Genomic DNA, 57,671 nt, shown 5'->3' with positions numbered 1-57,671 from the left:
GGCTGTTCGACGAGCAGGCCGTACCGGTCTTCCCCGCCGCGACGATCTGGTTCGGTGCCGGCGACTGGCACCACTTCGTCGACGGCCCCGGTGAGATGGCGCCGCACATCGAACGCGGCCTCCGCGGCTCCGCCCAGCTGAAGCTGCTCGACCAGGACACGACCGTGGCCCGCGGAGTGGACGCCATCATGACGCCGGGCCACACACCCGGGCACCTCTCCGTCGCCCTCGACGGCGGCCCGGAGCGCTTCCTGCTCCTCGGTGACGCGATCACCTGCCCGGTGCAGCTCGAGCAGCCCACCTGGCACTCGATGGGCGACGTCGACCCCGCCCTCGCCGAACGGACCCGTGAGCGTCTCTGGCAGGCCCTCGCCGATCCCCGCACGACCGGCGTGGGAGCGCACTTCCCCGAGCTCCGGAGCGGCCGGGTCACCTCGACGGAGCCCCGCCGCTGGGACGCCGCGACCTAGGAGTTCCAGAAGTACTCGTCCGGCGTCTCGTCGCGGGCGTACGAGCGGATCTGGTCGTGCGTCGCCACGAACCGCTCCACGCCGTCGACGCCCTCCACCTGCACGATGACCGGCCGGTGCTGCGGTCGGGCCACGTCCTCCAGCACGCGCCGCGCCAGGTCCTCCACCGCCCTCGCCGCCGTCCGGCCTCGACCGGAGATCTCGACGCCGTCGACGACCACCGTGGCCCGCCGACCCGAGTCGTCCAACCCCGCCCGCAGGTGCATCGGGGTTCCGAGCGGCGTTCTCTCGCGCCGCAGTTCGTCGGCGAGCGCCGCCCGTCGGGTCGCGGTCAGCAGGCGGAACTGCATGTCCAGCACCACCTGCGCCTGCTCGGGGCTGACCTCGAATGCCTCGGCAACCCGCTGCCGCGCCTCGTCCTCGTCCGCCGCGGCGAGCAGCACGTCGAGGGTCCGATGAGGATCGGCCAGCGCCGCGCTCACGGCCTCCAGCGCGTCACGATGTTCCACGTTTCGCCTCCCAGAGATCCCGCACCAGTGCCACCTCGGCGCCGTGGTGGATCAGCTCGTCGAGCACGTGCAGCACGAATGCGCGGCGGGTCGAGTCGGCATGAGGGCCGCCGACCGGCCCGATCGGCTCCGCCAGTGACGATTCCGGCACGGCCGACAGCACCGTCGTCCACACCGCGAACGCGGCATCCAGCGCGAGCAGCGCACCGGCGGCGTCCGCCGCCGGCCCCGGCCCCACCGGGCCCGGCACCCCGAGCCACGTGGCGTTGCGCTCCTCCGCGAGCAGGTCGGCGATGTGCCCCAGCCGCCAGGCGATCGTCGCCACCCCGGGCGCGGGCTCCCACGTGAACTCGTCGTCCGGAAGTCCGCTCAGCCGATCCCGCAACCGCGAGAACGCGTATCGACCCAGCTCCGCCAGGTCCTCCTTCTCCGACGGCATGGCGCGGACCGTAGCGGGCATGGGCCCCAGGTGAGCGACTGGATCCGGCACGCCATCTGGTGGCAGGTGTACCCCCTCGGCTTCGTCGGCGCCGAGCGCACCGCCCTCCCGGACGGCGAGCCCGGCAGACCCCGGCTGCGGCAGCTCGAGGCGTGGCTCCCCCACCTGCTCGAACTCGGCTGCAACGGCCTCGCCCTCGGGCCGGTCTTCGAGTCGGGCACCCACGGCTACGACACCGTCGACCACTTCCGCGTCGACCGCCGGCTCGGCACCGAGGACGACCTCCGGCACGTCATCGCCGCCTGCCACGACAGCGGGGTCAAGATCCTGCTCGACGGCGTCTTCAACCACGTGGGCCGCGGCCACGCGAGATTCCGCGACCTCCTCGAGCACGGCCCGCAGCACCCCTCGGCCGCCTGGTTCCACGTGGATGGGGACGGCCCCGACGGCTTCGGCTACCGCACCTTCGAGGGCCACGGTGGCCTGGTCACCCTCGACCACGGCAACCCCGAGGTCGTGGACCACGTCGTCGAGGTCCTGACGACGTGGTGCGACCGCGGCGTCGATGCCTGGCGGCTCGACGCCGCCTACGCCGTCCCGCCCGAGTTCTGGCGCGAGGTCCTGCCACGGGTCCGCGAGCGGCACCCCGACCTCTGGGTGGTGGGTGAGGTCATCCACGGCGACTACGCCGACTTCGTCCGGCGCTCCGCAGTCGACTCGGTCACCCAGTACGAGCTGTGGAAGGCCGTCTGGAGCTCCCTCAACGACCGCAACCTGTTCGAGCTGGCCCACGCCGTGCAGCGGCACGGCGAGTTCGCCCGCGCCTTCCTCCCCCAGACCTTCGTCGGCAACCACGACGTCACCCGCCTGGCCAGCCGGCTCACCGACCCCCGGCACATCCGGCTCGCGGTCGCGCTGCTGTGCACGCTGCCGGGCGTCCCCACCGTCTACTACGGCGACGAGTGGGCGCTGCGCGGCGTCAAGGAGGACAGGGAGGGAGGGGACGACGCCGTCCGCCCCGCCTTCGCCGCACAGCCCGAGCGCCCGGAAGGCGAGGCGGCGGCCACCGAGGAGCTGCACCGCCGGCTGATCGGCGTCCGCCGGCGCAACCCCTGGCTGGCCGGCGCCACGATCGGCGAGCCCGACCTGCTCACCAACGACGTCCTCGCCTTCGCCCTCACCGCCGGGGACGAGACGCTCGAGGTCGTCCTCAACGTCGGCGACGTCCCCGCCGACGTCCAGCTGCCGTTCGAGGGCCGGGTCGAGGACGGCGACGGCACGGTCGACGACAGGAACGCCCGCGTCGAGCCGCACGCCTACCTGCTCGTCCGGCCCCGCTGATCCACGGCGGACCGACATCTGCCGTTCAGCGGATTGTCAGACCCCTCCGCCATCGTGCTCCCCATGCACGACGAGACGCGCGAGAGCGGCTGCCGCGAACGCATCGGCACCCACGCGTGGGTGCGACTCCCCGCACCGGAGGACCTCCGGCTCCTCACGACCTCGGTGGCCCGCCGGCGCGCCTGGCACCGCCGCCCTTAGACCGGGTGGCGCGGAGTCCGGTCCCGGACCGTCCGGACCCGCGCCACCCGTGTGCCACGTGAAACGTCAGGCGGGCCGCAACACCGCCACGAGGAAGCCCGATTCGCCCGGGAAAGGCCGCAGGTCCCACGTCGACAGCAGCACGTCCGGGGCCCAGCCGGCCGCCTCGGCGTCGACGAGGAACTCCGCGTGGTCGTAGCCCCGACCACCCCCGAACCCGATCGCCGCGCGGCCCGCGGGCGCGACGTGGGCGAGCAGCCGGCGCAGCACCTCCCGCCGGGTCGACGGCGCGAGGAACGTCATCACGTTGCCGGCGCAGACGATCGCGTCGAACCCCGCCGGGATGCCCCGAGCGGGCAGGTCCAGCTCCGCGAGGTCGCCGACCAGCCAGGTCGGCCCCGGGTGGTCGGCCTCCGCGGCCTCGATGAGCACCGGGTCGACGTCCACCCCGACCACCTCGTGCCCGGCCTCGTGCAGGAACGCGCCCACCCGGCCCGGCCCGCAGCCGGCGTCCAGGATCCGCGCGCCCCGGGGCACCAGGGCGTCGATGAGCCGCGCCTCGCCGCCCAGGTCCTTGCCGGCGGCCGCCATGTCGCGGAAGCGCTGCACGTACGCCGCCGAGTGCCCGGGGTCCTCCCGCGTGATCCGCGTCCAGGTGCTCGGTTCGGTCATCCCGTCTCCTCCATCGTCCTCACCCGCCAGTCCGGCGGATCCGCGGCCTGCAGCGCCGGGTCGTCGGCGGCGAGCGTCCGCACCGGCCCGGGCGGGGTCAGCGGCCCCTCGAACCGCACGGTCACCCGCCCCAGCCCGCGGCCCCACACCCAGCCGGCGCCCAGGTCGCCGTGCTGGACGTCCTGCCCGGGCCACCACCGGCGCTCTGGGGGCGGCAGCGGCTCGTCGACCGCCGCGGGCAGCTCGTCCTCCGCCTCGAGGACCGGTTCGGCGTCCTCGGCGAACAGGTCCCCCTGCGCGTACACCGACAATCCCGAAACCCCGACACCGAGCAGGCGAAGCCCGCCGCCGGCGCCGGCCTCGGCCAGCAGCCGCCGGGCGATCGCGGCGATCGTGCACGCGTCGTCGGTCGGCTGCGGCAGGGTCAGCGACCGGGTCAGCGTCGTGAAGTCGTAGCGCCGCAGCTTCAGCGTCACCGTCCGGCCCGAGATCGCGCCCTTCCGCAGCCGTTCGCCCACCCGCGCGGCCATCCCGTCGATCTCCCGGCCGAGGACGGCGAGATCGGTCAGGTCCCGCTCGAAGGTCTCCTCGTGCGACACCGACTTCGCCTCGCGGTCCGGGACGACGGCCCGGTCGTCCTCCGCCCGCGCCAGCGCGTAGAGCCCCGCCCCGTGCGCCTTGCCGACCAGCGCGACCAGGTCCGGCAGCGACTTGGCGGCCAGGTCGCCCACCGTCCGGACGCCGACCGCGTGCAGCCGCTCCGCCGTCGCCGGCCCGACGCCGCCCAGCCGGGTCACCGGCAGCGGGTGCAGCACGTCCAGCTCGGTCCCGGGCGGGACGACGACCAGCCCGTCCGGCTTGTCCATGTCCGACCCCAGCTTGGCCATGAGTTTCGACGAGCCGATGCCGACCGAGCCGGTCACCCCGCCGGTCGCGGCCGCGATCCGCTCCTTGAGCCCCCGCGCCAGGGCGGTGACGCCGTCGACGGACAGGTCGTGCCCTTCGCCCGCCGCGAGGTCGACGTACGCCTCGTCGATCGAGACCTGCTCGACCAGCGGCGACAGCCCGCGCAGCAGCTCCATGACGACCTCCGACGTCCGCCGGTAGGCACTGAACCGGCCGCCGAGGAACGCCGTCCCCGCCGGGCAGCGGCGGCGGGCCTCCGCCGTCGACATCGCCGAGCGGGCCCCGTACGCGCGCGCCTCGTACGACGCCGTCGCCACGACTCCACGCCCACCGACGCCGCCCACGACCACCGGCCGGCCCCGCAGCGAGGGTTTGTCCCGCTGCTCCACGGCGGCGAAGAAGGCATCCAGATCCAGGTGCAGGACGCTCGCCTCCCGCCGCACGTCCCGCACCTCCTCGACCCGCGGCCGTGAGGGCCGCGCCATGAAGATGATCCCCGGCGCTCAAGTTCCTCCGCACGGGTGACGACTTCTGGAAGGTCCGATCCACCCCATCACCGGAGAATCCGATGGCCAGGCTCCTCCCCCGCGTCCCCCGGCCCGGCCGGCGCGCGCGCCGGATGGGCCTGGCCGTCTCCGGGATCGGCGCGCTGGCGGTCACCGCCGGGCTGGTCTGGCAGTCGGCCTACGCGGCCTTCACCGAGACCACGCCCGCCTACACGCTCACCTGGAGCACCGGCACCGTCGCGATCGCCGACGACGACGCCGGTGCCGCGATGTTCTCGGCGTCCGGCCTGCGACCCGGCGCCACCCAGACCCGCTGCATCACCGTCACCTCGACCGGCAGCGCGCCGTCCCTGATCCGCCTGTACGGCGCCGGGAAGACGACGACGAGGTCGCTGTCGACCTACCTGACCGTGGTCGTCTCCGCCGGCACCGGCGGCTCTGCCGGCAGCTGCGTCGGCTTCGTGCCGAGTTCCACGGTCTACCGCGGCACGCTGGCCGCCTTCCCGACCAGCTACTCCGCCGGCGTCGGCTCGTGGACCACCGCCGGCAGCACGTCCGGGGAGACCACGAGCTACCAGATCACCTACGGCCTCTCCGCCTCCGCGCCGGTCAGCGCGCAGGGCGGCACCGCCGCCGTCGCCTTCACCTGGGAGGCGCAGAACACGTGACCGGCTCCTGGCGCGCGGGCTGGCCCGCGCTCGTCGTCAGCTCGCTCGCCCGCCTCCTGCTGGGCGCCGTCGCGCTGCTCGTCGCCCTCTCGGTGGTGCTCCCGCTCGTCTCCGGCTGGCAGTCCAGCGTTGTGATGTCCGGTTCGATGGCGCCCACGCTGCAGCCCGGCGACGTCGTCGTCGTCCGCCCGGTCGCCGCCGCGGACCTGGAGCCGGGCGACGTCGTCCTCGTCGACGACCCCGACGTGCCCGGCAGCCTCCGGATGCACCGCATCGTCGCGGTCGGGTCCGGCGGCCTGCGGTTGCGCGGTGACGCGGCCCCGAGCGCCGACACCTCCCTCGTCGCGCCGGGCGCCGTGCACGGCGTCGGCACCCTGCGGCTGCCCGGCCTCGGCCTGCCCGCCCTCTGGGCCCGCGAGGGCCGCACCGTCCCGCTCGCGCTCGCCGGCGCCGGCCTGGTCGCCCTCCTCGCGCTGTCCGTCGCCCACCGCGGTGCGGACGACGAGCCGCGCCGTCCCCGGTGGCGCAGGGCCCGGCCGGTCGCCCTGGGGGCCGCCGCCGTCCTGCTCGTCGGGCTCCCCGGCACCGCCGACGCCCGCGCCGTCTTCAGCGCCACCACCGGGACCACCGCCAACAACTGGACCGCGAGCTCCTACTGGACCTGCGCGAACGCCGCCTCGACGGCCGGTGCCGTCCAGTACTACGGCCTGCAGGAGACGTCGGGCACGACGGCCACCAACGGCGGCTCGCTGGGCAGCGCCGCCAACGGCACCTACAGCAGCACCGGCGTCACCTACGGCGTCGCCGGGCCGCGCTGCGGCACCGGCGGGACCAGCGCCGTCCGCCTGGACGGCGCCAGCGGCCAGATGTGGACCGCCCGCTCGTACACCAGCCCGCAGACCTTCTCCGAGCAGATCTGGTTCAGCACGACCACCACCTCCGGCGGCCTGCTGATCGGGTTCGGCAACGGTGCGAGCGGCGGGCTGTCCAGCAACTACGACCGGCACATCGTCATGACCAACGCCGGCACGCTCGCCTTCGGCGTCTACGACGGCGGGGCGACGCACGAGATCACCAGCGCCGCCTCGTACAACGACGGCAAGTGGCACCTGGCGACGGCGACGTTCTCCGGCACCGTCGGCATGACCCTCTACGTCGACGGGGTCCAGGTGGGCCGGGACGCCAACTCCAAGGTCGCGGAGACCAACACCGGCTACTGGCGGGTCGGCTACGACAACATCGACAACTGGCCCAGCACGCCCACGAGCCGCTTCTTCGCCGGCACGCTGGCGCACGCCGCCGTCTTCACCACCGTGCTGAGCGCGACGGAGGTGGCCAACCAGTACGGCGTCGGCCCCTGGACCTGCGCCACCGCGGCCGGGACGACCGGTGCCGGCGCGGTGCAGTACTACGGCCTGCAGGAGACCACCGGCCCGACCGCGACCAACGGCGGCTCGGCGGGCTCCTCCGGCAACGGCACCTTCTCCGCCGCCGGCATCACCTACGGCGTCCCCGGCCCCGCCTGCGGCGCCGGCGGGGACTCGGCGATCCGCCTGGACGGGTCCTCCGGCTACCTGTGGACCACGCGCCAGGTCGTCGCGCCGCAGAACTTCACGGTGCAGATCTGGTTCGCGACCACGACCACCCGGGGCGGCAAGCTCATCGGCTTCGGCTCGGGTGTCAACGGCGCCCAGTCCAACCAGTTCGACCGGCACATCTACATGACCAACGGCGGCCTGCTGGCCTTCGGCGTCTACAACGGCGGCTACTACACCGTCACCAGCTCGACCACCTACAACGACGGCAGGTGGCACCTGGCCACCGGCACCTTCTCCCCCGGCACCGGGATGGCGTTCTACGTCGACGGCACGCTGATCGGCACCAACACGTCGACCACGGCGGCGGAGAACTCCACCGGCTACTGGCGGGTCGGCTACGACAGCCTCGGCAGCTGGCCGAACGTGCCGACGAGCAGCTACTTCGCCGGTTCGGTCGCCCACGCGGTGGTCGTCGACCGGCCGCTGACCGCCGACGAGATCGCGGGCCAGTACACCGCCGGACGCTGAGCGCAGGGCAGGATCGGCGCATGACCGACTCGCCTGCCCCCACCGCCTCTCGGCAGCGCAGCCCGCTGCTGCCCGTCTACCGGGTGGTGCTCGCGCTGTTCCTGCTCGCGGGGGCGGTGCAGATCTTCCTGGCCGGCTTCGGCGTCTGGGGGCACGACTTCCAGGCCCACCGGGTCCTCGGCTTCACCATGGCGGGCATCGCCTTGGTCGTCTTCGTGCTGGCCCTGGTCAGCCGGGCGGGACGGCGGGACGTCGTCCTGGCGCTGGTCCTCGTGCTGCTGACCGGCGGCGCGCAGAGCCTGCTCGCCGACGCCGGCGGCAGCGGCGCGTTCTGGGGCGGGCTGCACGCCCTCGACGGGCTGGTGATCCTCGGCATCGCCGGGTTCCTGCACGGCGCCGCGATCCGCCGGGGCCGCGCCGCGGCCTGAGGTCAGGCGATCCGGGCGAACGTCTCCCCGGCCTCGGCGAGCAGGCCCTCGTCGGCCCGGCCGTGCTCGCGGAGCAGCCGGCCGAGCAGCGCCTGCGCGCGGGCCCGGTCGGGCTCGGCCCCGTAGGCCTCGAGCGCGGGGATCGCCTGGCGCAGGTCCCGCTCCACCGCCTCGAGGTCGGCCGTGGCCGAATCGGCCAGGGCCAGGGTCGCCCGCAGGCGGAGCAGCTCGGCCTCGACCGCCGGCGGCCGCCGGCCGGGACCCGCGGCGACGATCTCCACCGCCTGCCGGGCGGCCGCGAGGTCCTCGGGGGTGCCGGCCTCGATGAGCCAGTCCACCGCCGTGGACCAGAGGAACGGGAACCACTCGACCGTGCTGCCGTACTGCTCGCGCTCGGACACGGTCTGCTCGGCCAGGCGCAGCGCCGTCTCGGGGAGCCGGCCGGTGATCCGCCCGCGGACCAGGCGCATGAGCGCGACCTCCTGCACGGTGTCCGGACCCGCGGCGTCCAGCAGCGCCTCGTCGACCGGGAACAGGTCCTCGGTCGGCGGCTCGCCGCGCAGCAGGGCGCGCAGCGCGCCCAGGGCGTCGTGCAGGGCCCCGAAGAACGCGTTCTCGGCGGTCACCGCCTCGTAGAGCCAGGCGGTCTCGTCGTTCGCGTCGTCGTCCCAGCGCCCCGTGATGATCCGGGCGACGCTCAGCGACGCGGTGGTCAGCCACGCGCTCCAGGCGTCGGCCGCCTGCCGGGAGAGCTCCAGCGCCCGCTCGTAGAAGCGCAGGGCCTCGCGGACATCCCTCGTGAAACTCGCGATCGCCCGGTTGAACAGGACGGCGACCAGCGGGCCGGTGGCGCGGTGCTCGGAGCAGTAGGCGATGGCGCCGTCGAGGATCGCGACGCCGACCCGCTGCAGGTCGGTGAAGAAGATCAGGACCGCCAGGTCGTTGAGCGCCCAGCCGATGAGGACCGGGTCGCCCGTCTCCTCGGCCCGCCGCAGGCCCTCCTCGGCCAGCGGTCGCCCGTGGACGACGTCCCCCAGCTCCCCGTCGGCGCGGGCGGCGATCCGCAGCAGCCCCGACGCGGTCGCGGCGGACAGCTCGCCCGTGCGCTCGAGGAACGGCGCCAGCTCGCGCTGTCCGTCGGCCGGCCTGCCGTGCAGCCGGTGCGTGGTGGCCCGGATGGTCGCCGCCTGCGCGCGCAGGTCCACGGGGTCGCTCTCGTGCAGCCCGGAGGACAGCGCGCTCGCCTGGTCCCAGTGGCCGGCGTCCAGGGCGGCCTGCGCCGCCAGCACGGTCAGCCGTGCGCGGGCCGGGCCGTCGGGCGCGTGCGCCAGCGCCTGGACGTAGAAGGACGACGCCTCCCCGGGCACCCCCAGCGAGGCCGCGCGCTGCCCGCTGCGCACCAGCCACTCGACCAGGTCGTCGGTCAGGGCGGCCGCGCGCGGATCGCCGGCCGCCATCAGCTCGCGGGCGTCGCCGAGGTGCTGGGCGACGACGGCGACCAGCTCGCCGGAGGTCTCGGCCTGGGTCTTCAGGTAGTCGGCGGCGGCCAGGTGCCGGATCAGCCGGGCCTGCTTCGACTGCGTCCGGTACGCGACCTGCCGGACCAGCGCCTGCACGAACGCGTAGCGGCCGAAGTCCGGCGAGAACCGGTCGGCGACCCGGGCGATCAGGTCGCGCCCGGCCAACGCCTCGGCGGTGTCGGCGACCTGGCGGGGCGAGCGCCCGGACACCGCGGCGAGGCCGCCCAGGGTGAAGGAGTTGCCCAGCACCGAGGCGTGCTGCAGCAGCTCGCGCTGATCGGCGGGCAGCGCGTCGAGCCGGCTGGCGATGAGCATCTGCAGCGAGGTCGGTGCGCCCACCTCGACCAGCCGCGCCGCGTCGACGCCGGGCGCGAGCCGGCGGTGCGACCCGTCGTCGACGACCATGCCGCGGTCGAGCAGGGCGCGCACGGTCTCCACGGCGTACAGCGGCACGCCCTCGGCCACCTCGACGAGCTGGTCGCGCACCCGGGGCGGGAGGTCCACGACGAGCGCGTCGAGCAGCTGCGCCATGGTCTCGGGGCGCAGCCCCTCCAGCCCGATCACCGTGCCGCGGCGGGAGGCGGCCAGGCGCGGCCGGCGCTCGAGCAGCTCCTCGCGCGCGAGCAGGACCAGCAGCAGCGGGAAGCGGGCCGCACCGACCAGGTGCTCGACGAAGTCCAGCAGCCCGTCGTCGGCGTGGTGGGCGTCGTCGATGACCCAGACGACGGGGTCCCCGCCGCGGCTGATCCGCTCGAACCAGGTCAGCCACGCGGTGAAGAGGTCCTCCCGGCCGAAGCCGTCCTCCCCGCCGAGCAGCACCGAGAGGCGGGGTTCGAGCCAGTCGCGCTCGGCGGCGTCCGGCACGATCTCGGCGAGGTGCCGCCGCAGCCGCTCCCGCTGGACCGGGGCCTGCTCTGTGGTCTCGTCCACGCCGATCCGCCGGCGCAGCGCCGCCGACAGCGCGCTGTAGGCGATCCCGTCGCCGTACGCCGGGCAGCGCCCCCAGTGCCACCAGACCACGGCGGACAAGCCGTCGGTGTACTTCTGCAGCTCCCAGCCCAGCCGGGTCTTGCCCACGCCGGGCGCGCCCGTGACGACGAGCAGCCGGCCGCGACCGTCCTCGCTCGCGGCCTGGTACAGGTCCTTGAGCAGGCCGAGCTCGCGGCGACGGCCGACCAGCGGCGCCTCCACGCCGAGCTCGCGCCCCTCGCCGCCGACGCCGCCCATCACCGCCGTCGCGCGGTGCAGCACGACCGGCTCGGTCTTGCCCTTGAGCGCGTGGCTGCCGGCGGGCTCGTAGCCGATCGCCGCGGCGGTCAGCGCCCGCGTCTGCTCGTCGACCCACACCTCGCCGGGCTCGGCCTTGGCCTGCACGCGGGCGGCGGTGTTGACCGCGTCGCCGGCGACCATGCCCTGCTGGGTGGCGCCCAGGGTCACCGCCACCTCGCTGGTGACCACGCCGACGCGCATGGACAGGTCGGGGACGGCGGCGCGCTCGCCGAACGCCGTCACCACCTCGACGAGGTCCAGACCGGCGCGCACGGCCCGCTCGGCGTCGTCCTCGTGCGCGACCGGCACGCCCCACACCGCCATGACGGCGTCGCCGATGAACTTCTCGATGGTGCCGCCGTACCGGGCGACGACGTCGCGGCAGCGGTCGAAATAGCCGCTGAGCAGCTCCCGGACCTCTTCCGGGTCGCGGCTCTCCGACAGGGCGGTGAAGCCGACGAGGTCGCCGAACAGCACCGAGCTCACGCGCCGTTCGCTCTGCGCCGGCTGCGGCTCCTGCTCCGGTCCGTCCTCGGCCCGGGCCCCGCACGAGGCGCAGAACCGGTGGCCGGCGCCGAGGGCCGCGCCGCAGGACAGGCAGCGGCGCAGCACCGCCGCGCCGCACTCCGGGCAGAACCGGGCCAGCGGCGGCGGGGTGGAGCCGCACGACGGGCAGGTCACGCTGGGGCTCTTCTCACATGCTGCTGCTCAGGTGCGGCTCTCGGCCTCGCGCAGCCGGGCGCAGAGCACCTTGAGCAGGCCGCGGGCGAAGCCCGGGTCCTGGTCGAGCAGCTCCTCGAACGTGGCGTGCGAGACGTAGGCGGCCCGCAACGGCGTCTCGGCGGTGACCGTGGCGGAGCGGCGCCGGCCGTCGATCATGCTGATCTCGCCGAAGTAGTCGCCCGGACCGAGCGTGCGCAGCGTCGTCCCGCCCTGGCTCACGGTCGCCTCGCCGTCGAGGATCAGGTGGAACCCCAGACCGAGGGCGCCCTCGGTGGTCACCTCGTGCCCCGCGTCGTGCCGGACCTCCTTGGACCGGTCGGCGAGTCGCTTGAGCTGGCGCCCCGACAGGCCCGTGAACAGGTCGACGTGGGACAGCAGGTCGGCGGTGTCCGCAGAATCGGCCACGGACGGCTCCTCTCGAAGGGTGCACGGATAGTAGGTCCGTGCCGCCGCGCGGTGAGGTCGGAACCGCGCGGTCCCCTGTCAGGCGTCGGTGAGCGCGGCCGCGGGCAGCCAGTCGGCGTCGAGGAGCTCGGCGATCTCCTGCAGCGACGACGTGTCGGCGCCCGCGGTGGAGCCGCTGACGGCCAGCCGCTCCACCATCACGCGGGCCACCTGCTCCTCGACGGTGTCCTCGGCGTAGGCCACCCGCCACGGCGAGGTCTTGCCGTCGCGGTGGGTGCGGCCGGTGACCTGCCGGGCCTGGATGCCGGAGAACCGCGGCTGGTGGAACAGGCCCACCCGGGGGGCGTCGGAGGCGGTCGACCCGTCGGGCAGCAGCTCGCCGGCGTGCAGGCTGATCGAGGCGGTCACGGTGAACACGCAGACCGGCGCCTTGCCGCTCTGGAAGCGCAGCCGCTCGGCCTCGACGTCGAACCGGTCGCGGCCGTAGATGCCGGCGACGGCGATGCCGGCGTCCAGCAGCGCCTCGCGGATCGGGTCGGCGGCCGTCTCGACGAACTCGACCGACACCGCCACCTGGCGCTCGGCCTCGACCTGCGCCTTGACCCAGTCGACCGTGGCCTGCACGCGGATCAGCCCTGCCTTCTGCCGGAAGCGCAGCAGCGCCGCGCGGCCGCGGGCGGTCTGCCGGCCCTTGCGGGCCAGCTGCATCTCGGCGCGGAACTCCTGCCACCCGGACTCGTAGGAGGCCCGCTCGGCCGGGGTGAGCGCGACCGGGGTGCCGGTGACGCTCACCGGCCCCCACGGCGCGGGGCGGTGCAGCGTCGCGGGCGGCTGCGCGTCGGTCAGCCACCCCTGCAGGCGGGACAGGTCGGCGCGGCGGGCGTCGGGGTCCTCGGTCCACTGCCAGCCGTAGCGGCCCTTCTCGACGGCGAAGCCGAGCGCCGACAGCCGCGCCGGCAGGTCCGACCACGCGCGCAGCGGCTCGTCGTGGTGCTGGGCGAACTGCGGCGCCAGGTACGGCAGCTCCAGCGGCGTGTGCGCCGGGGTCGCCGTCGCGGCCAGGACGAACGGGGCGTCCTTGACCCGGCCGGCGCCGGAGACGGCCTTCCAGTGCTTCCAGCGCTGGGTGGTCGTGTGCCGGACCATGTGCGCCTCGTCGCCGATGACGACGTCGAAGCCCAGTTTGCTCACCTTGGCCAGCCGGTCCCAGGTGGTCACGCACCAGCGCAGGCCGCCGTCGCCGAACCCGGCGATCGAGCGGGTCCAGTGCGGGATGGTGATCGCCGCGGGCCGGTCGGCGACGACGAGGACCCGGTTGCCGCCCCGCTGCTCGGCGATCTCGCGCGCGGCGAGGATCGCGGTGCCGGTCTTGCCCACGCCCGGGTCGTCGCCGAGCAGGAACACCCGGCCCCCGGCCTCGGCGTGCGCCACGATCGCGTCGGCCCCGGCCCACTGCTCCTCGCGCGGTGTCAGCGGCCGCCCGGCCGGCACCGGGCGCGGTTCGGCGTTCAGCTCGTCCTCGAGGAAGCGCTCGAAGGTGTACGGCGCCGACTCGTAGGCCGCGAGCTCCCCGGGCAGGTCTGCGCCGACCCAGATGTGCGCCTGCAGGTCGGGCCGCCACTGCGCGCCGGGAGCGGGCGCCCGGAACGGCACGGCCAGCACCCAGACGCGCTCGCCGGGGCCGGGGGTGGGCAGCTCCGGCGCGGGCTTCTTCGCCGCGGGCTTCTTCGTCGTCGCGCGCTTGGACGGGGTGCGCGACGACGCCGTCCGCGAGGACGTCGACGACGTCGAGCGCGTGCGGGTGGTCGAGCTGCTGCGGCGGCGCCGTCCCGGCATGAGCGTGCGGTCCTTTCGACAGGCGAAGTCCGCAGTGTGCGCGGCACCGCCGACGGTTCCGGGGATCTGCGCACCGGGTGTCGGCGGTTCACCCCTCCGCGCGCAGCAGCGGCGGGTGCAGCAGCGTCGCCGGTCCGCGGCGGTACAGCTGCGCGGGGCGCCCGCCGTCCCGGGTCGTCGTCGTCCCGGTCGGCTCGAGGAACCCCGCGGCGCCGGTGACCTTGCGGTGGAAGTTCCGCGGGTCCAGCGGCCGGCCCCAGACCACCTCGTACACGCGGCGCAGCTCGGCGACGGTGAACTCCGGCGGGCAGAAGGCGGCGGCCAGCGGCGTGTACTCCAGCTTGGCCCGGGCCCGCTCCACCCCGTCGGCGAGCACGCGATCGTGGTCGAAGGCCAGCCCGGTCAGCTCGTGCACCGGCGCCCAGCGGGCCGCGGCGGCGTCCGTGCCGGCGGTCGGGGCGGGCTGGTCGGGGACCAGCGCGAGGTGGGCCACGGTGACCACCCGCATCCGCGGATCCCGTCCGGGTGCGCCGTAGGACCCCAGCTGTTCCAGGTGCCCGGGCCGCAGCCCCGTCTCCTCGGCGAGCTCGCGGGCGGCGGCCTCGGGCAGGTCCTCGTCGGGCCGGACGAATCCGCCGGGCAGCGCCTCGCGGCCGGCGAAGGGCTCCTCTCCCCGCCGCACGACCAGCGCGCACAGCGCATCTCCCCGGACCGTCAGCACGACCAGGTCGACCGTGACCGCCACGGCCGGGAAGGACGACGCGTCGTACTCCATGGGGGGAACGTTATCTCGTCAGGTTGACGACAACTACTCCTCCTGCTTAACGTCAGTCTGACGACAACAACGTCGACCTGCAGGAGGACCCCGTGGCCGACATCGCCCGCTATCCCCTCATCCGCCACCTCCGTGGTTCGGCGACCGCCTACGTGCAGCACGTCCGCAAGGGCGACGTGCGGCACGCGGGGACCGGCGCCGGCTTCTGGTTCCGCCCGCTGTCGGCGGTGCTCTCCGAGGTGCCGGTCGACGACCGCGAGCTGCCGCTGCTGTTCCACGCGCGGACGGCCGACTTCCAGGACGTCACCGTCCAGGCGACGCTCACCTTCCGCATGGCCGACCCGGCGCTCGCCGCGGCGCGGATCGACTTCTCCCTCGACCCCGATCGCGGCACCTGGCGGGGCACCCCGCTGGTCCAGGTGGCCGGGCTGCTCACCGAGACCGCGCAGCAGCACGCGCTGGACCTGCTCGCCGGCACCCGGCTGGCGGAGGCCCTGGTCGGCGGCGTCCCCGCGGTCCGGTCCGCCGTCGAGGCCGGCCTGGCCGGCGACCTGCGGCTGGCCGAGACCGGCATCGCTGTGATCGGCGTGCGGGTGGTCGCCATCCGGCCCGAGTCCGACGTCGAGCGGGCGCTGCAGACGCCGACCCGCGAGCAGGTGCAGCAGGAGGCCGACCGGGCCACCTACGAGCGGCGGGCGCTGGCCGTCGAGCGCGAGCGGGCGATCAGCGAGAACGAGCTGGCCAACCAGGTGGAGCTCGCCCGGCGCACGGAGGAGCTGATCGGCCAGCGGGGCGTCAACGGCCGCCGGGAGGCGGAGGAGGCGGCCGCCGCCGCCGAGATCGCGGCCGAGTCGCAGGCGCGCCGCGACCGGCAGGCCGCGCAGGTGCAGGCCGAGACCGAGCGGCTGATCGGCGCCGCGGCAGCCGACGCGCGGGCCGCGGAGCTGGCCGCCTACGCCGACGCCCGCCCGGAGGTGCTCGTGAGCCGGGCGCTCGAGGAGCTGGCCCGCAACCTCCCGCACATCGACAGCGTCGTCCTGACGCCGGACCTGCTGGCGCCCGTGCTGGCGAAGCTCGGGCGCGCCCGGTGACCATGGCTCCGCGCGTGGTGCTCGTGCACCGGGCGACCGAGCTCACCGAGCTGATCGCACGGCACGGCACCCGCGCCGCGGCAGCGTTCTTCCTCGGCACCCGCGGTCGCGACATCGCCGAGGTCGAGGCCCGGGACGCCGCGGTGCGCGACGCGATCACCGAGGCGCTGCGGGCCGTGCCGGTGGACTGGCGGCAGGGCCGGGTGGAGCGGGCGGACCTGCCGCGCTTCCTGTTCGCGCCGGAGGACGTCGTCCTCGTCGTGGGGCAGGACGGTCTGGTGGCCAACGTGGCGAAGTACCTGGACGGGCAGCCGGTGCTCGGCGTCGACCCCGAGCCGGGCCGCAATCCCGGCGTGCTCGTCCGGCACCGCCCGGCCGACGTGCGCCGGCTGCTCACGGGCGGCCTGCGGACGCGGGCGCTCACGATGGTGACCGCCCGGGCGGACGACGGCCAGGAGCTCACCGCGCTCAACGAGGTCTACCTCGGGTCGCCGAGCCACCAGACCGCGCAGTGGCGGCTGACCACACCGGAGGGCGAGGTCGAGCGCCAGGCGTCGTCCGGGCTGCTCGTCGGGACGGGCACGGGAGCGACGGGGTGGTGCCGGTCGGCCTGGCAGGAGCGGCGCAGCTCGCTGCGGCTCCCGGCGCCCGACGACGGCGGCCTGGCGTGGTTCGTCCGCGAGGCGTGGCCCTCCCCCGCCACCGGCACCGCGCACACGGAGGGCCTGCTGGTTCCCGGGCAGGCGCTGACCGTGGAGATCGAGTCCGACGGCCTGGTCGCCTTCGGCGACGGCCTGGAGTCCGACCGGCTGTCGCTGACCTGGGGGCAGCGCGTCGAGATCGGTGCGGCCGCGCGGACGCTGCGGCTGGTCTGCTGAGATCGGGGCATGAGCGAGGACGTCGGCCAGGACGAACGGCTGGCCGCGCGCACCGTCGGTACGGACGGCCCGCGCGTCGTCTTCGTGCACGGCCTGTTCGGGCAGGGCAAGAACTGGACGACGATCGCCAAGGCGCTGGCCGACCGGCACCGGGTCACGCTGCTCGACCTGCCCAACCACGGCCACTCCCCGTGGACCGACACGGTCGACTACGAGGACATGGCCGAGCTGGTCGCGGCCGAGCTTGAGTCCTACGGCGAACCGGCGACGGTGGTCGGCCACTCGATGGGCGGCAAGGTCGCGATGACGCTGGCGCTGCGCCGGCCGGAGCTGCTGCGGGCCCTGGTCGTGGTCGACATCGCGCCGGTCGAGTACCCGGTCTCCGGCGGCCGCACCGACGACCCGGACGAGGAGGCCTCGCCGTTCGCCGACTACATCGCGGCGATGAAGGCGCTCGACCTCTCGACGCTGGAGCGGCGCGAGGACGCCGACGAGGCCCTGCAGGCCGCCGTCCCGAGCCGGATGGTGCGCGGCTTCCTGCTGCAGAGCCTGGTGCGGGAGGGGCTCGGCTCCGGCGGAGGTTGGCGGTGGCGGCTCAACCTCGACCTGCTGGAGCGCGACCTCGAGCGGCTGCGCGGCTTTCCCCCTCCTCCGCCGGGCGCCCACTACGACGGGCCGGCGCTCTGGATCGCCGGCGCGGACTCGCACTACGTGCTGCCCGAGGACCGCGTGCACATGGACGCGCTGTTCCCGACGACCCGGCTCGTGCGGATCAAGAACGCCGGTCACTGGGTGCACTCCGAGCAGCCGGAGATCTTCACCGAGACCCTCCGCCGGTTCCTCGACCACGTGGAGCAACCGGCCGGCTGACACCCTCAAGGACCCGCGCGGCTGAGGATCTCCGTGCCGTCGGGGCGGAAGGTGCGCCATCGGCCGGTTTCGCGATCGCGCCGGACGCTGAACCCGCCCTCGTGACACGAGGTGTGATGCCGTTCGCAGAGCAGTGCCCCGTTGTCGCAGCTCGTGGCGCCGCCGAAGGCCCAGTGGACGACGTGGTGGACATCGCACCACTCCGGCGGGGCATCGCATCCGGCGAAGACGCACTCCCCGTCGCGCAGGACGATGGCCCGGCGGATCGCCGCGGTCGCGGTGCGCTGCTCGCGGCCGACGTCGAGCGGCAGGCCGTTCGGGCCGGTGATGATCCGAGCTACCTTGGCGTCGCAGGCGAGACGGCGGGCGGTCTCGGGAGTGATCGGACCGGCCCAGCCCAGCTCCCCGCCCACCACCCCGACGGCGCCACGCGCTGCGCTCAGGGACTGCCAGTCGATGGTGACCCGGACGTGCGGGCTCTCGCCCCGGACGTCCGGGAGATCGCCGCCGTCCAGGGCACCGCGGGCCAGGGCGACGAGCGCGTCCGCCTGCCGCTCGGCGTGACCGCGTTGGTCTCCGACCGGGCGGTCGCCGTTCATGAGCGCGGCCAGCGCCGTGTGCAGGTACTCGCCGCCCACCGGATCGAGCTCACCGCGGAGATGGATACGCCCGCCCAGGCCCTTGGCCATCGAGAACCGTCGGCGGACGTCGGCGGCGTCATCGAGCGCGCCGTCAGGATCCACCCCGGCGACCCAGCGGGCGACCCCCTGCGCGGTCTCGTTCGGCGTCGTCTCGCGTGCCAGCGCAGCGAGGATCTCGTCGGTCTCGGCCAGCGCGATCCCGGCCTCGGCCGCCTTGGCGACGCGGGCAGGTGTGATGGCCCGGGTGATCACGCGTGCATGCGTCGCGGTGATCGCTCCCGACGCGAACGCCTCCGCGGTCGCGTCCAACTGCTCCAGCCGCCGGCCGGTCGACACGATCGCGGTGGCCTCGCTCGGCGCCAGGTGGCAGGAGCCGCGCAACCAGGCCTTCATCGACACGGCACCGTCGGCCTTGTGGGCTTCTCGGCGGTCGGCGGCGCGGACCGCCGACGTCAGCGCCGCCGTCATCCGGTTCACGGAGGTTGCCCATTCGGCCACCAGTTCGAGCAGTGCTATGTCGGAGAGCTCCGCGAAGTCGACCTCCGCCAGTCCGTCGAGGGCAGAGCGCAGCTCACCCACGGCGCCCCTCCCCTCCGCTCGGAACTGGTCCGTGCTCGAGATCGAGAGTAGGGGCGGGGTGTGACAGAAACCGCAGCTCAGAGGGCCTATCGACAGAACATTCTGCGAGATTTCAGGCGTGATCACGGCGCGGGTGCGATGGACAGCATCCCCGAGACGCTGAACACTCGTTCGTCCTGTCTCAGCTCGCACCACGCTTCGACGACCGCTCCGATGAGTTCCGGGTCGCTGATCACCCGGTGGGTCACCGCGCCGCTGGCCGCGCGGTATGTGATGGCCACGCGGCCGCCTACCTCGAGCGCGGTCGACAGCAATGCCAGCTGGCCGAGCGGCAGGTCCGGCGCGAGTGCTCGGAGCTCACGGAGCGGCCAGGTCGTCGGCTCGGGGACGGCGATGGACGGCGTGGCCAGCAGCCGACTCGCCAGGACGCCCTCGTCCGCCCTCTCCGGCGACGGGCGGACCGTGCGCGGCGCGGGCGTCCGTTGGCCGCGGGCGGCAGCGGTTCCTCGCGGCGACGGCGGAGCCGGCACGCCTTCAGCGACCGGGAAGTAGCCGACCTCGCGCAGCCTGGCCAGCGCAACGTCAAGGGGCACTGTGCAAGCGAGCACCGTGGGAGCGAGGAGCGTCAGGCCGAGCTTCGCCAGTCGCTTGTCCACAGCGACCTCGGCCAGCAGCGCCTCGTCGTCGCTCTGGATCAGCGACGTCGCGGCGTGGAGCCTGAGCCTGCCGTGCCGCCGGGCGACGTCGTGGACCAGGTAGGTCAACGCCTGAGGCAGCTCCCGTTCGGCGAGGTCGGCCAGCTCATGGAGAAGACGGTCGGCCGTCGTGCCCTCGTCCATGGCGCGTCTGATGCTCGTCGGGCTGAACCGCCAGATGACCGCCCCACCGCTGCTCTCCCGGTCCGCGCAGCTGTCCAGCAGCGTCGAGGCGCGGACGGAGGGCGTGCCCGAGACGAGCGCGGTGAGATCGGATCCGAAGCGGGCGGTGTCGCTCGTCGCCGGGAGCAGCCGGGTCAGGTGCTCGACCAGGGCGTTCTCGTCGTCGGTCAGGAGTGCCGCGCCCAGGGGACTCAGGGCGCCGGCAGCGGCCACGCCGAGGAGTTCAGCTTCTCGCCACGTCGTCGTCAGGGGTGCGTCGGCGTCCTGCGTCAGCACGTGGATCAGCGGCCGGTGCCAGCGGGCGCTGGCCGCGAGATCGGCGAGGTCTGCCGCCTGACCGGCTGGCAATCCGCTCGCGGAGTGCAGGAGAACCACCCGAGCCGCATGGCAGCCGGCGCACGGATCTTGTCCTCGGAGCGCGGGGAGGGTCCTGCCGTCGGCGTCCCGGGAACGGGTAGGCGCCGACGGGAACGCCCACCAGGAGGTGATCAACTGAGCGGCCTGCGCGGCCGGCTCCTCCCGCCGCCACTCGTCGAAGCGGTCGCCGACCCCCAGACCTTCCGTGCCGGGCATCAGCAGGCGGCAGGCGGCGGACAGGGCCAGCAGGAGCCGGATCTCGGTGTCCTCGACGCCGAGCGCCTTGGCGAGCCGGCCGAGCTCGCGCACGCCGACACCGCCGCCGGCCAGGAGCGGGACGGGGACCCGGGTCAGTCTGTCCAGCAGCGCCAGCGCATGGGACAGGAAGGCGCCGATCGCGGCCGCGGACGCCGACTCGACCGCCTCTGGTGCGACAGGATGCGTTCGGATCACGGGCGGCCGGGGACTGAACGGCGCCCGGTAGTCCCCGCCGCGCAGGGCCAGGGCGACCTCCGCGGGCATAGGCGCTGTGTAGCCCCAGGTCGAGCCCGCGAGCAGGCCGTGCGCGACGGCCCACTGCTCGGCTTCGCGGTGCCGACGAAACTCCCCGAAGTAGTAGCGATCGTCCTCGTCCGTCCCGGTGCACGCCATCGTGCGCAACCCCTCGGCCACCGATGGCGGGGCGAGTCGCACCAGTGCCCGGACCCGGTCGGGATCGGCCAGGACGGCGAGGAGCGCCTCGACCTTCTCCGCCTTGTTCCCACGCGGTCGGCCGCCGAGCGCCCGCAGCGCCATCTCCACCGCTGTCACGTTCTGCTCGGACCAGGCGACCCGGGCCGGCGGGCCGAGGCCGAGCGGCGAGGGGAGGACTGCCGCGAGCCCCGGTGCGACCTCGATGTGGTCGCCCTCTCCCGGCCAGGCGAGCGCGCCCGCGCGCAGCTCCCCGAGGACGGCGTCAACGTCCCGCTCGTGCTCGGGCCCGGGCGGACCGTCCAGCAGCGCCACGAGGGCCGACCGGGTCCGTCGCTCCCCGAGGGCGAGCAGCGCCTCGAGGACCTGCCGGGCCGGAGTCGTCAGACCCCGCAGCGCCGCTACCAGCGTGTTCGGGCGGTCGAGGGCGAGCGCCAGTTCGCCCAGTGTCGCGGGAGGTCGTCCGAGGACGGCATCAGGACGCCGCCCCAGGACGGCGGCCAGTTCCGCCTCGTCGAGGCCAGCAAGCCACTCGGCCAGGCGGATCCGGGTCACCCCCTCATCGAACCCTGGCCGAGCCGCGTCCAGGAACCGTCGTCCACAGGCTCACCGGCACGGCTGCATACCGACCCGCTGCCGTGTCCGGCCGGCGCCCGGGATCTGCGCCAGGGTTCCACGTGAATCCGGGCCCGGTCGGGGTGCGGCACCGGACGTCGTTACGCGAAGAGCCCTCGGACGTCGTCGGCCGTGAGCGCGCCGGAGGCCAGTGCCCCGTCGTCCACGACGCGGGAGAACAGCGCCTGCTTGCGGGCCTTGAGCTCCATCACCTTCTCCTCGATGGTGCCCACCGCCACCATCCGGTAGACGACCACGGGCTTGTCCTGGCCGATCCGGTGCGCACGGTCGACCGCCTGCGCCTCGGTGGCCGGGTTCCACCACGGGTCGAGCACGAAGACGTAGTCGGCCTCGGTGAGCGTCAGCCCGAAGCCGCCGGCCTTGAGGCTGATCAGGAACACCGGAGCGGTGCCGGTGCGCCACTGCTCGATCCGGGCGTCCCGGTCGCGGGTGTGGCCGTCCAGGTAGACCCACTCGATCCCCTCGGCGGTCAGCCGGTCGCGGATCGTGCGCAGGAAGCGGGTGAACTGGCTGAACACCAGCACCCGGTGCCCTTCGGCGACCACCTCGCGCAGGTTCTCCAGGAAGACCTCGGCCTTGCTGGAGCGCACGTCGGCGTACTCCGGTTCGACCAGCGCCGGGTCGAGGCTCAGCTGCCGCAGCAGCGTCAGCGACCGGAAGATCGTCATCCGGTTCTTCGACATGTCCTCGACCAGGCCGAGCACCTTGGTCCGTTCCCGCTGCAGGTGGGTCTGGTACAGCTTCTCGTGCCGCGGTTCGAGCACCACCTCGAGCACCTGCTCGGTCTTGGGCGGCAGGTCGGCGGCGACCACCTCCTTGGTGCGCCGCAGCACCAGCGGCCGGATCCGCCGGCGCAGCTGGGCCAGCCGTTCCGCGTCCCCCTCGCGCTCGACGGGGATGCGGTAGGTGTCGCTGAACCGCTGCGGGTCGGGGAACAGCCCCGGCGCGACGATCGACATGAGCGCCCACAGGTCCATCACGCTGTTCTCGAGCGGGGTGCCGGTGAGCGCGAGCTTGACCGGGGCCGGCAGCAGGCGGGCGCAGCGGTAGGTCCGCGCCCGGTGGTTCTTCACGAACTGCGCCTCGTCGAGGACCAGGCCCGACCAGGGCAGCTCGGCCCAGGACTCCTCGTCGATCCGGAACAGCGCGTACGAGGTGACGACGAGGTGCGCGCCGGCCACCTCCCGCCGCAGCGAGGTCCCCCTCTTGCGCTCGGTCTCGGTCACCGCGACAACCCGCAGCCCCGGGGCGAAGCGGGCGGCCTCCCGCACCCAGGTGTGCAGCACGCTGGTCGGCGCGACCACCAGCGCCGGGGCGCCGTCCAGCTCCCCGGCCTCGTGCGCGCGGCACAGCAGGGCGAGGGTCTGCAGCGTCTTGCCCAGGCCCATGTCGTCGGCCAGCACCCCGCCCAGCCGGTGCTCCCAGAGGAAGGCGAGCCAGCCGTAGCCCTCCCGCTGGTAGGGGCGCAGCTGCGCGTCCAGCCCGGCGGGCACCGGCGGCGGCTCGGCGGCTTCCAGGTCGAGCAGCCCGCGGACCTCGCGGGTCCAGCGCTCGCTCTGCTCCTCCACCACCCCGAGCCCGAGCAGCTGCTCCCACAGCCCGACCGCGTACCGGCTCACCTGCACGCCGTCCCCGGGCACGTCGCGCAGCTCCCGGGCCTCCTCGATGAGCAGCCGCAGCTGCTCGAACTCCGGCCGCGCCAGCGAGAACCAGGTGCCCGAGACCAGCGCCAGCCGGGTGCGCCCGGTCGCGAGCGCCTGGAACAGGGTCGCGAACGGCACCGGCTGGCCGTCGACGGTCACCGTGACCCCGAGGTCGAACCAGTCGGACTCGCCGGTGTCGCGGGCGGCGAAGCTGATCTGCGGCGCCGCGGTGCTCTGCCGGTAGTCCGGCGGGGTGCCCTCCACCGTCACCTCGACGTCCGGGTCGGCGCGCAGCGCCGGCAGCACCTCCGTGGTGAACTCCAGCGCCTCCACGCCGCTCAGCTCGGCGCGCTCGGCCAGCCGGCGCTGCGGCGTCCACAGCTCGGGCAGCCCCGCGACCGGGCCCGGGAGCGCCTCGACCAGCGCCTGCTCGGCGGCGAGGTCCCGGCCCGAGCCGGGTGCGCCGGGCTCCTCGAGGTCGAACGTCCGCTCGCCGTAGCCCACCGACCAGCGCACGCAGACGCTGCCGTCACCGGGGTAGCGGGCGGTGACCGCCAGCCGGGGTCGCGGGGTCTCCGGCAGCTCGACCGAGCCGTCGGCGGAGATGACCGGCACCGTGCGCCGCAGCCCCGGGTACCACTCCTGCAGGAACCGCTCCCGGTCACCCGCCGGGATGGCGATCGAGCCCCCGCGGGCCACCAGGCCGGCCAGAGCGGGCGGCGCCGGCCGGTCGAGCCGGGCCAGCACGAGGCCGGGGCCGTCTTCCGGCCGCCCGTCCACGGTCACCCCGTGCGGGGGCACCCCGAGGAACGACAGCGCGGCGGGATCGACCGGGCGGCCGTCGACCTGCAGGACGGCGGCCAGCTCGGTGCGGTCGCCGGCGTCCCGCAGGTCGACGGCGACGGTGGCGGGCTCGGCGGAGAGGACGACGGGCCGCGGCGGGCGGTCCGCCGTCACCAGCGGCACCCCGTCCGCGACGGCCTCGGCGAGCAGCCGCCACAGCCCCGAGCCGAACTCGTGCAGGTACACGTCGACCGGGGCGTAGGAGTAGTACTGGTTGCGCGCGGCCTGGTGGGTGGCGTGCAGCGCCCGCAGCGCCGCCAGGTGCGCCGGGTCCCAGCCGGCGCGCAGGTTGTCGTACTGGAGCTGCCGCCACGAGACACCGGTGCGCACCCACTGGCCCCGCTTGCCCGGGGTGACCGGCCGCAGCCGCACCAGGCGCTGCCGCGATCCCGGCGCGCCGATCGAGCCGCGTCCCCGACCGGGCTCCGGATCGATCAGCTCGAACTGCAGCCCCAGCGGCACGGTCGACCGCTCCGGCGGCTCGGCGGCGGCGACCAGGTCCGCGAGCTCCTCCTCCCACGTGCGCGAGCGCCGCCGGTCCGCGCGGTCGGCCGCGCCGGGCAGCCGCCCCCGCAGGGCCAGCAGGATCGCGACGGCGTGCTTGCAGTCCTCGCCGACCGGGCAGGTGCAGGCCCCGACCCAGCCGGTGCGGCTGCCCTCGGCCCGGACGACGGTGGTCCGGTACGGCATCGGCCCGTTGCCCTGCACCAGCGCGGACACCCGGCGGGCGTCGTCCGCGACCCGGACACCGAGCACGCTGCGGGTCACGTACGGGCGGGCGCGGTCGAGGACCTCGGTGCCGACCGCGTCGGCCAGTGCTGGGTCGGTGACCAGATCCTCCCAGCCGCCGAGCACCCGGACAGGCTACGGCGCGGCCCCGACAGACCGACCGGTCGCGACGACCCGGGTCGCCGAGGACCGGGTGCCGGCGCGAAGATCGGCCCATGACCGACCCCCGCGCCGGACAGCCCGCCCGGCCCAGCGACCTCGTCGACGTCGCCGCGCTGGTCACCGCCTACTACGCGCTGGAGCCCGACCCCGCCGATCCCGCGCAGCAGGTCGTGTTCGGCACCAGCGGTCACCGCGGTTCGAGCTTCGACGCCGCGTTCAACGAGGCGCACATCCTCGCCACCACGCAGGCCATCTGCGAGTACCGGGCCGCGCAGGGCTATGACGGGCCGCTGTTCCTCGGCCGGGACACCCACGGTCTTTCCGAGCCGGCCTGGACCAGCGCGCTGGAGGTGCTGGCCGCCAACGACGTGACGGTGCTGGTCGACGCCGCCGACCGGTACACCCCCACGCCAGCGGTCAGCCACGCCATCCTGACCGCCAACCGCGGCAGGACCTCGGGCCTGGCCGACGGCATCGTGGTCACCCCGTCGCACAACCCGCCCCGCGACGGCGGGTTCAAGTACAACCCGCCCAGCGGCGGGCCGGCCGACACCGACGCGACGACGACGATCGCCGACCGCGCCAACGAGCTGCTGCGCAGCGGGCTCAAGGAGGTCCGCCGCGTGCCGTTCGCCCGCGCCCGGGCCGCCGCCCGGGCGCACGAGTTCCTCGGCGACTACGTCGACGACCTGCCGGACGTGCTCGATCTCGACGCGGTCCGCGACGCCGGCGTCCGCATCGGCGCCGACCCCCTGGGCGGGGCCAGCGTCGACTACTGGGGCGCCATCGCCGAGCGGCACCGCCTCGACCTCACCGTCGTCAACGAGCTGGTCGACCCCACCTGGCGGTTCATGACCCTCGACTGGGACGGCAAGATCCGGATGGACTGCTCCTCGCCCTACGCCATGGCCTCGCTCATCGACAAGCGCGAGCAGTACCAGATCGCCACCGGCAACGACGCCGACGCCGACCGGCACGGCATCGTCACCCCCGACGCGGGGCTGATGAACCCCAACCACTTCCTCGCGGTCGCGATCTCCTACCTGTTCGCGCACCGGCCCGGCTGGGGCGAGGGCACCGCGGTCGGCAAGACGCTGGTGTCCAGCTCGCTGATCGACCGCGTGGTCGCCGGCATGGGCCGCCGGCTGGTCGAGGTGCCCGTCGGCTTCAAGTGGTTCGTGCCCGGGCTGCTCGACGGGTCGGTCGGGTTCGGCGGCGAGGAGTCGGCAGGGGCCTCCTTCCTGCGCCGCGACGGCAGCGTGTGGACGACGGACAAGGACGGCGTCCTGCTCGCGCTGCTGGCCGGCGAGATCCAGGCCGTCACCGGCCGCTCGCCGTCGGAGCTGCACGCCGAGCTCACCGCGCGGTACGGGGAGTCCGCCTACGCCCGCATCGACGCGCCGGCCACCCGCGAGCAGAAGGCGGCGCTCGGCAAGCTCTCCCCCGAGGCGGTCACCGCCACCGAGCTGGCCGGCGAGCCGATCACCGCCAAGCTCACCCGCGCACCGGGCAACGACGCGGCGATCGGCGGCCTCAAGGTCGTCACCGAGAACGCCTGGTTCGCGGCGAGGCCCTCCGGCACCGAGGACGTCTACAAGGTCTACGCCGAGTCCTTCCGGGGCCCCGACCACCTCGCGCAGGTGCAGGAGGAGGCGAAAGCCGTGGTGACGGCGGCACTGGGCGGCTGATGGCAGAAGTCGCGACTTCTGCCGGTGGTCAGCGGCGGCGGTCGGCCTTGTCGGCGTACATCGCGTCGTCGGCCTCGCGCACGACGCGCTCGTAGAACTCGTCGGGGTCCCCGCCGCCGGGGGCCGAGCCGATGCCGATGCTCATCCCGATGGTCATCGACAGGTCGCCGATCACCAGGGGGTCGGTGACCGTCGTCCGCACCCGGTCGGCCAGCACCTCGGCCTCGGGGCGCTCGGTGTTCTCGCAGACGATGGCGAACTCGTCGCCGCCCAGCCGGGCGGCGGTGTCGCTGGCCCGCAGCACCGAGGTGAGCCGGCCGGCGAAGGCGACCAGGACGGCGTCGCCCATCGGGTGGCCGTGCTCGTCGTTGACCGCCTTGAACCCGTCCAGGTCGATGATCAGCACGCAGGTCGGCGTGCGCTCGCGGTGCCCGCGGTCCAGCGCGTGCCGCAGCCGGTCGTGGAACAGGATGCGGTTGGGCAGCCCGGTCAGCGGGTCGTGCAGCGACCGGTGCACCAGCGCTGCCTCCAGCGCCTTCCGGTCGGTGATGTCCTCGACGATCATCACCAGGTGCGCCGGGCCGCCGTCCGGGGTCGCGGCGACCCACGCCGTCGCGATCTGCACCGGGACGGCGGTGGCGTCCTCCCGCAGGAACCGGCACTCGTGCCGCATCGGCCGGCCGGGGTGCCGGCCGAGGACCGCGTAGGCCTCCCGGGCGCCCTCGACGTCCTCGGGGTGGATGAGGTCGAACAGCGCCCGGCCCAGCAGGTCGGCGGGCGCGAGGCCGAGCAGGGTGGCGAGGGCGGCGTTCGCGTCGGTGACGACGCCGTCGGGGGTGCACAGCGCCACGCCCATCGGAGCGTTGGCGAAGGCGCTGCCCCGGTCCACCGGTGGGCGCGCGTCCACCAGCTCGGTCATGCCGGCACCCCCTCTCCTCCCCGCGCAGGTCATCCTGTGGATAACCAGTGTCCCCCGTACCCGTGCAGTTGATGCCGCAGTTGGGGTGCAGGATGCGAAGGGGACACGTGGGATGAGACTGGAGGGCGCTGTGAACGACTTCGACCTGGTGCTGCCCGCCGAGGTCGACATCCGCGAGGTCGGCATGCGCGACGGGCTGCAGCTGGAGGCGCCGGTCCCGCTCGGCGCCAAGCTGGAGATGCTGGAAGCGCTGGTCGCGACGGGGGTCCGCCGGATCGAGGCCACCTCGTTCGTCTCGCCGAAGGCGGTGCCGGCGCTGGCCGACGCCGACCAGGTCGCCGCCGAGCTGTCCCGCTGGGGCGACGTGCACTGGTCGGCGCTGGTGGCCAACCCCCGCGGCGCGTCGCGCGCGGTCGACTCCGGCGTGTCGAACCTCGAGTACGTGGTCTCGGCCTCCGACGGGCACAGCCGGGCCAACGCCGGGCGCAGCACCGCGGAGGCCGTCGGCGCAGTCGGCGAGATCGCCGCCCTGGCGCACGGCGCCGGCGGCTCGCTCGAGGTCATCATCGCCACCGCGTGGGACTGCCCGTTCGACGGGCGGACGCCGATCACCCGCACCGTCGACGTCGCCCGTGCCGCGGTCACGGCGGGCGCCGACCAGCTGTGCCTCGGCGACACCATCGGGACGACGACGCCGCTGCGGGTCGTGCAGCTGCTCGACGCGGTCCGCCGCGCCTGCCCGGGCATCGCCGTGGGCGTGCACTTCCACGACACCCGCGGCACCGGCCAGGCCAACGCGCTGGCCGCCGTCCAGGCCGGGGTGACCCAGCTCGACTCGTCCGTCGGCGGCCTCGGCGGCTGCCCCTTCGCGCCCGGGGCGAGCGGCAACATCGCCACCGAGGAGCTGGTCTACATGCTGGAGGAGTCCGGCGTCCGCACCGGCCTCGACCTCGACGCCGTCCTCGCCGCCGCGAAGGTCACCGAGCAGGCGGTCGGGCACGAGCTGCCCAGCTCGCTGTACCGGGCCGGCGGCCGGTCGGTGCCACGGACGGCGGCGGGCGCCGACCGATGACAGGCTGGTCCGTGTGACGGCTGCCGAACAGGACCCCGGAGCGGTCGATCCGCGCGTGATGCGCGACGTGCTCGGCCACTTCGCCTCCGGGGTCACCGTCGTCACCGCCGACACCGCGGACGGGCCGCTGGGCTTCACCTGCCAGTCGTTCAGCTCGCTGTCGCTCGATCCCCCGCTGGTCGCCTTCGCGCCGTCGCGCACCTCGACCACGTGGCCGCGACTGCGCGAGATCCGTCGGTTCTGCGTGAACGTGCTGGCCGAGGACCAGACGGCGGTGTCGCAGAAGTTCGCGCGCTCCGGTGGCGACAAGTTCACCGGCGTCGCCTGGACCCGCAGCCGGCACGGCTCACCGGTGCTCGAGGGCGTCGTGGCCTGGATCGACGGCGAGCTGTGGGCCGAGTACGAGGGCGGCGACCACACGATCGTCGTCGCCCGGGTGCTCGACCTCGGTGCCGATCCCACCCGTCGGCCGCTGCTGTTCCACCGCGGCAACTACGGGCTGCTCGACGTCACCCGCGCCGACGGCTGACGCTCACTCGAAGCGGACGGCCAGCAGCGCCACGTCGTCCCGCCCGTCGAGGCTGCCGCTCACCGCGACGTCGCACAGCAGGTCCGGATCGGCGTCCGGCGGGGCCGAGGCCAGCCGCGCACGCAGCTCCGCGATCCCCTCGTCCAGGTCCGTGCCGGGACGCTCGATCAGCCCGTCGGTGTAGGCCAGCAGCGTCGTGCCGGCCGGGATCTCGGCGGTCACCGTCGGCCGCACGGTGTCGCTGTCGACGCCGACCAGCAACCCGGTGACGTCGTCGCAGAGCTCGACCGTGCCGTCGGCGTACCGGACGAGCAGCGGCGGGTGACCGGCGTTGGCGACCTGCAGCCGCCACGGACCGCCCGGGTCCCTCGGGGGGACCGCGCGGGCGTAGACCAGCGTCGCCATCGGCGCCACGTGCAGGCCCTGCACGAGCCGGTCGACGCGGGCCAGCACCGCGGACGGGTCGTCGTCCTCGGCCTCCCACACGCAGGCGCGGATGAGCCCGCGCAGGTGACCCATCGCGGCGGCCGCGGCGACGTCGTGCCCGACGACGTCGCCGATGACCATGCCGATGGAGCCGTCGGGCAGCTCCAGCAGGTCGTAGAAGTCCCCGCCGACGTCGGCGGCGGTGGACGCGCTGATGTAGTGCGCCGCGGCGCGGATGCCGGGGATCTCGGGCAGCACCGGCAGCAGGGAGCGCTGCAGCGTGTCGGCGACCGTGTGCTCCTGCTGGTAGAGCCGCACGTTGTCCATGGCCAGCGCCGCGCGGCGGGCCAGGTCGTGGACCAGGTCGACGTCGTCCTGGCCGAAGGGGCGCTCCGCCGACGTCCGGACCAGCGCCATCGCGCCGAGGGTGCGTCGCCGCGCCGACATCGGCACGGTCAGCACCGATGCCCCGCCGAGCCGCTCGACGACCTCCCGCGCCGTCGGGGAGACGAAGATCTCCGCGCGGTTCTCGGGCGTGAGGTCCACCAGCACCGGCTGGGACGTCGCCAGGCTGCGGCGGCTCGGTGAGGCCGCGGGCAGGTGCAGGGCGTGGGTCGCGGCGAACGCGGCGAGCTCGGTCTCGAACCCGTCCTTGTGCCGGCCGACGGCGTCGCGGACCTCGCCGTAGGCGTCGACCAGGGTGAGCACGACCCAGTCGGCCAGGCCCGGGACGCAGATGTCGGCGAGCCGGCCGAGCAGCGTGGGCATGTCGAGCGTGCCCAGCAGCGCGCTGCTCGCCTCGGACATCAGCGCCAGCCGGTTCTGGGCTTGCTCGGCGCTCTCCTGCGCCCGCTCGGCGTCGGCGCGGGCCTGCTCGGCGATCGCGCGGGCGAGCTCCGCCTCCTGCCGGGCCGACTGCTCGGCCGCGAACGCCGCGGCCCGTTCGTGCTCGACACGCACCCGCTCGGTGACGTCGGTCTGCACGCCGACGAAGCTGACCAGCTCGCCCTCCCCGTCGAAGACGGGGCTGATCGACAGCTGGTTCCAGAAGGCGGTGCCGTCCTTGCGGTAGTTGAGCAGCGTGGTGGTGACCGTGCGCTGCTCGGCGAGGGCCGCCCGGATGCCGTCCACCGCGTCCGGGTCGGTCGCCGGCCCCTGCAGGAACCGGCAGTTGCGGCCGACGGCGTCGTCGTACTCGTACCCGGTCACCCGGGTGAACGACGGGTTGACCCACACCAGCGGGTTGTCCGGCTGGCGCGGGTCGGTGATGGTGAAGGTGATGTCCGTGGCGAGCACGGCCCGCTCGCGCAGCGCCTGCAGGTAGGCATCGGGGTCCTCGACGTTGTCCGCCACGTCGAGCTGCAGGAAGACCACCAGGGCCAGCTGCTGCTCGCTGCCGACCTGGGACAGCGGGAAGCCGGTGACCCACAGCAGCTGGTCGGACAGGCCGTCGTCCTGCCGGGCGCGGACCGGCTCGGAGCTGGTGCCGGGCAGGAGGCGGACCGCCTCGCCGGTGACCGGCTGGCCCTGCGCGACCAGGGAGAGCGGACTGGCCGTCCGGGCCAGGGGCTCCCCGGTGAGGTCGGTGAGCCCCGCCGAGGCGCCCCAGGTGTCGACGTCGACGGGCAGCGAGACGTTGCCGGCCAGCTCGACGGCGGCCACGTTGGCGTAGATGACCGAGCTGGCCTTCTGGTCGATGACCAGGACGGCGACCGGCACGTCGGCCAGGACGCCGGGCAGCGCCGTCGGGGCACCCGCGTCGCGGGCGTGCTCGGAGACCACCGCGCTCGCTTCGGCGACGATCCCCGGCACTGCGGGGTCGCGGTCGCGATTGGGCGGCACACAACCAATCTAACCGGGCGCTCGCGACGCGCACCACGGCCGGGATGCCCTCCCGGGCCTGCGGCTTTCCCCGAGCGGGAACGGCGCAGTCGCGTCGCTCGTGCCAGGAGGACAGGCTGAGTGGGGGAGGCAACGACCATGGGACTGCTCGACCGGCTCTTCAACCGGCGCGACCGGTACGACCGCTACGACGACCGGTACGACGACCGGTACGCCCGCTACGACGACCAGCCGTCCCGCCAGCGGGCCCGGACGCCGGACGAGCAGGCGATCGAGCGCTACCGCTACCTGCTGCGCACCGCCCCGCCGGACCAGATCGAGCAGGCGCACGCCGAGGCCTTCGCCCAGCTCACGCCGGACCAGCGGCGGCAGGTGCTCGAGCAGCTGTCGGCCGCGGGGGAGAACCCGCAGGCCGACGACCCGCGCAGCCTCGCGCGTGCGGCGACGCGGGCCGAGGTGCGCCGACCCGGCACTCTCGAGCGCGCGTTCGGCGGCTCCGGCCCCGGCTACGGCGGCGGGTACGGCGGCGGGTACGGCGGGCCGGGCTTCGGCAGCATCGTGGGCGGCAGCCTGCTGGGCACGATCGGCGGGCTGGTGATCGGCACCGCGGTCGCCGACGCGCTGTTCGACACCGGGCTGGGCGACGGCGGCCTGTTCGGCGGCGGCGACGAGGAGGCCTACGCGGCCGGCTACGACGAGGGTTACGCCGACGGCGGCTACGACGACGGCGGTGGCTTCGACGGCGGCGGCGACTTCGACGGCGGAGGGGACTTCTAGGCGGCGGGCTCGTCGTCGTCCGCGGCGAGCTCGGCCTGGTGCCGCAACCACAGCAGGCCCAGCACCGGCAGCACGAGCGGGACGAACCCGTAGCCCTTGCCGTACACCGACCAGACGGTGGCGTCGGGGAAGGCGGCCCGGTCGGTCAGCGACAGCGTGCCGACGACGAGCACGCCCACCAGCTCCACGGTGCAGGCGATCATCGCGGTCCGCCGTCCGCCCGGACCGCCGCGGACCAGCCCGATCGTGGCCACCACGTAGATCACCGCGGCGAGCGCCGACAGCAGGTAGGCGACCGGGGCCTCGGCGAAGTTCGTGGCCAGCTGCACGGCGGCGCGAGCCCCGGCGGCGAGGGCGAACAGGCCATACAGCCCGACCAGCACCCGGCCGGGGCCGGCCGCGGTGTCCGCCGGCTGCTCAGGCACCGGTGACGTTCCAGAGCTGGATGAGCCGCCAGTCCATGATGGCGACGACGACCGCGGCCACGACCAGCACCGTGCCGGCCCAGCGGGTGGGCTCGCTGCGCGCCCACAGCACGCCCGCGACCGGGACGAGGACCAGGCCGACCAGGTAGCCGAGGAAGGCGGCGGTCTCCTTCGGGTGGTGGCCGCCGATCAGCCCGGCGACGGCGACGACCGCCTGGACCAGCAGCAGCACCTCCAGCAGCGCGGCAGCGGCGAGGTGCAGCTGACCGGTCCGCCGCCCGGCCGCCGTGGAGACCACCCCGACGACGGCCAGCAGCCCCGCGGCCACCGTGACCAGGACGGCGAGCGTCGTCACGGGCGCGTCGGGAGATCGGCGGGCATGCCGCCATCCTCCCCGACCGTCGTCAGACCCCGGCGAGCACCCGATCGGCGATGTGCTCGCCGATGGCCAGCGCCGACGTCGCGGCCGGGGACGGCGCGTTCCGGACCGTGACCACCGGCCCGACCTGGTGGATCCGGAAGTCGTCGACCAGCGTGCCGTCCCGGTCGACCGCCTGCGCGCGCACGCCGGCCGGCGCCTTCACCACGTCGTCCGCGGTGACCTCCGGGACGTACTCCTGGGCCGCGGCCATGAACGCCTTCTTCGACAGCGAGCCGCGGAGCTCCTTCAGCCCCATCCGCCAGTGCCGCCGGGCGAGCGGCCGCATGCCGGGCCAGCCGACCGTCGCGGCGAGCTCACCCGGCCGCACGCGGCCCCAGGTGTAGCCCTCCCGGGCCAGCGCCAGGACGGCGTTCGGCCCGACGTCCACGCCGCCGCCGATCCGCCGCGTGAAGTGCACGCCCAGGAACGGGTAGCGCGGATCGGGCACCGGGTAGATCAGCCCGCGGACCAGGTGCTCGCGCTCGGGCACCAGCCGGTAGTACTCGCCGCGGAAGGGCACGATCGCCGGGCCCTTCTCGTCCCCGGCCAGCCGCGCGACGCGGTCGGTCTGCAGCCCGGCGCAGACGACCAGCCGGTCGACGGCGAACGCCTCGTCGGCGGAGCACACCACCACCTCGCCGCCCAGCTCGCGGCGCAGCCCGGTGACCTCGAAGCCCAGCCGGACCTCGTGCCCCGTCGCCGCCAGCGCCTCGGCCATGGCCCGCGCGACCGCCCGGTAGTCGACGATCGCGGTGTGCGGCGAGTGCAGCGCCGCCGCGCCCACCGCCGCCGGCTCGATCTCGGTCAGCTCGGCACCGGAGAGCCACCGCACGCCGGGGACGCCGTTCTCGGCCGCCCGGCGCTCGATCTCGCGCAGCTTCGGCAGCTCGTCGTCGTTCCGCGCCACGACGAGCTTGCCGCACTCGTCGTAGGCGATGCCGTGCTCGTCGCAGAACTCGCGCAGCAGGCCGCGGCCGCGGGTGCACAGCCGCGCCTTGAGCGAGCCGGGCGCGTAGTAGATCCCGGCGTGGACGACGCCGCTGTTGTGGCCGGTCTGGTGGACGGCGACGTCGGACTCCTTGTCCACCACCGTGATCTGCGCGTCCGGCCGCAGCTGCGCGAGCCGTCGCGCGACCGCCAGCCCCACGATGCCGGCCCCGATGACCCCGATCCGTTCCTCGCCCGGCGTTGGCACCCGTCCAGTTTCTCCTACCAACCGGTAACCCCTGCGGCGGTCGCTCGTTCAGACAGGCCACACAGAGCCGTGTTTCGCACCTGACCCGAGGAGCGTCTTTGAGCCGGTCCCGCCGAGCGCTGGGAGTGGGGAGCGTGGCGGCCGTCGTCGCCGCCGTCTTCGCCGTCTCCCCCGCACAGGCCGCCCCCGCCACCCCGTCCCTGGCGCCCGTCCAGGCCTTCCTGTCCCACCAGCTGTCCACGCTGGCCGCCGCGACGCCGACCACCGTGCTCGTGCACGGCACGGACATCGCCGCCGCCCGCTCGGCCGTGCAGGCGACGGGCATGCGGTCGATCACCGAGTTCGAGAAGATCGGCGTCGTCGTCGCCTCGGGCACCGGCAGCCAGGTCCAGGCCGCCCGCAGCCAGCCGGGCGTGACCTACCTCGAGGGCAACAGCCCGATCGAGTTCTTCGACCAGACCTCCAACACCGCCACCCGCGGCGCGGAGGCGGTCAGCACGCTCACCGGCGCGAACGGGCAGCCGCTGGACGGCAGCGGGGTCTCGGTGGCGGTCATCGACTCCGGCGTCGACCCGACCCACCCGTTCCTGCAGAACAGCGACGGCACCAGCGCCGTCGTCGCCAGCTACAAGAGCGTCTGCCTCGACGAGTCCAACACCAGCAGCGACTGCGTGGTCCAGGTGCCGAACTCCCTCGACACCGACACGATCTCCGGCGGCGGTCACGGCACGCACGTCAACGGCATCGTCGCGGGGCGGCCGACCACGCTGACCGACGGGACGCAGCTGCAGGGTGCCGCGCCCGGCGCGAGCCTCGTGGACATCTCCACCGGCGCGGTGCTGCTGATCGTGGGCGCCGACTCCGCGCTCAACTGGGTCCTCGAGCACCACGACGCGCCCTGCGGCGCCGGCGTCCCGGCGAGCACCTGCCCGCCGATCAAGGTCACCAACAACTCCTACGGCCCCACCGGCGGCGGCGCGTTCGACCCGAACTCGGCCACCGTCAAGCTGCAGGACGCGCTGGCGGCCGAGGGCGTCGTCACCGTCTGGGCCGCCGGCAACGACGGGGGCGACGGCTCGTCGTCCCTGACCAACCCGCCCGGCCAGGACCCGACCGGCGGCATCATCTCGGTCGCCTCCTACTTCGACCAGGACACCGGCACCCGCGACGGCACGGTGAGCGACTACTCCTCGCGCGGCGACTCGGCCGACCCGTCGACCTGGCCGGACATCTCCGCCCCGGGCGAGAACATCACCAGCTCCTGCCGGGTGTACCTGCCGATCTGCTCCACCGGGCTGGCACCGCAGAACGGGCCCGGGCCGCTGGACATCGGCACGTTCAACACGATCAGCGGCACCTCGATGGCGGCCCCGCACATCGCCGGCATCGTGGCGCAGCTCTTCCAGGCCGACCCGTCCGCGACCGCCGCGGAGATCGAGGCGGCGCTGAAGGGCAGCGCGTACCAGTACTCGAACGGGGCGGCCTACCGGTCGGTCGGCGGCTACTCGACCTCGTTCGACAAGGGCACCGGCCTGGTCGACGTCGTCGCCGCCGTCGACCGCCTCCGCGGCTGACGCCGGCACCGAGCGGTGATCAGGTGACCTGATCAACGGCTGTCCTCCTGCACCAACGCTGCTGCGGGAGGACAGCCTTCGATCAGGGAACCTGATCACCGGCGTTCCACGTGGAACAGGTGAACCGGCTGGTCGGGCGGCTGCGAATGCCCGCCATGCAGCCGGACGACGTGGCCCCCGACTTCGAGCTCCCCGACCAGTTCGGCATCCCGCGCAGCCTCTCGGATCTCCTGCGCAACGGGCCGGTGGCGATCTTCTTCTACCCGCTGGCCGGCAGCGGCGGCTGCACCAAGGAGATGTGCGGCGTCCGGGACCGCACGGCCGACTTCACCTCCCTCGGCGCCCAGCCCATCGGGATCAGCCGGGACAGCGTCGAGCGGCAACGCGCGTTCGCCGAGCAGGAAGGGTTCGACTTCCCGCTGCTCTCGGACGCCGACGGCGCGGTCTGCGCCGCCTACGGGGTGAGCCGCTCGATCGCCGCCGCTCCGGTGAGGCGGCACACCGTGGTCGTCGGCGCGAACGGGCGGGTGACCGAGGTGGTCCGCAGCGAGTTCCGGTTCGGCCGGCACGCGGCCAAGGCCCTCGCCGCGCTGGACCGCCCGATGTGATCTCGGTCGTCCGGAGGCATGCCGGCGCGGAAGCCGGTTAGATCAGAACGCATGTGCGGCCTCTCCGGCGAGATCACCTTCGACGGCTCCCTGGCCGATACCGCGGCCGTGGACCGCATGGTCTGCGCGCTCGTGCCCCGCGGGCCGGACGGGCAGGGCGCCTGGAGCTCCGGCCGGGTCGCCCTCGGCCACCGGCGGCTGTCGGTGATCGACCTCTCCCCGCACGGGGCCCAGCCGATGGTCGACAACGAGCTCGGCCTGACCGCCGTCTTCAACGGCTGCATCTACGACTACCAGGAGCTGCGCGCCGAGCTGGAGGGCCACGGCTACCGGTTCTTCTCCACCAGCGACACCGAGGTCCTGATCAAGGGCTACCACCACTGGGGCACCGACGTCGTCGACCACCTGCACGGCATGTTCGCCGTGGTGATCCACGAGCGCGACACCGGCCGGGTGGTCATGGCCCGCGACCGGCTGGGCATCAAGCCGCTCTACCTGGCCGAGACGCCGGACCGGTTGCGCTTCGCCTCCTCGCTGCCGGCGCTGCTCCGCGGCGGCGACGTCGACACCTCGATCGACCCCGTCGCCCTGCACCACTACCTGACCTGGCACGCCGTCGTCCCCGCGCCGCACACGATCCTGGCCGGCGTCCGCAAGCTCCCGCCCGCCACCGTCCGGGTGATCGAGGCCGACGGCACCAGCCGCGAGCACCGCTACTGGCAGCCGCGGTACGAGCGCCGTCCCGAGCACGAGGGCTGGTCGGCCTGCGACTGGGAGGACGCGATCGAGGAGGCGCTGCGGGTCGCCGTCCGGCGCCGGCTGGTCGCCGACATCCCGGTCGGCGTGCTGCTCTCCGGTGGCCTCGACTCGAGCCTCATCGTCGGCCTGCTCGCGCAGGAGGGGCAGACCGGGCTGGCCACGTTCAGCATCGGCTTCGAGGCGGTGGCCGGGCGAGCGGGCGACGAGTTCCGCTACTCCGACGTCATCGCCGAGCACTTCGGCACCGACCACCACCGCATCCGGGTCTCCTCCGACGAGCTCGCCGGCGCGCTCGACCACGCCATCGGCGCCATGAGCGAGCCCATGGTCAGCCACGACGTCGTCGCCTTCGACCTGCTCAGCGAGCGGGTGAGCCAGTCGATCAAGGTGGTCCAGTCCGGGCAGGGCGCCGACGAGGTGTTCGCCGGCTACCACTGGTACCCGCCGCTGGCCGGGCTCTCGCCCGAGCAGGGCGTCGCGGCCTACGCCGAGCGCTTCTTCGACCGGGACGACGACGACATGGCCCGGCTGGTCACCGACCGGTACCGGGCCGACGGCGACCCGTCGCTGGCGTTCGTGCGCCGGCACATGCTCGCCGACGGCGCCGGGACGGCGGTGGACGCCGCGCTGCGCCTGGACAGCGAGGTGATGCTCGTCGACGACCCGGTCAAGCGCGTGGACAACATGTCCATGGCGTGGGGGCTGGAGGCCCGCGTGCCGTTCCTCGACCACGACCTGGTCGAGCTGGCCGCGGCCTGCCCGCCGGAGCTCAAGCTCGCCGACGGCGGCAAGGGCGTGCTCAAGGCGATCGGCCGCCGGATCATCCCGGCGGAGGTGATCGACCGGCCGAAGGGCTACTTCCCGGTCCCGGCGATCACCCACCTCGAGGGCAAGGTGCTCGACATGGTCCGCGACGCGCTGTGCGGGCAGGCGGCGCGCGAGCGCGGGCTGTTCCGCCCCGAGTACGTCGACGCCCTGCTGGCCGACCCGAACGGGGAGCTGACCCCGCTCAAGGGCAACAAGCTGTGGCAGCTGGGCCTGCTGGAGCTGTGGCTGCAGACCCACGGGGTCTGAACCGATGGGAGCCGAACCACGCGTGGCCGGCGCGCGCCGCCGCGGCAGCCCGCCCCCGACGCTCACCAGCCGCTCGGAGAAGCGCCCGTCCGCCCACCAGCGGCGCGGCATGGAGTCCGACGTCGTCCTGGACCTCGGGTGGGGCCGGCTGGTCTTCGGCCACACCTTCGCCGACCTGCGCGGCGTCCTCGACGCGCTGCGCGCCGAGGAGTCCGGGCGCCGGGACATCTGCATCTACCCGCGCGATCCGCAGGTGCTGATCGGGCTGGCCCCCGACGAGCTGTTCCTCGACCCGTCGCTGACGCTGCGGCTCGACCTGCACCGCTACCGGCCGCGGCCGGACGTGATCCGCGGGGTCTTCGTGCGCACGGTGACCTCCGCCGCGGAGATGAACCGGATCAACGACATCTACGCGCACAACGGCATGGTGCTGGCCGATGCGGTGACCATGTGGGCCAACCACCGCACCCGCGCCTTCACCTATCTCGTGGCCGAGGACCGCCGCACCGGCGAGATCATCGGCACGGTCACGGGGGTGGACCACGAGCTGGCCTTCGGCGATCCGGAGGGCGGCACCAGCCTGTGGTGCCTCGCCGTCGACGCCCAGGACGCGCCCACCGGCACCGGCGAGGGGCTGGTCCGGGTGCTGGCCGAGCGGTACGCCGCCCGCGGCCGCGCCTACCTCGACCTGTCGGTCCTGCACACCAACGACGCGGCGATCGCGCTGTACCGCAAGCTCGGGTTCGGCCAGGTCAACGCCGTGTGCGTGAAGCGGAAGAACCCGATCAACTCGCCGCTGTTCGCCGCGCAGCCGGCCCAGCTCGACGACCTCAACCCCTACGCCCGGATCATCGCCGACGAGGCGCTGCGCCGCGGGATCCGCGTGGAGGTCACCGACGCCGAGTCCGGCGAGCTGCGGCTGTCGCTGGGCGGCCGCAGCGTGCTGACCATCGAGTCCCTCTCGGAGTTCACCTCCGCGGTGGCCATGAGCCGCTGCGACGACAAGCGCGTGACCCGCCGGCTCATGGAGCGGGCCGGCGTGCGGGTGCCCCGGGGCGCCACCGCCGCCGAGGGCGAGCTCGACGCGGCGAGCGCGCTGCTCGACGAGGTCGGCGAGGTGGTCGTGAAGCCGGCCCGCGGCGAGCAGGGCCGGGGGATCACCGTCGGCGTGCGCGACCGGGAGGGACTGGAGCGGGCCGTGGCGACCGCGGCGCAGTTCTGCCCCGACGTGCTGGTGGAGGAGCTGGTGGACGGTGACGACCTGCGGGTCGTCGTCATCGACCACCGCGTGGTCGCCGCCGCGGTCCGCCGTCCGGCCGAGGTGATCGGCGACGGCCGGTCCAGCGTGCGCGAGCTGATCGAGCGGACCAGCCGTCGGCGCGCGCGGGCCACCGGCGGGGAGTCGACGATCCCGGTCGACGACATCACGGCCGAGGTGGTCGAGGACGCCGGCTTCGCGCTGGACGACGTCCCGTCGTCGGGCGAGCAGATCCGGGTGAGGCGGACGGCGAACCTGCACACCGGCGGCACGATCGACGACGTCACCGACCGGCTGCACCCGCAGCTCGCGGAGGCCGCCGTCCGTGCCAGCCGGGCGATCGGGATCCCGGTGACCGGGATCGACTTCCTCGTCCCCGACGTCGACGGCCCCGACCACGTCTTCATCGAGGCCAACGAGCGCCCGGGCCTGGCCAACCACGAGCCGCAGCCGACCGCGGCGCGGTTCGTCGACCTGCTGTTCCCCGAGACGCGCGGCTGACGGGGTTATCGTCCGGCCGTGGCGGTGGACCCGGACGTCGACCTGCACGTGCCGGCGCAGCGGCGCACGCGCGCGCTGGACCCGGCGGTGCTCGCGGTCATCGCGCTCGGCGGGGTGGCCGGCACCGAGGCCCGGTTCGCCCTCGAGCGGGCGTTCCCCGCCGGCGACGGGGCGTGGCCGGTCACCACGTTCGGCATCAACGTCGTCGGCTCGTTCCTCCTGGGCGCGCTCATGGTCCTGCTGACCGAGCTGCTCACCTCGCCGCACCGGCTGCTGCGGCCGTTCCTGGGCGTGGGCGTGCTCGGCGGGTTCACCACGTTCTCCACGGCCATGGTCGAGGTGCCCGAGCTCATGCGCGCCGACCGACCGGGCCTGGCGCTGCTCTACCTCGTCGGGTCCGCGGTGTGCGCCCTGCTCGCCGCCGCCCTCGGGGTCGTGGTCGCCCGCGCGGTCGGCGGGCGACGGCGGCGGGACCGGCGATGACCCGGACCCTCTCCGGGCCCGCCCGGCGGCTGACGGTGGTCGTGGGCGAGAGCGACGTCGTCGGGCACCGCCCGCTGTACGGCGAGCTCGTGCACCGCGCGCACACGGCCGGCCTGGCCGGCGCGTCGGTGTTCCGCGGCATCGAGGGCTTCGGCGCCTCCCGGCAGATCCACACCAGCCGGCTGCTCAGCCTGTCCGAGGACCTCCCCGTGTCGGTCGTGATCGTCGACACCGCCGACCGGATCGAGGCGTTCCTCCCCCAGGTGGTGGAGCTGGTCGGTGAGGGGCTGGTCACCGTCGAGGACGTCGAGGTGGTCCACCACGCCGGGCGGAGCGACGCGTGACCTGGCTGTGGGTGGCGCTGGGCGCCGCGGTCGGCGCGCCCGCCCGCTACCTCACCGACCGCTGGGTGCAGACCCGGCACGACAGCGTCTTCCCGTGGGGCACGCTCGCGGTCAACGTCGTCGCCTCCTTCCTGCTCGGCGGGCTCACCGGCGGGGCGGACGCCGTCTCCCCCGCGTTCGCGCTGGCGCTCGGCACCGGTTTCTGCGGCGCCCTGTCCACGTACAGCACGTTCAGTTACGAAACGCTGCGGCTGCTGGAGACCCGGGCGCGGTTCCTCGCCGTGGCGAACGTCGTGGTCCCGCTGGTCGCGGGCTTCGGCGCCGTCGCGCTCGGCTGGACGGTCGGCAGCGCGCTCGCCTGACCCCGGGTGCCGCCCGGCCGAGCGGTCGATAGGGTCGACCGGGATGACGAGCAGCGGGGGAACGGCAAGGGGAGGACACGTGCCGGCGGACAGTCCGGTCGTCGTCGTCGCCAACCGGCTGCCGGTCGACCAGGTGACCGATCCGGACGGGACGACGCGCTGGCAGCGCAGCCCCGGCGGCCTGGTGACCGCGCTGGAGCCCTTCGTGGCCGGCCGCGGGGGTGCCTGGGTCGGCTGGTCCGGCTCGGCCGGAGAGGCGCCCGAGCCCTTCGAGTCCGGCGGCATGCACCTCATGCCCGTGCCGCTCTCCGAGGAGGAGGTCGACGGCTACTACGAGGGCATGTCCAACGCCTCGCTGTGGCCGCTCTACCACGACGTGGTGGAGAAGCCGGAGTACCACCGGCGCTGGTGGGACATCTACGTGCAGGTCAACAAGCGGTTCGCCGCGCGGGCGGCCGAGGTCGCCGCGCAGGACGCGATCGTCTGGGTGCACGACTACCAGCTGCAGCTGGTCCCCGCGCTGCTGCGCCAGCTGCGGCCCGACCTGACCATCGGCTTCTTCCTGCACATCCCCTTCCCGCCGTACGAGCTGTTCACCCAGCTGCCCTGGCGCCAGGCGGTCATCGAGGGCCTGCTCGGGGCCGACCTGGTGGGCTTCCAGCGCCCGGCCGCCGCCGCGAACTTCGTCCAGCTGGCCCGCCGGCTCCACGACCTGAACACCCGCGGCAACGTCATCGAGTACGAGAAGCGCACGGTCGCGGCGAAGGCCTTCCCCATCTCCATCGACGTGGCCTCGTTCGACCGGCTCGCCTCCTCCGAGGAGGTGATCGCCCGGGCCAAGGAGATCCGCACCGAGCTCGGCAGCCCGGACAAGATGGTTCTGGGCGTCGACCGGCTCGACTACACCAAGGGGATCGGCGTCCGGCTCAACGCCTTCCAGGAGCTGCTGGAGGACGGCGTGGTCAGCGCGCCGGAGACGGTCCTCGTGCAGGTGGCCACGCCGAGCCGCGAACGGGTCGAGCACTACGTGCACATGCGCGAGACGATCGAGCAGCAGGTCGGGCACATCAACGGCGTCTACGGCTCGATCGCGGGGCCGGCGGTGCACTACTTCAACCAGTCGATGCCCCGCGAGGAGCTCGCCGCGCTCTACCGCGCCGCCGACGTCATGCTGGTCACCCCATACCGCGACGGCATGAACCTGGTGGCCAAGGAGTACGTCGCCGCCCGCGGCGATCTCGGCGGCGCGCTGGTGCTCTCGGAGTTCGCCGGCGCGGCGGCCGAGCTCAAGCAGGCCTACCTGGTCAACCCGCACGACATCGCCGGGGTCAAGGCCCAGCTGGTCCGCGCGCTGCGGCAGGAGCCGGCCGACGGCGCCAAGCGCATGCGCGCGATGCGCCGCTACCTGGCCAAGAACGACCTCGAGCACTGGGCGAGCTCGTTCTTCGACGCGCTGCGCGCCCAGGCCGAGGGGCGCGCCGGGACCTCCGCGTGACGCCGGACCTCTCCGCCGCGCTCGCCGAGGTGGCCGCCCGCCGGCCGCTGCTCGTGGCCAGCGACTACGACGGCGTGCTCGCCGAGCTGGTCGACGACCCGTCGGCCGCCGTCCCCGCGCGCGGGGTGGCCGAGGCGCTGGGCCGGCTGGCCGCCGCGGACGGCGTGATCGTCGCGCTGGTCAGCGGCCGCGGTGTCGCCGACCTCCAGCGCACCAGCGGGCTGATCGGCCCGTACCGCTGGGTGGGCAGTCACGGCGCCGAGTTCGACGGCCCGCTGACCGGCGAGCTCGCCGACCGCCGCGACGCCCTCGCCCGCGCCCTCGCCCCGGTCGTCGCCGAGGTCGCCGGGGCGCGGCTGGAGGTCAAGCCGGCGAGCGTCGCCGTCCACGTCCGGCAGGTCCCGGACGCCCAGGTGGGCGCGGCGCTGCTGGAGCGGGTGGCGACGACGGCCGATCCGTCCCTGACGCACAAGCCCGGCAAGAACGTGCTCGAGCTGGCCGTCACCGACGCCGACAAGGGCAGCGCCCTGCGCCGGCTGCGCACCGAGCTGGGTGTCGCCGCGGCGATCTACCTGGGGGACGACGTCACCGACGAGGACGGCTTCCGCGCCCTCGAGCCGGGTGACCTCGGGATCAAGGTGGGGGACGGCGAGACGGCCGCGGCCCACCGCGTCGCCGACCCCGCCGCCGTCGTCGTCCTCCTGGAGGAGCTGGCCGGGCTCGTCGGTCGCTGACCGACCATTCCGGAATGTCGACAAAACGGCAGTGGTGAAGAGCTGACCCGGTCGCCGGGACACAATTCGGGAAACTGGAGAGATTCAACCCAAAAATGGGTTTGCGGGGAGCAACATCTCCGGTGCGCACCACCCCGCCCTCTGCCGTTCCGGTTCCCAGGAGTGACCCATGAGCACCACCGCATTGCCGAGGAAGGCGGGTCGGCCGCCGGGCTGGTTCGCCAACCGGCCTCTCGCCCAGAAGTTCGGCGCCCTCATCGCCGTCGTCGTGCTCGCCTTCGGCTTCCTGCTGGCCGCCGTCCTGATCGGCAACGCCGACATCGGCACCGCCAACCGGCAGCTGGCCGACCTGAACCACGCGCAGGAGGTCGTGCTCCAGCTCGACACCCGGGCCAGCGAGCTGAAGGTCGACGGGTACAAGACCCTGGTCCGTCCCGACCCGGCCGCCGAGATGGACGAGCTGACCGGTGACATCCAGACCGGGACGGACCTGCTCGACGAGCTGGCCACCATCAAGCTGACCGGCAAGAGCGCGGCGGCGGTGGCCGACCTGGCCTCGACCTTCGGGCAGTACACCGACGCGATCACCCAGTTCATCGAGACGGGTATCAGCGACCAGGTCGGGACGCGGGCGCAGTGGGAGGACATCCAGAAGGCCAACGACCTGTCCGACGGCGCCGTCGGCGCCGCCAAGGACGCACTCGCCGCGCAGTCCGACGAGGCGCAGAAGACCCTCGACGACACCATCGCCCGCACCCGGCTGATCACGCTCGCGTCCGCCGCCGCCGGGCTCGCCGTGATCCTGCTCATCAGCCTCGTGACGCTCCGGTCGGTGACCCTGCCGGTCCGGCGGGTGAAGGCCTCGCTCGAGGCGCTGGCCCGCGGCGACCTCACCGTCGACACGCACATCCGCAGCACGGACGAGATCGGCGTGATGGCCGCGGCTCTCGACACCGCGCAGGCCAACCTGCGCGAGGTCATGGGGGTCGTCGCCGGGTCCGCCGGCGCCGTCGCCAGCAGCGCCGAGGAGCTCTCCGCCTCGTCGACCCAGATCGCGTCGTCGGCCGAGGAGACCGCGGCCCAGTCCGGGGTCGTGTCGGCCGCCGCCGAGGAGGTCTCCCGCAGCGTGGAGACCGTGGCCGCCGGTGCCGAGCAGATGGGTGCCTCCATCCGTGAGATCGCCACGAACGCCGCGGAGGCCAGCCAGGTCGCCAACAAGGCCGTCGCCGCCGCGGCGGCGACCACCGCCACGGTGGCCAAGCTGGGCGAGTCCTCGACCGAGATCGGCAACGTGGTGAAGGTGATCACGAGCATCGCGGAGCAGACGAACCTGCTGGCGCTCAACGCCACGATCGAGGCGGCGCGGGCCGGGGAGGCAGGCAAGGGCTTCGCGGTGGTCGCGAACGAGGTCAAGGAGCTGGCGCAGGAGACGGCGAAGGCGACCGAGGACATCGCCCGCCGCGTCGAGGCCATCCAGGCCGACACGGGCGCCGCGGTGACCGCGATCGAGGAGATCTCGGAGATCGTGGCCCAGATCTCCGACCGGCAGGCGACCATCGCCTCGGCGGTGGAGGAGCAGACGGCCACGACGCAGGAGATGTCGCGGTCGGTGCAGGAGGCGGCGAGCGGGTCCGGTCAGATCGCGGAGAACATCACCAGCGTCTCGACCGCGGCCGGCGACACCACGCAGGCGCTGACGCAGACCCGCAGCGCCGTGGACGAGCTGTCGCGGATGTCCTCGGAGCTGCGCACCACGGTGGGTCGCTTCACGTACTGACAGCAGTTCAGAGGGGCCGTGCGGACGACGTCGTCCGCACGGCCCCTCTGCATTTCTCGGAATTGCCATGTCGACACATCCGTGGCGGTCGCCGACCTTTCTCCACGGGTCATCCCGACACGCCCGGGAAGTGCTCCCCGGAGATGCTTTGACGACCTAACTTCCTGGCCGCTACGCCCGTGCTCCGACAAGGCCGCCCTCACGGCCGGAGACGGAGCGGAGCACTCTGTTCCGTCCTCTCCAGGAGACCCGAAGATGCGTGTCCATTCCCGGTCGCGGCGATTCCGCGACCTCTCCGTCGCCGCCAAGGTGACCATCGCCGTGGGCCTCGCCGTCGTCGTCACGCTCGTGACCGGCGTCCTCGGCCTGCGCGCCCTCTCCACCGCGGCCGACCGGACGGCCGAGATGCACCAGCAGAACGTCCTCGGGTCGCAGCTGGCCCAGGAGATCCGGTTCCAGTTCCTGAGCAGCCGGTTCAACTCGACGAGCTCCACCTACAGCACCGATCCCACGGCCAAGCAGAACTACCTGACCGCGCGGGACGAGGCGCGCAGCGCCCTCAACGACGCGGCCGACCAGCTCCTGGCGACGACCGAGCCCACCGCCCAGGTCCGCGCCGCGGTGAAGACGGCCATGGCCGACATCGCCCAGTACATCGAGCTGGGCAAGCAGCTCGACGCCCTCGGCGCCGCCGGCAAGGCCCAGAGCCCCGAGTTCATCGACCTGCGCACCAACAAGGTCGGCCCGCTCAGCCAGAAGATCGTCGAGGAGCTGCAGGGCCTCTCGGACCTGGAGGGCACCACCGCCGCGCAGCAGGCCGCGGCCGCCCACGACGACTACACCTCCACGCGGACCGCGCTGCTGGTCGTGATGATCGTCGGCGCACTGCTGGCCCTGGTCTTCGGGATCCTCGTGGCGCGGGGCATCACCCGGGCGCTGGACCGCGTGCGGCAGTCCGCCGAGCGGCTGGCCGACGGTGACCTGACCCAGCGCGCGGCCGTGGACCAGCGCGACGAGGTCGGCCGGATGGCCGACGCGATCGATGCCGCGCAGGACAGCCTGCGCCAGGTGATGGCGGCAGTCGTGGCGTCCGCGGACGCGGTGGCCGCGTCGTCCGAGGAGCTGTCGGCGTCGTCCGCGCAGATCTCGTCGTCGGCGCAGGAGACCTCGGCGCAGTCCGGCGTCGTGGCCTCGGCCGCCGAGGAGGTCTCCCGCAACGTGCAGACCGTCGCCGCCGGTGCCGAGCAGATGGGCGCCTCGATCCGCGAGATCGCCTCCAACGCGGCCGAGGCGTCGGAGGTCGCGTCCCGCGCGGTGACCGCCGCCGAGACCACCACCGCCACGGTCGCCAAGCTGGGCGAGTCGTCCGCGGAGATCGGCAACGTGATCAAGGTGATCACGAGCATCGCCGAGCAGACCAACCTGCTGGCGCTCAACGCGACGATCGAGGCGGCGCGCGCCGGGGAGGCCGGCAAGGGCTTCGCCGTCGTGGCCAACGAGGTGAAGGAGCTGGCGCAGGAGACGGCGAAGGCGACCGAGGACATCGCCCGCCGCGTCGAGGCCATCCAGCACGACACGGGCGCGGCGGTGACGGCGATCGAGGAGATCAGCGCCATCGTCGGCCAGATCTCCGACCGGCAGACCACCATCGCCAGCGCCGTGGAGGAGCAGACGGCGACCACGACCGAGATGTCCCGCTCGGTGCAGGAGGCAGCCGGGGGCACCGGCCAGATCGCGGAGAACATCACCAGCGTCTCCACCGCTGCCGACTCCACCACCCAGGCGCTGACGCAGACGCGCAGTGCTGTGGACGAGCTCTCGCGGATGGCCGCGGAGCTGCGCACCACCGTGGGGCGCTTCAGCTACTGATCCCGCTCAGGTCCATTGCTCGGAGGGCCCGCACGGACATTCGTCCGTGCGGGCCCTCCGTGCATTTCCCGGCACTCTCCCGGCGAATGCGTGGACAAATCGACACCGCCGAGGAAGTGGCCGATCGAATTTCCCGACACGAGAGGAACCTCTCAGTTCTAAGAGAAATTCTTGCGAGTGTGGTCACGCCCTCCCGAACGACCCAGACAGGACTTCCGCCCATCATGAACACCACTCGCCCGGACGGCGCCCGCCGCTCCTGGTGGCGCGACCAAGGGGTCCGCGCCCGCATCTTCGGCCTCGCCGCCGTCCTGCTCATCGGCCTGCTGGCCGTCACCGTCACCAGCACGATCAGCCGCAACGAGATCGACCGGCTGAACGACCAGGCCACCGCTGCCGTCGGGGTGCAGCGCGAGGTCGAGGCCGCGCGCTACCAGCTGCTGTGGGCGGCCAACTGGCAGAACATCACCGCCTGGCGAGCCCGGGTGGACGGCGGGGCCGCTGCCGCCGACCCGAACGGCGACAACGTGAAGAACTACACCGACGGTGCGAAGGGCTTCGAGAAGCTCTTCGGCATCGATCGCAGCCAGCTGGACGCGAAGGGCCGCACGAGCCTCGACACGATCCAGGAGAACTGGCAGAAGATGAGCGCCTTCAACGACCAGATCTTCGCGCTGTGGGCGCAGGGCCGGCTCGACGAGGGCGACGCGGTCTCCACCGGCGACAAGTGGGACGTCTTCTACGTCCTCGACCAGGCGATGACGCAGCTGGAGAAGTCGGTGGACGCCCGCGTCGCCGCGACCCGCGCCGACGCCGACCACGCGAAGTCAGTCGCGACTGTGGTCAGCCTCTCGGTGACCTCGGCCGCCGTCGTGCTGGGCCTGATGGTGGCGTTCTTCGTCTCCCGCCGGATCGCCTCCGGCATCCGCGAGGTGCAGACCGGTCTCGAGCGGGTGGCCGACGGCGACCTCACCGTCCGGCTGGAGGTCCGGTCGGACGACGAGCTGGGCCGCATGGCCACCGCGCTGAACACCGCCGCCGGCACCATGGCCGCCACCGTGGGCGAGATCGTCGCCTCGGCCGACGCGGTCGCCGCCTCGTCCGAGGAGCTGTCGGCCTCCTCCGCGCAGATCTCCGCCTCCGCCGAGGAGACCTCGGCGCAGTCCGGCGTCGTGGCCTCGGCCGCCGAGGAGGTCTCCCGCAACGTGCAGACCGTCGCCGCGGGTGCCGAGCAGATGGGCGCCTCGATCCGGGAGATCGCCTCCAACGCCGCGGAAGCCTCCGAGGTCGCGTCCCGCGCGGTGACCGCCGCCGAGACCACCACCGCGACGGTCGCCAAGCTGGGCGAGTCCTCGGCCGAGATCGGCAACGTGATCAAGGTGATCACGAGCATCGCCGAGCAGACCAACCTGCTGGCGCTGAACGCCACGATCGAGGCGGCGCGCGCCGGCGAGGCGGGCAAGGGCTTCGCCGTGGTGGCCAACGAGGTCAAGGAGTTGGCGCAGGAGACGGCGAAGGCGACCGAGGACATCGCCCGCCGCGTGGAGGCGATCCAGGCCGACACCGGCGCCGCGGTGACGGCGATCGAGGAGATCAGCGCCATCGTCGGCCAGATCTCCGACCGGCAGACCACCATCGCCAGCGCCGTGGAGGAGCAGACCGCCACCACCACCGAGATGTCCCGCTCGGTCCAGGAAGCGGCCGGGGGCACCGGCCAGATCGCCAGCAACATCACCGGCGTCTCGACGGCCGCGGAATCGACCACCCAGGCGCTCGGTCAGACACGCACCGCCGTCGACGGGCTCTCCCGGATGGCCGCCGACCTGCGCACCACGGTGGGCCGCTTCACCTACTGACGGAGGCGGTCCCGGAATTCGGGGCCGTGCGGACACGTCGTCCGCACGGCCCCGAATGCATTTCTGGAGCCAAGTCGACAATTCTGCGACGCCGACCGAGCTTTCTTCGAAACGCTGCCCGACACTCCCGGAAAATGTGCCGGCTCTCAGGTACGGGCCCTACGTTGCGCGCCACCTGTTGTTCCGGCTCGCTGTCCTGGAGATCGAAGATGACCGTCGGTTCGTCGTCGCGGCGCTTCCGCGATCTGTCCGTGGCCGTCAAGGTGACCGTCGCCGTCGGCGTCGCACTGCTCGCCACGGCCGTCGTCACGGTCGTCGGCGTGCGGGGGCTGGGGTCCGTGGAGGACCGCACGGTCGCCCTCTCGCGGATCGCCGTCGTCCTCCAGCACGGCGCCGAGCTGCGGGACATGGAAGGCGACATGCGGGTCAACATCCAGTCCGTCGTCGAGGCCAACGAGCCCGACGAGCTGCAGCAGGCGCTCGCCGACACACAGGACACCGACGCCGAGATGGACGACGACCTCGCCGCCGTGCGCGCCGCCGCGGTGCTGGCCGACGACACCGCCGCGGTCCGCGATCTGGACGAGTTCTCGGCCCGCCTCGACGACTGGCGCACCGTCCGCGACCAGCAACTGGTGCCGGCGGTCCAGCAGGGCGACACCGCGACCGCCGAGAGCGTCGTCGAAGGTGCCCTGGCCGACGCCGACGACGCCTATGCCGAGCCGCTGGACCACATGTTCGAGCAGGTGCAGGCTCAGGTGGCGCCGTCGGCGGCCGCGGCGGCGTCGTCGACGTCGACCAGCCGGACGTGGATGCTCCTGGCGCTCGGCGTCGGTGCCGTCGTGGCCGCCGGCCTCGCCGTCCTCATCGGCCGCATGATCGTCCGTCCGGTCCGCGCCGTGTCCGGCGTGCTGGAGCGGCTGGCCGCGGGCGACCTCACGGCGGACGTGGAGGTGCGCCAGGGCGACGAGATCGGGCGCATGGCCCGGGCGCTGCAGTCCGCGCAGGGCAGCCTGCGCGAGGTGCTGGCCGCGGTGAGCTCCTCGGCCGATGCGGTGGCCGCGTCGTCGGGGGAGCTGTCGGCGTCCTCGGCGCAGATCTCCTCGTCGGCGCAGGAGACCTCGGCGCAGTCCGGTGTCGTGGCCTCCGCCGCGGAGGAGGTCAGCCTCAGCGTGCAGACCGTGGCGGCGGGCGCGGAGCAGATGGGCGCGTCGATCCGCGAGATCGCGTCGAACGCCGCGGAGGCCTCCGAGGTCGCCGGCCGGGCGGTGGTCGCCGCGCAGACGACGACGGCGACCGTCGCGAAGCTGGGCGAGTCGTCCGCGGAGATCGGCAACGTGATCAAGGTGATCACGGGCATCGCCGAGCAGACGAACCTGCTGGCCCTGAACGCGACCATCGAGGCGGCCCGGGCCGGGGAGGCCGGGAAGGGCTTCGCGGTGGTGGCCAACGAGGTCAAGGAACTCGCGCAGGAGACGGCGCGGGCCACGGAGGACATCGCCCGGCGCGTGCAGGCGATCCAGGCCGACACCGGCGCTGCCGTCACGGCGATCGAGGAGATCAGCGCGATCGTGAGCCAGATCAGCGACCGGCAGACCACGATCGCCTCGGCGGTCGAGGAGCAGACCGCGACGACGACGGAGATGTCCCGCTCGGTGCAGGAGGCGGCCGGCGGTACCGGTCAGATCGCCGCCAACATCCAGAGCGTCTCCACCGCGGCCGACTCCACGACGCAGGCGCTCACCCACACCCGCGCCGCGGTGGACGAGCTCTCCCGGATGTCGGCGGACCTGCGCACCGCGGTGAGCCGCTTCACCTGGTGAGGGTCGTCCGGTCGCGGCGGAGAATTGTCGACCCGTCGACTCGGGAAAGGCGGTCGCCGACATTTCTCGTGCACCGCCGAATTGCGTGCCGCGACGCGCCGCTCAACTTTGTCAACAATCCCTGGAACGACGCTTAACCTCGCTGCGCACACGGGGTTGGGGTGACTACATCCGGCCCGGTCACTCGCTTCGTGCCAATGACGGTCCGTCCGCGAGAAACACCAGATCCGCCGCGGCGGCCGTCCGAGGAGAAGCGCCTTGTCCGAATCGATGATCGACGCCGGGACCGGAACAGCGAGGCCGTCGCGAGCCCTCTGGGGCGACCGGTCGGTCAAGACCAAGGTGCTCGCCACCGTCACCGTCTCGGCGGCCGTCGCCGGCGTGATCGGCTTCATGGGACTCGTCTCGCTCGACGACGCCGCCGTCTCCGCGCAGGCCCTCTACGAGAGCAACCTCATCGGTGCGGTCTCGGCGACGGAGATGGACACGCTGCTCAGCGACATGCGGGTCAACACCCGCGACACCGTGCTCGCCTCGGACCTGCAGGACGTCGAGGCCAACCTGGCCGACGTCGACGGGCTCCGGACGGAGTTCGACGCCGCGGTCGCCACGTACACCGCGGGTGAGATGACCACGGCGCAGAAGGACTGCGTCGACGAGGTCGTCGACGCGATGGACCAGTACGTGGCCTTCCAGAAGAACGTCCTGGCGCCGCTGGCCCGGTCCGGCGACGTCGACGGCTGGATCGCGACCAACGATGCCCAGGGCGCGCCGATCCTGAAGACCCTCACCGCCGACATCGACGAGCTGCGCGACAGCGAGGAGAAGGCGGCCGCCCAGGCGGCGGCCGCCATCGAGGCCGACTACACGACGCAGCGGGCGATCTCGATCTCGGTGATGGTGGCCGGCGTGCTGCTGTCCCTCGGGTTGGGCTGGCTCGTCGCCGCCAAGCTGGCCCGGACCAGCCGCCGCGTGCAGACCGTCGCCGAGGCGCTGGCGAGCGGCGACCTGACAAAGGTCAGCGGGGTCACCGACCGCGACGAGCTGGGCCGGATGGGGCAGGCCCTGGACACCGCCGTCGGCAACCTGCGCGGCCTGGTCGCCACCCTGGCGACCTCGGCGGACGCCGTGGCGGCGTCGTCGGAGGAGCTGTCGGCGTCGTCGGCGCAGATCGCGGCCTCGGCGGAGGAGACCTCGACCCAGTCCGGCGTGGTGTCGTCGGCGGCCGAGGAGGTCTCGCAGAGCGTGCAGACCGTGGCGGCCGGTGCCGAGCAGATGGGCGCGAGCATCCGGGAGATCGCCGCCAACGCCGCCGAGGCCTCCGAGGTCGCCTCCCGCGCGGTGACCGCTGCGGAGACCACGACGGCCACCGTCAACAAGCTCGGTGAGTCGTCCGCCGAGATCGGCGCCGTCGTCAAGGTGATCACCTCGATCGCCGAGCAGACGAACCTGCTGGCGCTCAACGCCACGATCGAGGCGGCCCGCGCCGGCGAGGCCGGCAAGGGCTTCGCCGTCGTCGCGAACGAAGTCAAGGAGCTGGCCCAGGAGACGGCCAAGGCGACGGAGGACATCGCCCGCCGGGTGCAGGCGATCCAGGGCGACACCGGTGCTGCCGTCTCGGCCATCGAGGAGATCTCGACCATCGTCGGGCAGATCGCCGACCGGCAGACCACCATCGCCAGCGCGGTGGAGGAGCAGACCGCCACGACCCAGGAGATGTCCCGCTCGGTCACCGAGGCCGCCGGGGGCACCACCGAGATCGCCCGCAACATCACCGGGGTCTCCGGTGCGGCCGAGTCGACGACCCAGGCGCTGACCCAGACGCGCGTGGCCGTCGACGACCTCTCCCGCATGGCCGCCGAGCTGCGCACCACCGTCGGCAGCTTCACCTACTGATCACCCGACGCCGACCGCGGTCAACGGGGACCGCGGGTGGCGCGCGCCCTCATCACGCATCCCCCACAGGAGACAGAGCATGACTCAGCACGAGACCGGCCGGTCGGCCCGTTCCGCCCTCTGGGGCGACCGAGGTGTCCGCACCAAGGTCCTGACGGCGGTCGCCGTCGCGGTGGTCGTCGCCGTGGCCATCGGCGTCCTGGGGCTGTCCGCCCTGAGCACCGCCGCCGGCCGGACGCAGGAGCTGTACTCCGGCAACCTCGCCGGTACCAAGGCGGCCGACGAGATGATCGTCAGCGTCTACACGGTCCGGAAGGACATCCGGGACGTCGTCATCACGCCCGACCCGGCCGACGCGGCGAAGGTCCTCGACGGCATCGCCGACGCGAAGGCCGCCTTCCACGACGCGGCCGACGCCTATCTCGCCGCCGGGCCGACCGCGGCGCAGCGGGCGCTGCTGGACCAGGCCGTCACGGCGTTCGACGAGTACGTGGACAAGGCCACGACCGTCCTGGGTCCCCTCGGCGTGGCCAACGACTACGCCGGCTTCTACGCCGTCAACAAGGCGCAGGTCAGCCCGATCGCCCAGCAGGTGGAGGACCTGCTCGGCAAGCTGGCCGCCGGCGAGGACACGTCCGCCCAGGCCGCCGCCACGCAGGCCCACGAGGACTTCGTCTCGCAGCGGACGCTGGTGATCGTCGTCCTGGTCGTCGGCGCCGCGCTCGGCCTGCTGATCGGCTTCCTCGTCGCCCGGGCCCTGGCGCGAGGCGTCGGGCGGGTCCATGACGTCGCCGAGGCCCTCGCCGACGGCGACCTGACCCGCACCGCCGGCCTGACCACCCGGGACGAGCTCGGCCGGATGGGTGCGGCGCTCGACACGGCCATCGCCAACCTGCGCGGCCTGATGGCCTCGGTCGCCGGCTCGGCCGACGCCGTCGCCGCCTCCTCCGAGGAGCTGTCGGCGTCGTCCGCGCAGATCTCCGCGTCGGCGGAGGAGACCAGCGCGCAGTCCGGCGTCGTGTCGGCTGCAGCGGAGGAGGTCAGCCGGAACGTGCAGACCGTGGCCGCGGGTGCCGAGCAGATGGGCGCCTCGATCCGGGAGATCGCGTCGAACGCGGCCGAGGCGTCGGAGGTGGCGGCCCGCGCGGTCAGCGCCGCCGAGACCACGACCGCGACGGTGGCGAAGCTCGGGGACTCCTCGGCCGAGATCGGCAACGTGGTGAAGGTGATCACGAGCATCGCGGAGCAGACGAACCTGCTGGCGCTGAACGCGACGATCGAGGCCGCGCGGGCCGGGGAGGCCGGGAAGGGCTTCGCCGTCGTGGCCAACGAGGTCAAGGAGCTGGCGCAGGAGACGGCCAAGGCCACCGAGGACATCGCCCGCCGCGTCGAGGCCATTCAGGCCGACACCGGCGCCGCGGTGACGGCGATCGAGGAGATCAGCGCCATCGTCGCCCAGATCTCCGACCGCCAGACCACGATCGCCTCGGCGGTCGAGGAGCAGACGGCCACCACGAACGAGATGTCGCGGTCGGTCACCGAGGCGGCCGGGGGCACCACGGAGATCGCCGGCAACATCACCGGCGTCTCCACCGCGGCCGAGTCGACCACGCAGGCGCTCACCCAGACGCGCACCGCCGTCGACGAGCTGTCCCGCATGGCCGCCGACCTGCGGACGACGGTCGCGACCTTCACCTACTGACGGCCCGGCCGGGCGGGCGAGACCCGCCCGGCCGGAAAGCCCGGCGGTTCGCGTCACGTCGCCGCCGACTCCGCCGATAACAGACCCGGAGCACGCTGCCCGCCTGCCGGCGGCATGAGAGAAGAGAGCAACAGTGGACGGTCTGGACGACATCGTCGAGGAGTTCTTGGTCGAGAGTCATGAGAACCTCGACCAGCTGGACACGGACCTCGTCGCCCTGGAGCAGGAGCCGAACTCGCGCGAGCGGCTGTCCAGCATCTTCCGCACGATCCACACGATCAAGGGCACGAGCGGCTTCCTGGCGTTCAACCGGCTCGAAGAGGTCACCCACGTCGGCGAGAACATGCTCTCCCGGCTGCGGGACGGCGAGCTCGCCCTGACGCCCACGCGCACCAGCGTGCTGCTGCAGATGGTCGACACCGTGCGCTCGCTGCTCACCTCGATCGAGTCCACCGGTGGCGAGGGGACGGTCGACGTGTCCGCCGTCGTCGCGGCCATCACCGGCGCGATGGAGGACGGCGCTGCCGCCGAGGCGCCGGCCGCCGAGCCCGCCGCGAAGCCGGCCGCGACCCGCGTCCGCAAGACCGCCGCGAAGAGCACGGCCGCCAAGGCCCCGGCCGCGAAGGCCGCCCCCGCGAGGAAGGCCGCGCCCGCCAAGAAGGCCGCGCCCGCCCGCGCCGCGGCGACGAAGGCGCCGGCCGCCGCGCCGATCGCCGACGTCGAGGACGTCGCGCCGGAGGTCCCTGTGACCGGGTCCCCGCTCGCGCCGGCCGTCGAGACGCCGCTGCCCGAGGCCACCGTGCCCCAGCCGCGCCCGGCCGCCGACGACGAGGAGCACCCCCAGCAGGAGGCCCGCCGCGGCGTCGCCGACAGCACCATCCGCGTGGACGTCGACCTGCTCGACGAGCTGATGCTGCTCGTCGGTGAGCTGGTCCTCACCCGCAACCAGATCGTCCAGTACGTCGGCCGGACGAACGACACCGATCTGCTGCGCGCCTCCCAGCGGCTCAACCTCATCGCCAGCGAGCTGCAGGAGGGCGTCATGAAGACGCGCATGCAGCCGATCGACCACATCTGGTCGAAGCTGCCGCGCGTCGTCCGCGACCTCGGCCTGCAGCTGAAGAAGACCATCCGCCTGGAGATGGAGGGCCGGGACACCGAGCTCGACAAGACCCTCCTCGAGGCGGTCAAGGACCCGCTGACCCACCTGGTCCGCAACTCCGTCGACCACGGCATCGAGGCCTCCGACGTCCGCAAGGCCAAGGGCAAGCCCGCCGAGGGCGTGCTCACCCTCCGCGCCCGGCACGAGAGCGGGCAGGTCGTCGTGGAGGTCGCCGACGACGGCGCCGGCATCGACTCGGCCAAGATCGGCGCCAAGGCCGTCGAGCGCGGCCTCATCTCCGCCGACGCGCTCAACCGGATGGGCCCGCAGGACCTCCTGCAGCTGATCTTCCTGCCCGGCTTCTCCACGGCCGCGGCGGTCACCAACGTCTCCGGCCGCGGTGTCGGCATGGACGTGGTCAAGACCAACATCGAGTCCATCGGCGGCACCATCGAGGTCGAGTCGCAGCCCGGCGAGGGCACGGTCATGCGGCTGCGGATCCCGCTGACGCTGGCGATCGTCCCGGCGCTGACCGTCGAGTGCTCCGGTGACCGCTACGCCATCCCGCAGATCAGCCTCCAGGAGCTGGTGGCCCTCGACGCCGAGAAGGCCGCGACCGCGGTCGAGGAGGTCGGCGGCGCGCCGGTCTACCGCCTGCGCGGCGAGCTGCTCCCGCTGGTCCGGCTCACCGACGTCCTCGACCTGCCCAGCGACCGGCACGACGGGCACCTCGTCATCGCCGTGCTGCGTTCGGAGGGCCGGCGTTTCGGCCTGGTCGTCGACCGCGTCCTCAACACCGAGGAGATCGTGGTCAAGGCGCTCGGCGGCCAGCTGAAGTCGATCGGGCTGTACTCCGGCGCCACGGTGCTCGGCGACGGCGCGATCGCGCTGATCCTCGACGTCCAGGCGCTCTCCCGGCGCGCGCTGCGCACCGAGACCACCGAGCGCCAGGAGTCGCGGGAGGCCGCCGCGGCTGCCCTCGCCTCCAGCGACCGCGACCGCCAGCGGATGCTGCTGGCCGCGATCGGTGGCGGTCGCCGCGTGGCGATCCCGCTCGACACGGTCACCCGCCTCGAGCAGGTGCGCACCGAGGCCGTCGAGCGGGTCGGCAACCGCGAGGTCGTGCAGTACCGCGGCGCGATCCTGCCCATGGTCCGGCTCGACCGGCACCTGGGCGCCTACGGCGAGACCGACCGCGAGGTGCTCGAGGTCATCGTCTACTCCGACCACGGCCGCAGCGTGGCCATCGTCGTGGAGGAGATCCTCGACATCGTGGACGGCGAGACGGCCGTGCGCAGCGACATCGACGACATGGGCCTGCTCGGCTCCGCCGTCCTCGGCGACAAGGTGACCGAGCTGCTCGACGTCCGGGCCGCGATCCTGGCCGCCGACCCGGCCTTCTACGACGTCCCCCTCAACGCCCTGCCGACGACCGACGCCGTCGCGGCTCCCCTGCTGGAGGTCTGACCCGTGTCCGCAACCGCCGATCTGAAGGCCCCCGCCACCGGCGGCCAGCTGGCCACCTTCTGGCTGGACGGCGACCTGTACGGCGTCGAGGTCGAGCACGTGCAGGAGGTGCTGCGCAGCCAGAAGCTCACCCGGGTGCCGCTCGCGCCGACCGCCGTGGCCGGCCTGATCAACCTGCGTGGCCAGGTCGTGACCGCGATCGAGCTGCGCGAGCGGCTGGGCCGCAAGCCCCGGCCCGAGGGCACCGACGCCGTCGTCATCGTCGTCCGGCTGCACGGCGAGGCCGTCAGCCTGCTGGTCGACTCGATCGCCGACGTGGTGGACGTCGACGCCACCGACTTCGAGACGCCGCCGGACACCTTGGACGGCAAGGCCCGCGAGCTGATCCGGGGCGCTTACAAGCTGTCCGGTCAGCTGCTGCTGGCGCTGGACGTCCAGAAGGCCGTCTCTGCATAACCTTGAGTGACCGGCTCCTTACCAGAAGCAGCCGGACACGCGGCCGTTCCCCACCGGATCTCCGGCTATCGGGTGACGGCCGCGTGGCGTTTCCGGCCGACTGCCGTCAAGCTGTGCGAACCCACTTCCCGGGAGCGCAGGAGGCGTCGTCGTGCCCTATTCGCTGGTCAGTGCCGCGACGCTCGGATTCGACCTGGTGCGCCTGCCCGCCGGTCGTGCCGTCGCCGAGGTGCTGCTCACCGGCCTGAACGCGGACACGACCACCCTCGACCGGCTCGCCGCCGCCCACCCCGGCCGGGAGGCGACGGCGGAGCAGCGCGGCGTGCTGGCCGTCCGCTCCCGCCGGGCCCGCGAGCTGGCCTCCGGGGTCCCGCACGTCAGCGGGGTCCCCGAGCGCGCCGCGGCCGCGAACGGCGAGGACCGCACCGCCGTCCTGGTCACCCAGCTCGAGCGCGGGATGATCGGCAACGCCCCCACCCTCGAGCGGCTGCTGCGCGAGGACGTGC

General features: G+C 73.7%; 46 protein-coding genes (2 of these 46 only partly in view). 30 read left to right on the top strand and 16 right to left on the bottom strand.

The features are described from left to right. On the top strand, positions 1–470 hold the 3' portion of the coding sequence (locus GGQ55_RS08370) for an MBL fold metallo-hydrolase (protein ID WP_179715993.1). 331 nt of this gene lie to the left of the window's left edge; 470 of the gene's 801 nt are visible here — the last part of the coding sequence; the start codon falls outside the window, past its left edge; it ends in the stop codon at positions 468–470. Here the strand turns inward: GGQ55_RS08370 and GGQ55_RS08365 are convergent. Both GGQ55_RS08365 and GGQ55_RS08360 read right to left on the bottom strand, forming a co-directional pair. Continuing rightward, positions 467–979 carry a hypothetical protein gene (locus GGQ55_RS08365; RefSeq protein ID WP_179715991.1) on the bottom strand — a complete coding sequence of 171 codons (513 nt, stop codon included), beginning with the start codon at positions 977–979 and terminating at the stop codon, positions 467–469. The two genes, GGQ55_RS08370 and GGQ55_RS08365, sit on opposite strands and share 4 nt — an antisense overlap. Further along, positions 966–1,418, bottom strand: a complete 453-nt coding sequence (locus GGQ55_RS08360) for a DinB family protein (protein ID WP_179715990.1) — start codon at positions 1,416–1,418, stop codon at positions 966–968. Before GGQ55_RS08360 ends, GGQ55_RS08365 begins: the two co-directional genes overlap by 14 nt. A gap of 30 nt (positions 1,419–1,448) precedes the next feature. On the opposite strand from GGQ55_RS08360, the gene GGQ55_RS08355 reads away from it, so the two are divergent. Continuing rightward, the gene (locus tag GGQ55_RS08355) at positions 1,449–2,759 is read left to right on the top strand and encodes an alpha-amylase family protein (protein ID WP_179715988.1); all 1,311 of its coding nucleotides are present in this window, start codon (positions 1,449–1,451) and stop codon (positions 2,757–2,759) included. A 267-nt stretch (positions 2,760–3,026) separates the two neighbouring features. Here GGQ55_RS08355 and GGQ55_RS08350 read toward each other — a convergent pair whose 3' ends face one another. Further along, the gene (locus GGQ55_RS08350) at positions 3,027–3,632 is read right to left on the bottom strand and encodes a class I SAM-dependent methyltransferase (RefSeq protein ID WP_179715986.1); all 606 of its coding nucleotides are present in this window, start codon (positions 3,630–3,632) and stop codon (positions 3,027–3,029) included. Continuing rightward, a complete protein-coding gene (locus GGQ55_RS08345) occupies positions 3,629–5,023 on the bottom strand; it encodes a DNA polymerase IV (RefSeq protein ID WP_218859212.1) in 1,395 nt (464 codons plus the stop codon). The genes GGQ55_RS08350 and GGQ55_RS08345 overlap by 4 nt, the downstream gene beginning before the upstream one ends. Before the next feature lie 83 nt (positions 5,024–5,106). Between GGQ55_RS08345 and GGQ55_RS08340 the strand changes: the two genes are divergently transcribed. The 3 genes from GGQ55_RS08340 to GGQ55_RS08330 are packed head-to-tail and all read left to right on the top strand — an operon-like array spanning position 5,107 to position 8,206. Next, entirely contained in the window at positions 5,107–5,712 is a 606-nt protein-coding gene (locus GGQ55_RS08340; RefSeq protein ID WP_179715984.1) for a hypothetical protein, read from the top strand. Next, positions 5,709–7,778: a LamG domain-containing protein gene (locus GGQ55_RS08335; RefSeq protein WP_179715982.1), complete on the top strand. Its 2,070-nt coding sequence runs from the start codon at positions 5,709–5,711 to the stop codon at positions 7,776–7,778. Before GGQ55_RS08340 ends, GGQ55_RS08335 begins: the two co-directional genes overlap by 4 nt. A 20-nt stretch (positions 7,779–7,798) precedes the next feature. Continuing rightward, on the top strand, positions 7,799–8,206 hold the full coding sequence (locus GGQ55_RS08330; RefSeq protein ID WP_179715980.1) for a DUF6220 domain-containing protein: 408 nt from the start codon (positions 7,799–7,801) through the stop codon (positions 8,204–8,206). A 2-nt stretch (positions 8,207–8,208) separates the two neighbouring features. Here the strand turns inward: GGQ55_RS08330 and GGQ55_RS08325 are convergent, their stop codons facing one another. From GGQ55_RS08325 to GGQ55_RS08310, 4 genes are all read right to left on the bottom strand, one after another. Further along, complete coding sequence (locus tag GGQ55_RS08325; RefSeq protein ID WP_179715979.1) at positions 8,209–11,676, bottom strand: ATP-binding protein; 3,468 nt, start codon at positions 11,674–11,676, stop codon at positions 8,209–8,211. Between the two features lie 27 nt (positions 11,677–11,703). After that, on the bottom strand, positions 11,704–12,123 hold the full coding sequence (locus tag GGQ55_RS26830; protein ID WP_179715978.1) for a cyclic nucleotide-binding domain-containing protein: 420 nt from the start codon (positions 12,121–12,123) through the stop codon (positions 11,704–11,706). 78 nt (positions 12,124–12,201) lie between these two features. Next, entirely contained in the window at positions 12,202–13,959 is a 1,758-nt protein-coding gene (locus GGQ55_RS08315; RefSeq protein ID WP_179715977.1) for a DEAD/DEAH box helicase, read from the bottom strand. An 88-nt stretch (positions 13,960–14,047) separates the two neighbouring features. Continuing rightward, positions 14,048–14,734, bottom strand: a complete 687-nt coding sequence (locus tag GGQ55_RS08310; RefSeq protein WP_179715976.1) for an NUDIX hydrolase — start codon at positions 14,732–14,734, stop codon at positions 14,048–14,050. 92 nt (positions 14,735–14,826) lie between these two features. Here GGQ55_RS08310 and GGQ55_RS08305 point away from each other — a divergent pair, with 92 nt between their 5' ends. Genes GGQ55_RS08305 through GGQ55_RS08295 form a run of 3 tightly spaced genes read left to right on the top strand, consistent with a single transcriptional unit; the run spans position 14,827 to position 17,573 of the window. After that, positions 14,827–15,825, top strand: a complete 999-nt coding sequence (locus GGQ55_RS08305) for an SPFH domain-containing protein (RefSeq protein ID WP_179715975.1) — start codon at positions 14,827–14,829, stop codon at positions 15,823–15,825. Next, positions 15,822–16,703 (top strand): diacylglycerol kinase catalytic domain-containing protein, encoded by an 882-nt coding sequence (locus GGQ55_RS08300; protein WP_179715974.1) that lies wholly within the window; start codon positions 15,822–15,824, stop codon positions 16,701–16,703. The genes GGQ55_RS08305 and GGQ55_RS08300 overlap by 4 nt, the downstream gene beginning before the upstream one ends. 9 nt (positions 16,704–16,712) lie before the next feature. Further along, positions 16,713–17,573, top strand: a complete 861-nt coding sequence (locus GGQ55_RS08295) for an alpha/beta fold hydrolase (RefSeq protein ID WP_179715973.1) — start codon at positions 16,713–16,715, stop codon at positions 17,571–17,573. A 5-nt stretch (positions 17,574–17,578) separates the two neighbouring features. Here GGQ55_RS08295 and GGQ55_RS08290 read toward each other — a convergent pair whose 3' ends face one another. From GGQ55_RS08290 to GGQ55_RS08280, 3 genes are all read right to left on the bottom strand, one after another. Further along, on the bottom strand, positions 17,579–18,919 hold the full coding sequence (locus tag GGQ55_RS08290) for an HNH endonuclease signature motif containing protein (RefSeq protein WP_179715971.1): 1,341 nt from the start codon (positions 18,917–18,919) through the stop codon (positions 17,579–17,581). Beyond that, entirely contained in the window at positions 18,916–20,823 is a 1,908-nt protein-coding gene (locus tag GGQ55_RS08285) for a helicase-associated domain-containing protein (protein ID WP_246324237.1), read from the bottom strand. The genes GGQ55_RS08290 and GGQ55_RS08285 overlap by 4 nt, the downstream gene beginning before the upstream one ends. Before the next feature lie 611 nt (positions 20,824–21,434). Then, positions 21,435–24,695, bottom strand: a complete 3,261-nt coding sequence (locus GGQ55_RS08280) for a DEAD/DEAH box helicase (RefSeq protein WP_179715968.1) — start codon at positions 24,693–24,695, stop codon at positions 21,435–21,437. Positions 24,696–24,784: 89 nt separating this feature from the next. Between GGQ55_RS08280 and pgm the strand changes: the two genes are divergently transcribed. Then, complete coding sequence (pgm, locus tag GGQ55_RS08275; RefSeq protein WP_179715967.1) at positions 24,785–26,419, top strand: phosphoglucomutase (alpha-D-glucose-1,6-bisphosphate-dependent); 1,635 nt, start codon at positions 24,785–24,787, stop codon at positions 26,417–26,419. A 28-nt stretch (positions 26,420–26,447) separates the two neighbouring features. Here the strand turns inward: pgm and GGQ55_RS08270 are convergent, their stop codons facing one another. After that, positions 26,448–27,338 (bottom strand): sensor domain-containing diguanylate cyclase, encoded by an 891-nt coding sequence (locus tag GGQ55_RS08270; RefSeq protein WP_179715966.1) that lies wholly within the window; start codon positions 27,336–27,338, stop codon positions 26,448–26,450. A 130-nt stretch (positions 27,339–27,468) separates the two neighbouring features. On the opposite strand from GGQ55_RS08270, the gene GGQ55_RS08265 reads away from it, so the two are divergent. After that, the gene (locus tag GGQ55_RS08265; protein ID WP_366489004.1) at positions 27,469–28,410 is read left to right on the top strand and encodes a hydroxymethylglutaryl-CoA lyase; all 942 of its coding nucleotides are present in this window, start codon (positions 27,469–27,471) and stop codon (positions 28,408–28,410) included. A gap of 13 nt (positions 28,411–28,423) precedes the next feature. Further along, complete coding sequence (locus tag GGQ55_RS08260) at positions 28,424–28,939, top strand: flavin reductase family protein (protein WP_366489003.1); 516 nt, start codon at positions 28,424–28,426, stop codon at positions 28,937–28,939. A 3-nt stretch (positions 28,940–28,942) separates the two neighbouring features. Here the strand turns inward: GGQ55_RS08260 and GGQ55_RS08255 are convergent, their stop codons facing one another. Continuing rightward, positions 28,943–31,207, bottom strand: a complete 2,265-nt coding sequence (locus tag GGQ55_RS08255) for a SpoIIE family protein phosphatase (RefSeq protein WP_366489002.1) — start codon at positions 31,205–31,207, stop codon at positions 28,943–28,945. A 138-nt stretch (positions 31,208–31,345) separates the two neighbouring features. Between GGQ55_RS08255 and GGQ55_RS08250 the strand changes: the two genes are divergently transcribed. Continuing rightward, the gene (locus GGQ55_RS08250; RefSeq protein WP_179715964.1) at positions 31,346–31,984 is read left to right on the top strand and encodes a hypothetical protein; all 639 of its coding nucleotides are present in this window, start codon (positions 31,346–31,348) and stop codon (positions 31,982–31,984) included. On the opposite strand, the gene GGQ55_RS08245 is transcribed toward GGQ55_RS08250, so the two are convergent. From GGQ55_RS08245 to lhgO, 3 genes are read right to left on the bottom strand one after another with little or no spacing between them, the layout of a single operon-like run. Next, positions 31,981–32,409, bottom strand: coding sequence for a hypothetical protein (locus GGQ55_RS08245; protein WP_179715963.1), 429 nt, complete (start codon positions 32,407–32,409; stop codon positions 31,981–31,983). The two genes, GGQ55_RS08250 and GGQ55_RS08245, sit on opposite strands and share 4 nt — an antisense overlap. Then, positions 32,402–32,764: a hypothetical protein gene (locus GGQ55_RS08240; protein WP_179715962.1), complete on the bottom strand. Its 363-nt coding sequence runs from the start codon at positions 32,762–32,764 to the stop codon at positions 32,402–32,404. The genes GGQ55_RS08245 and GGQ55_RS08240 overlap by 8 nt, the downstream gene beginning before the upstream one ends. Positions 32,765–32,813: 49 nt before the next feature. Next, on the bottom strand, positions 32,814–34,025 hold the full coding sequence (gene lhgO, locus GGQ55_RS08235) for an L-2-hydroxyglutarate oxidase (RefSeq protein ID WP_366489001.1): 1,212 nt from the start codon (positions 34,023–34,025) through the stop codon (positions 32,814–32,816). A gap of 134 nt (positions 34,026–34,159) precedes the next feature. Between lhgO and GGQ55_RS08230 the strand changes: the two genes are divergently transcribed. From GGQ55_RS08230 to GGQ55_RS08145, 18 genes are all read left to right on the top strand, one after another. Beyond that, the gene (locus GGQ55_RS08230) at positions 34,160–35,599 is read left to right on the top strand and encodes a S8 family serine peptidase (protein WP_366489000.1); all 1,440 of its coding nucleotides are present in this window, start codon (positions 34,160–34,162) and stop codon (positions 35,597–35,599) included. 110 nt (positions 35,600–35,709) lie between these two features. After that, positions 35,710–36,207, top strand: a complete 498-nt coding sequence (locus GGQ55_RS08225; RefSeq protein ID WP_366488999.1) for a peroxiredoxin — start codon at positions 35,710–35,712, stop codon at positions 36,205–36,207. 51 nt (positions 36,208–36,258) lie between these two features. Continuing rightward, positions 36,259–38,040 carry an N-acetylglutaminylglutamine amidotransferase gene (locus tag GGQ55_RS08220; protein ID WP_179715960.1) on the top strand — a complete coding sequence of 594 codons (1,782 nt, stop codon included), beginning with the start codon at positions 36,259–36,261 and terminating at the stop codon, positions 38,038–38,040. A gap of 4 nt (positions 38,041–38,044) precedes the next feature. Beyond that, positions 38,045–39,799 carry an N-acetylglutaminylglutamine synthetase gene (gene ngg, locus GGQ55_RS08215; protein ID WP_179715958.1) on the top strand — a complete coding sequence of 585 codons (1,755 nt, stop codon included), beginning with the start codon at positions 38,045–38,047 and terminating at the stop codon, positions 39,797–39,799. Between the two features lie 18 nt (positions 39,800–39,817). Beyond that, positions 39,818–40,282, top strand: a complete 465-nt coding sequence (locus GGQ55_RS08210; RefSeq protein WP_179715957.1) for a fluoride efflux transporter FluC — start codon at positions 39,818–39,820, stop codon at positions 40,280–40,282. Beyond that, positions 40,279–40,626, top strand: a complete 348-nt coding sequence (locus GGQ55_RS08205) for a DUF190 domain-containing protein (RefSeq protein ID WP_179715955.1) — start codon at positions 40,279–40,281, stop codon at positions 40,624–40,626. Before GGQ55_RS08210 ends, GGQ55_RS08205 begins: the two co-directional genes overlap by 4 nt. Continuing rightward, positions 40,623–40,988, top strand: a complete 366-nt coding sequence (gene crcB, locus GGQ55_RS08200) for a fluoride efflux transporter CrcB (RefSeq protein WP_179715954.1) — start codon at positions 40,623–40,625, stop codon at positions 40,986–40,988. Before GGQ55_RS08205 ends, crcB begins: the two co-directional genes overlap by 4 nt. Positions 40,989–41,067: 79 nt before the next feature. Further along, complete coding sequence (locus GGQ55_RS08195) at positions 41,068–42,483, top strand: alpha,alpha-trehalose-phosphate synthase (UDP-forming) (RefSeq protein WP_366488998.1); 1,416 nt, start codon at positions 41,068–41,070, stop codon at positions 42,481–42,483. Then, complete coding sequence (gene otsB / locus GGQ55_RS08190; protein ID WP_179715951.1) at positions 42,480–43,217, top strand: trehalose-phosphatase; 738 nt, start codon at positions 42,480–42,482, stop codon at positions 43,215–43,217. Before GGQ55_RS08195 ends, otsB begins: the two co-directional genes overlap by 4 nt. A 169-nt stretch (positions 43,218–43,386) precedes the next feature. Further along, entirely contained in the window at positions 43,387–44,994 is a 1,608-nt protein-coding gene (locus GGQ55_RS08185; protein ID WP_179715948.1) for a methyl-accepting chemotaxis protein, read from the top strand. A gap of 255 nt (positions 44,995–45,249) precedes the next feature. Continuing rightward, on the top strand, positions 45,250–46,863 hold the full coding sequence (locus GGQ55_RS08180; protein ID WP_179715947.1) for a methyl-accepting chemotaxis protein: 1,614 nt from the start codon (positions 45,250–45,252) through the stop codon (positions 46,861–46,863). Between the two features lie 224 nt (positions 46,864–47,087). After that, the gene (locus GGQ55_RS08175) at positions 47,088–48,719 is read left to right on the top strand and encodes a methyl-accepting chemotaxis protein (RefSeq protein ID WP_179715946.1); all 1,632 of its coding nucleotides are present in this window, start codon (positions 47,088–47,090) and stop codon (positions 48,717–48,719) included. 209 nt (positions 48,720–48,928) lie between these two features. Continuing rightward, positions 48,929–50,542 (top strand): methyl-accepting chemotaxis protein, encoded by a 1,614-nt coding sequence (locus tag GGQ55_RS08170; protein ID WP_179715945.1) that lies wholly within the window; start codon positions 48,929–48,931, stop codon positions 50,540–50,542. A 270-nt stretch (positions 50,543–50,812) separates the two neighbouring features. Further along, the gene (locus GGQ55_RS08165) at positions 50,813–52,438 is read left to right on the top strand and encodes a methyl-accepting chemotaxis protein (RefSeq protein ID WP_179722441.1); all 1,626 of its coding nucleotides are present in this window, start codon (positions 50,813–50,815) and stop codon (positions 52,436–52,438) included. A gap of 79 nt (positions 52,439–52,517) precedes the next feature. Then, positions 52,518–54,140 carry a methyl-accepting chemotaxis protein gene (locus tag GGQ55_RS08160; RefSeq protein WP_179715944.1) on the top strand — a complete coding sequence of 541 codons (1,623 nt, stop codon included), beginning with the start codon at positions 52,518–52,520 and terminating at the stop codon, positions 54,138–54,140. Between the two features lie 133 nt (positions 54,141–54,273). Next, complete coding sequence (locus tag GGQ55_RS08155) at positions 54,274–56,709, top strand: chemotaxis protein CheA (RefSeq protein ID WP_179715942.1); 2,436 nt, start codon at positions 54,274–54,276, stop codon at positions 56,707–56,709. Between the two features lie 3 nt (positions 56,710–56,712). Next, a complete protein-coding gene (locus GGQ55_RS08150; protein WP_366488996.1) occupies positions 56,713–57,165 on the top strand; it encodes a chemotaxis protein CheW in 453 nt (150 codons plus the stop codon). A gap of 151 nt (positions 57,166–57,316) precedes the next feature. After that, a protein-coding gene (locus GGQ55_RS08145; RefSeq protein ID WP_179715940.1) for a hypothetical protein crosses the window boundary here: on the top strand, positions 57,317–57,671 show its start. 545 nt of this gene lie beyond the right edge of the window; 355 of the gene's 900 nt are visible here — the first part of the coding sequence; its start codon is at positions 57,317–57,319; its stop codon lies off the right edge, out of view.

This window comes from Petropleomorpha daqingensis (assembly GCF_013408985.1).
Taxonomy (GTDB): Bacteria; Actinomycetota; Actinomycetes; order Mycobacteriales; family Geodermatophilaceae; genus Petropleomorpha; species Petropleomorpha daqingensis.
This window is presented reverse-complemented; position numbering and strand designations above follow the sequence as displayed.

Coding starts and splice junctions, on each gene's coding strand:
- GGQ55_RS08360 (WP_179715990.1), bottom strand. CDS start 1,418: ATGCCGTCGGAGAAGGAGGACCTGGCGGAGCTGGGTCGATACGCGTTC.
- GGQ55_RS08350 (WP_179715986.1), bottom strand. CDS start 3,632: ATGACCGAACCGAGCACCTGGACGCGGATCACGCGGGAGGACCCCGGG.
- GGQ55_RS08345 (WP_218859212.1), bottom strand. CDS start 5,023: ATGGCGCGGCCCTCACGGCCGCGGGTCGAGGAGGTGCGGGACGTGCGG.
- GGQ55_RS08340 (WP_179715984.1), top strand. CDS start 5,107: ATGGCCAGGCTCCTCCCCCGCGTCCCCCGGCCCGGCCGGCGCGCGCGC.
- GGQ55_RS08330 (WP_179715980.1), top strand. CDS start 7,799: ATGACCGACTCGCCTGCCCCCACCGCCTCTCGGCAGCGCAGCCCGCTG.
- GGQ55_RS08315 (WP_179715977.1), bottom strand. CDS start 13,959: ATGCCGGGACGGCGCCGCCGCAGCAGCTCGACCACCCGCACGCGCTCG.
- GGQ55_RS08310 (WP_179715976.1), bottom strand. CDS start 14,734: ATGGAGTACGACGCGTCGTCCTTCCCGGCCGTGGCGGTCACGGTCGAC.
- GGQ55_RS08295 (WP_179715973.1), top strand. CDS start 16,713: ATGAGCGAGGACGTCGGCCAGGACGAACGGCTGGCCGCGCGCACCGTC.
- GGQ55_RS08285 (WP_246324237.1), bottom strand. CDS start 20,823: ATGGCGCTGCGGGCGCTCGGCGGCCGACCGCGTGGGAACAAGGCGGAG.
- pgm (WP_179715967.1), top strand. CDS start 24,785: ATGACCGACCCCCGCGCCGGACAGCCCGCCCGGCCCAGCGACCTCGTC.
- GGQ55_RS08270 (WP_179715966.1), bottom strand. CDS start 27,338: ATGACCGAGCTGGTGGACGCGCGCCCACCGGTGGACCGGGGCAGCGCC.
- GGQ55_RS08250 (WP_179715964.1), top strand. CDS start 31,346: ATGGGACTGCTCGACCGGCTCTTCAACCGGCGCGACCGGTACGACCGC.
- GGQ55_RS08220 (WP_179715960.1), top strand. CDS start 36,259: ATGTGCGGCCTCTCCGGCGAGATCACCTTCGACGGCTCCCTGGCCGAT.
- ngg (WP_179715958.1), top strand. CDS start 38,045: ATGGGAGCCGAACCACGCGTGGCCGGCGCGCGCCGCCGCGGCAGCCCG.
- GGQ55_RS08205 (WP_179715955.1), top strand. CDS start 40,279: ATGACCCGGACCCTCTCCGGGCCCGCCCGGCGGCTGACGGTGGTCGTG.
- GGQ55_RS08185 (WP_179715948.1), top strand. CDS start 43,387: ATGAGCACCACCGCATTGCCGAGGAAGGCGGGTCGGCCGCCGGGCTGG.
- GGQ55_RS08180 (WP_179715947.1), top strand. CDS start 45,250: ATGCGTGTCCATTCCCGGTCGCGGCGATTCCGCGACCTCTCCGTCGCC.
- GGQ55_RS08175 (WP_179715946.1), top strand. CDS start 47,088: ATGAACACCACTCGCCCGGACGGCGCCCGCCGCTCCTGGTGGCGCGAC.
- GGQ55_RS08170 (WP_179715945.1), top strand. CDS start 48,929: ATGACCGTCGGTTCGTCGTCGCGGCGCTTCCGCGATCTGTCCGTGGCC.
- GGQ55_RS08165 (WP_179722441.1), top strand. CDS start 50,813: ATGATCGACGCCGGGACCGGAACAGCGAGGCCGTCGCGAGCCCTCTGG.
- GGQ55_RS08160 (WP_179715944.1), top strand. CDS start 52,518: ATGACTCAGCACGAGACCGGCCGGTCGGCCCGTTCCGCCCTCTGGGGC.